Raw genomic sequence first — 57671 nt, forward strand, 5'->3', positions numbered from 1 at the left:
GCCGTGGATAAACCGGCTACCATCGCGCCACTGTCACAACGACCCACCCAACGGGTTGATAAAGCCGCCGAAGGAGCTTCAGCAGTTGAAGTGCCTAAATAATATGGCAGGGTGATGGTACCGGTATAAAGTTTTGCCGTTTTAAAGGCAAACTCTGGATCCGTTGGTGCCAGCACTTTGCCAGGGAACAACACATCAGAAACTAATAAACCGCTGTCGCTGACCAACACTGAAGGTGGCGTGTTGTTGTTCGAAGCGTTTGGTAGCATGAGCTGTTTAACTGTCGCCAACACATTGGTGGTTGATTGAGTCGTGACAGCAGCAGTATAAATAATGGTGTCTTTCGCAATGCTTTGGGTAGAAACAGCATTTTCAAAGCTATTGATGACACCTTGTAAGGCACGTTGTGTATCGCTACCCAATGGTAAAGTTGCTAAATCCTGCTTCACCAGTTCGTAAGTCGTTGAAGGTGCGACTGAACGCCCTTCTGAGTCTTTCAGATTATTGGTCAGTACTACTATATAAGTAGTGGCAGATTTCAGTGGTTTTAATGGGATCACGGCAACATTATTGCCAACTGCTTTGGTGATAAAATCCTGACCATAAGTCAGTTGTCCTACTGACTTACAGGCCACGCCACGTGGCACTGCACGACAGCTGGCGTCTGTTGAGGCTGGATCGCCCATCAGCACTTCAACAATTCGCACTGCATCTGGGCGCGAAACACTGGTTGCATCCAGGCTGACACCACCGGCAAAAGCTAATTCAATACTAAATGGGTTCTGAGTCGACCAACCGTCTAAAGCACCCAGCGCGGTTTGTGGATCTGCATAATTCGGCGCGGCTACCGCTTCGCCTGGCATGACTAAAGTGCCGTCGGTCGTACCCTGAAACAACAAATCGTTAGGTACTGACACTTTGCTCGCCGTCGGGTCGAACACTACCCGACTCATCGGTACTAAGACAGTGTCGTTGCTGACATTGTCATTTTTTAAATCTTGTAACGAGTCGCCACAACCCGCCAGTCCCAGCGCGCTCGCGACGGCCAGGCTAACTAATAACTTATTCATATGTTCTCCCCGTGTCCTGAATTTTTATTATTTTGCTAAAGCCCTCACTGAGCTTTAGTTTTTGAATTCCTGTTTCGTAAACTTCCAACAGCTACGACCAGTTAAAGTTAACCCAATCAGAAAAAATTCGCTAGGTCTAAACTAAATATCTCTTAAGAAAGGTGCAAAATCGCCGCGGAACGAGTATGCTGCGCCGGTTTTTCTGCAGGTTAGAGGTTGATTTATATGCAAGATTTTCAGCCCGAAGCTCAGGTTCTGGCCAATAAAACGATACTGGTCACCGGTGCCGGCGATGGCATCGGTAAAGAAGCTGCGCTGACATTCGCCCGATATGGCGCCACGGTCATTCTACTGGGTAAAACCACCGCCAAACTGGAAGCTGTTTATGATGCCATCATGGCCAACGGCGGCCCGGAACCGGCGATAGTGCCACTCGATTTAAACGGCGCCACCAAAAAACACTACCATGATATGGCGAACACTATTAAAGCAGAGTTCGGCAAGCTTGATGGTGTCTTGCACAATGCCGGGATGCTCGGTGTATTAACACCTTTTGAACACATTGATTTAGAAACCTGGCAAAAAATAATGCAGGTGAATCTGACATCGGCGATGCTGATGACGCAGGCACTGTTACCGGTGATGGCGTTAGCCCCACAGGCGTCACTGGTGTTTACGTCCTCAGGCGTTGGCCGGCGTGGCCGGGCTTATTGGGGCCCTTATTCCGTATCAAAATTCGGCACGGAAGGCATGATGCAGCTGATCGCTGATGAGTATGAACACAGCACCATCAGAACCAACTGTATTAACCCAGGCGCCACCAGAACCAAGATGCGCAGTGCCGCTTATCCTGGCGAGAATCAGCTGAGTTTAAAAACGCCGGCCGATCTAATGCCGCTTTATCTCTATCTGATGGCTGATGCCAGTATTGGTGTTAATGGCCAATCACTGGACGCTCAACCTAAATAATCCGTAGTCCGAGACCAAGACGATTCAAGGCTGCGGATGGTTTTGATACGGATGATAGCGAGAAAAAAACCGGCATTTCGCCGGTTTTTTATTGTTTAAGTCGTTAAAGTTAAAAATTAACGCTTAACCAGGATCTCTTCGCCATGTTGCTGTGCCCAGTCATTCCAAATATCAACTTTTTGATTGAAATTGACTAACGCTTGTTTACCTGCATCTTCTAATAATGCATCGACTTGTTTCAGATATTTCTTCTCAACTTTTGAAAAAGGCACCACATCGATACCGCGATCGTTCAGGCCTTTTTTCATGGTATGTGTTTTTAATAATTGCAGACTGCCGCCTTCGACATAAAAGAACTGGCTGTCTTTATTAATAGTCTTAAACTTTGGCTTGACCGGACGTTTGGAATCATGTGATTCAATGTCATCGACAGCTACTGCAACCGTCAAACCATCTGAATTCTGTTTGTAGCCAAGTTGCTCCAACGTAAAACCCTGCGCTTTGGCAAACTCACGAACTTTATCTAAAGCGACTGATTCATTCTGACGCTCTTCCATCACCGAAGTCAGTACATCCATTACTTCCTGTAACTTTAAAACAGACAATTCCTTTGCTGCTTTTTTCAATTCACGTTTATCAAGTAATAAAGACATGGTTCACTCCAGATTATTATTCAGCTAACAGTAGCAATATCATAGCGCTAAAACAATCTGAAATAAACCAACCATTTTCATATTAAATTGTTTTATTGTGTAACATCCAACAGCAGCCGCGTTTTTGTTGCACCTTTGCGACTTTTAGCTGGTCGGTGCTGAGTTCTGGCCGAATTTCAGGTATCTTAGCTTGGTCTGTAACTCTGGAGCTGGTATGCGTTCATTAAAACATCTGTTTGAAAACAACAAAGCCTGGGCTGATCGGATCGAACTGGAAGCGCCTGGTTTTTTCAAAAAACTGTCAGAGCAGCAAGCGCCGGAATATCTGTGGATTGGTTGTTCCGATAGTCGGGTTCCCGCCAATGACATCGTCGGCCTGTTGCCGGGTGAGCTGTTTGTCCATCGAAATGTGGCGAATCTGGTATTGCATTCGGACATCAACTGCCTATCCGTACTGCAATACGCCATTGATGTGTTAAAAATCAAACATATTATCGTCTGCGGTCACTACGGCTGTGGCGGTATTAACGCCGCGATGAACAAACAAAAGGTTGGTTTTGTCGATAACTGGTTGCGTAACATTAAAGACGTCTACGCCATGCACCGTGACGAAATTGAATCCATTAGCAACGAGCAGGACCGTCTGAACCGTTTGTGCGAGCTGAACGTGATTGAGCAAGTGCGTAATGTGTGTCACACCAGCTTTGTACAAGAAGCCTGGGAGCGCGAACAACCGTTAACCGTCCATGGCTGGGTGTACAGTTTACGCAATGGCCGGGTGAAAGACTTACGGGTCAGTCATTCCAGCACTGCGACCATCGACAATATCTATACCCTTGATTTAACTGACTTAACCGATGAAGTCAGCAGCGAAAAATAACTGCTAAACATCATCATTGAAAACGAACCTGACCGTCCTTGGTTGGGTGATACACCGCAGTATGGCCGGGAACCCACTTGCCATGCTGCAGATATTCCGAACTCACTGCCAGACTCTCTGCTGCCAGCACACTTTTCGAACGCACCGCTGTGATGCCGTTGGCATTATTCTCAACCTGCTCCTCGGCGGTCAGCACCTTGGTTTTAACGTCAAAACTCATCACGCCATGGGTGTAGAATCCAGCGGTGGTGAAGTAATAATAGGCCAGACTTTTTTTCTTTTTATCCCAAAAAATCATGGTTTCGCCACCGTAAGCGCCATCATTGATCGAATGGATGGTCTTAATCGCCTGACCATTTAAAGCGCGTTGCCAGAATGCGCGGTCAGTCTGTTTTTTGCCATTTTGCTCACCCATATCCGCTTGCCAGACGATACCGAGAAGAGGTCTGAAAAACTCCAGCTCTGGCGCCAGCTGTTGTTGCACGCTTGCCGGGGTTGCTGCGACCGGATCCGCGACAACGGCAGGTACAAACAACTGCACGGCCAAGGCGCATGACAATAAGACTTTGATAGATTGGCGCATATTAAGGTTCCTTCTGTTCTAGCTGATAAAAATCCAGCATTTGCTGTTCGACTTGTTGCGAGAAGGTTTTCATCTGAATGGCATATTGTTCTAAAAAACGGTCTTCATCGGTTTCGGCCTGCCAGGACGGTACTGCAGCAGTTTTACCCGCTTCGTCCAAAGCCACAAAAGTGATAATACAGTGATTGGTTTCCGGCAGTTCCTGCGCCTGAGTATCACCGGAGCGAACCTGAATGAAAATATGCATGCTGGAATTGCCGGTATGGACGACCTTGGCTTCAAGTTCCACCAGGTGTCCCACCAGAATCGGCCGGCGGAAGCGGATAGTACCGACTGACACCGTTACACAATACAAACCACTCCAACGCGCGGCACAGGCGTATGCGGCTTGATCTATCCATTTCATCACCATGCCGCCATGTACTTTGCCGCCAAAATTGACATGGGTTGGCTCAGCCAGAAATCGGAATTCAATTGCTCTTTTGTGTAACATCGTGACTCCTTGCACATTCGAATGAAACCCAACGACCGACATTCTGGCTCAACACATCAATTATAAAATGACTGTTTTATTACCGTGGACAAAAACCCGGTCATGGATCACGAGTTCCAGCGCCTTGCTCAGCACATTTTTCTCAACATCTCGCCCCGATTTCGCCATATCATCAGCACTGTAATTGTGGTCAACATTGGTGACCATTTGTTTAATAATTGGACCTTCATCTAAATCATCGGTCACGAAATGCGCCGTCGCGCCAATGATTTTCACGCCACGTTTAAAGGCCTGGTGATATGGATTCGCACCAATAAAAGCTGGCAAAAAACTGTGGTGAATATTGATAATTTTATTGGGATAGCGGGCGACAAATTCCGGCGTCAAAATACGCATAAACTTGGCTAATACCAGATAATCGGGTTGATAAGGTGATATCGCTTCCACCAGCAAAGCTTCATGTTGATGGCGGTTTAAATCCTGATGGCTGACAAAATGAAATGGAATGCCAAACTTGGTGGCTAATTCGCCTAAATCAGGATGATTGCCAATAATAGCGGCGATATCGAGCTGCAACGAGCCGTCATACACTTTAATTAAAATGTCGCCGATACAATGTGCTTCTTTTGTCACTAAAATGACTACTTTTTTGTTGGCTTTGCCGACTAATTGCCGCACGCTACCATCAGGAAGTGCCCGGTCTAAATCCAGCAATAAAGTGTGATCATTAAAAATACCTTCCAGCTGGGTCCGCATATAAAACTGGCCACTGAGCGGGTCAACATATTCAGTATTGCGGATAATATTCAGCTGATGCTTGTAACAAATATTGGTAATTTGCGCGATGAGTCCCTTCGAGTCCGGGCATTCAATGAGTAAAGTTTTTTGTTCCATAATAAACCTGAGTGATAAGTAGATGAGCGAAATTGCAAGAATGCTTCCACTTTAGACGGCCATCCATCTGATAGCAAGCGTGGCAAAAGCTTGTTGTTTGCCGGATGCACCGCCATAATGCGACTTTAGCTGTATTGCCCAAAATCATTAAAGATAAATGGTTATTAGCCGCTCCAGACTTTGAGTACCGGATGAATCAGTTCGAATTTACCGCCGTTGGCGTGATTGAATCGCCTTATAAACAAAAATTTGCCATTCCCCGTCAGCCTGGGCTGATTACCGAAGCGCGCGGCCAGCTTGTGCTTAGTCCGCCGTTTGCCGATGATGCGATTGTGCGTGGCATCGACAGTTTCAGTCATTTATGGCTGGTGTTTGTGTTTCACGAAACCGCCGACAAAGGCTGGTCACCGCTGGTGCGTCCGCCCCGCCTTGGTGGCAACGAAAAAAAAGGTGTATTTGCCACCCGTGCCACGTTCAGGCCCAACCCGATAGGTTTGTCGGTGGTGAAACTGGATGGTGTCGAGCGTCGCGGTGAGCAGCTGGTTTTGAAATTAAGTGGTATTGATTTACTTGATGGTACGCCGGTGCTCGATATCAAGCCTTATCTGCCTTACGCCGATGCGCTGCCAAACGCCGCCAGCGGCTTCGCCGATGCAGCTCCCCAGACCGATATGACGGTCAGCATGAGCGAACAGGCGATAGAATTTTGTCGCAAACAGCACGCACTACCCGACTTACAGATTTTTATCGAAAAAGTACTGAAACAAGATCCGCGACCGCCGTATAAAAAGCAGCGTCAAGACACGCAAAGTTATGGCATGAATTTGTATAACTTTAATATTAAATGGACAGTGGATGGAGATCATAATCATGTTACGGAAATCCGAATTCAGCAACAAGACGACGCCCAAATGGCTTAAGGCAAATGCGCCGAGCCGGACTTGGGCAAACGCAGTGCTCCCGGCTGTGACCACCTTATTGCTGAGCGTCGCAGCGACCGCCGCCACCTTGCCACCGCTGCCAGAACCCGTCAGCAATCAGCTGGTGTTACAAACCACGGTTCGCGGCAAAGGTTATCTGGTCAGTTTTGCCGGACTAGGCGCTGAAAAAACTGCAGCTTCCAGCCACAATAAAGCCTGGCAACTGACCGAAGGCAACGCCATGTGGCAACCGGTTGCAGCCGTCCCCAATCAGGCGCGAAAGTCTGGCCGCTTAGCAGCGACTGGCCTGGCCATGGCGAACAATTTCTTTATCTTCAGCGGTTACAGCGTGGCTGCAGATGGCGTGGAAACGACGCTGACCGATAGTTACCGGTTTAGCCCTATTACCCAAACCTACACCAAATTGCCCGAGATGCCGGTGCCAGTGGACGACAGTCTGGCGGTCAGCTATCAGGATCGGTACATTTATCTAATCAGCGGCTGGCACAATGATGGCAACGTTAATTTAGTGCAGGTGTTTGATAATTTCAGCCAGAAATGGCAGCAAGCGACGCCGTTTCCAGGCACACCGGTGTTTGGTCTGGCCGGCGCTGCAGTTGGCAATCAGCTGCTGGTGTGTGATGGCGTCAAATTAAATTATGCCGCTGGCAAACGCAGTTATGCCATGGAAAACCAATGTTACCTTGGTACTGTTGATGCTAAATCAGCGCTGAAAATTAACTGGCAACCGATTGCCCATCATGGTCAAGCTGCACGCTATCGCCAGTCGGCGGTTGCAGTTACTGTCAATAACGAGCCGATGATTGCAATGATCGGTGGCAGCGAAAACCCGTATAACTTCAATGGGATTGGTTACAACGGCACGGCATCCGAACCAAGCGCGGCAGTCTATGTTTATGCACTGAAGCAACAAAAATGGCTAAAAGCGGAACCAACGACGGCCGTGATGGATTTACGCAGCTTAGTCAGTATCAACGGCGAGATTTATAGCGTCGGTGGCATGGTTGCCGGGCAAAATGTCACGCCGCAGCTGATAAAACATCAGATTAAACTTCTGCCCGAGTAAAGGCCTTGTTAGAATAAGGTCATTGGCACCATCAAATTTTATGCCCAACATCATTGGGCTTCATCAGACACAGTGGAAAGGTTATGCGCACCAGTCAGTATTTAGTCTCTACCTTAAAAGAAACCCCGGCCGATGCCGAAATTATCAGCCATCAACTGATGCTGCGCGCCGGCATGATCCGCCGCGAAGCGTCCGGCATGTACACCTGGTTGCCGACCGGCCTGCGGGTCTTGCGCAAAGTTGAGAACATTGTCCGCGACGAAATGAATAAAGCCGGCGCCTTAGAAGTGCTGATGCCGATGGTGCAACCGGCTGAACTGTGGCAGGAATCGGGTCGTTGGGAACAAATGGACGCTGAGCTGCTGCGCTTTAAAGACCGTCACCAGCGTGATTTTGTACTTGGCCCAACCCACGAAGAAGTCATCACTGATTTAGTTCGCAAAGAAATCAGCAGCTACAAACAGCTGCCAATTAACTTATACCAAATTCAGACCAAATTCCGTGATGAGCGCCGGCCGCGGTTTGGCGTGATGCGCGCGCGTGAATTTTTAATGAAAGATGCTTATTCCTTCCATTTAAGTCAGGACAGTTTAGAGCAGACTTATCAGGCGATGTATCAGGCTTACAGCAACATTTTCACCCGTCTGGGCCTGGATTTTCGCCCAGTGCTGGCCGACACCGGCGCCATTGGAGGTGCCGTTTCTCACGAATTCCACGTGCTGGCCGCTTCCGGTGAAGACGCCATTGTATTCTCTGACCAAAGTGATTACGCCGCCAATATTGAAAAAGCCGATGCGCTGCCGCCTGCAGTTGCCCGCCCTGCCGCAACAGCAGCTGTTGCTGAAGTGGCCACGCCAAATGCCAAAACCATTGCTGAAGTGTCGACGCTGCTGAATATCGACGCCACCCAAATTATCAAAACCTTGCTGGTGCATGCGGTCAAAGCCAATGCTAAATCCGATGATAAAGCACCACAGGGCCTGGTCGCGCTGGTGCTGCGTGGCGATCACGAACTCAATGAAATCAAAGCCGACAAACATCCGCTGCTGGCATCGCCACTGACGTTTGCCACTGAAGCAGAAATTCTGGCGGCCACTGGCGCTAGTGCAGGCTCAATTGGCCCGGTTGGTTTAACCATCCCGGTGATTGTCGACCATTCAGCTGCAGTACTGGCCAATTTTGTCACCGGCGCCAATAAAGACGGCTTCCATCTGACCGGTGTCAACTTCGACCGCGACATTCAAAACTATCAGACTGCTGATTTGCGTAATGTAGTCGAAGGCGACCCAAGCCCATGTGGCAAAGGCAAGTTAGTCGTAAAACGCGGTATTGAAGTTGGTCATATTTTCCAGCTCGGCGAAAAATATGCCGCTGCGATGAAAGCCGGTGTGCTGAATGAAGAAGGCAAGCACCAGATCATGACCATGGGTTGTTATGGCGTGGGTGTGTCGCGGATTGTAGCGGCAGCCATTGAACAAAATCATGACCAATACGGCATCAGTTGGCCGGATGCAATTGCGCCGTTCCAGGTGGCGATTGTGCCAATGAATATGCATAAGTCGGTACGGATTCAGGAAGCTGCCGAGCAGCTTTATAAAGAGCTGACCGCTGCCGGTTTTGAAGTGCTGTTTGACGATCGCAAAGAGCGCCCTGGTGTGATGTTTGCAGATATGGAACTGGTCGGCGTGCCACACCATATTATTATCGGTGAGCGGAATCTGGACGAGCGGAAGGTCGAATATAAAAACCGTCGCACTGGTGAAAAAACCGTGCTGGATCTGGATGCGGTGGTGGCTGAACTGCAACAAAAGCTGAAGTAACAAACTAGCAATAGGCAATCATAGCCTGAGTGCACAAGCCCGAAATCATCTGATGTGAGATCGGGCTTTTTATTGCCAACGTAGCCGTTATCACAAAGAGCAAAGTGAGAATCATCATGTTGTATTGGAATAGTCAGTCGCTGCCTGAACTCAAAGGCCTGAATTTTCGCGAGCGGATGGCCGTGATCCGCCGCGCCAGCGATTTATTGCCGGTGCCAAAAAAGTTACTGCTGAATGTATTAAAGCTACTGGTATTGATCCCACCTTTTATGGCGATTGCCCGCGCCGCGACCATTCCGGAAGCGTTATTGTGGGCTGTGCTGCTAGTGCTGGTGTATCCACTCCTGACCCGACCATTAACGTTTTTGTTGGTCGCACCTTTGCTGCGCCAGGCGCGGCAGCAACTACAGCTTAACGAAGCAAACGTTGCGGATTGAGCCACAAATTCGGCGCACTACCGCTGACGCGGTGAGTGTCGCCCTACTTTTTGAACAACACATTGCCAAAAAAAAGCCGGCAATTTCCAGCCGGCTTTTTCATGACTAACACCAAGGTGTTACTTCACGCCATGCATCAGTTTGTTGATCAATGGCGAAATCAGCAGCAGCACAATACCTGCGCCTAGCAGCAGATAGAAGCTGAAGCTAAAACCGGCCAGCGCTGATTCAATCGTCATCCCGGTTTCCCCGGAAATTTCACCTGCCAGTAAACCTGACAGATTGTTACCGGTTGCGACCGATAAGAACCAACCACCCATCGCCAGACCCACCACGCGCGCCGGAGCCAGCTTGGTTACCATCGACAGACCAATCGGCGACAAGCACAGCTCACCAATCGATTGCAGCACATAACAAGCCACCAGCGGCCACAGCGGAATTAAACCATCCCCAGTCACCAAATTAGTCAGTGCATACATCAGCACCACAAAACCAAGCGCATTGCCGAGTAAGCCCAGACCAAATTTAAACGGGATACTTGGCTCTTTTTTCTTGCTTGCCGTCAGATACCAGATGAAACTCAGCACCGGGGCAAAGGCTAAAATCGCCAGCGAGTTGATGCTCTGGAACCAGCCTGTCGGGAAGATAAAGCTACCATCACCAAACATATCGCGATTGACCAGATTCTGCGCCAGGAAGTTAAACGAACTACCGGCCTGTTCGAAGAACATCCAGAAGGTGACGTTAAAACCAAACAGCACTAACAGGGCAATCACCCGATCCAGCTGCACGCGGCCGGTTTTTTTCGCTTCAGCCAGCAGATAAACCGCTACCGCAATAAACAACAGACCTAATAACCAAGCCAGTGCCTGCGCACCCACAAAAGCCATCAGCGCATAAACCGCCGGAATAGCCACCACGATACCAATGATGGTTTTCAGCATGTTGTTACCAGCAGGTGGATCTTCCGGCAGTAAACCGGTGCCCTTGAGCTGTGCACGACCAATAAAGAACCAGATGGTGCTGATCAACATCCCGATACCGGCCGCGCCAAACACCACTTTATAATTCTGATGTTGTGGCGTACCGAAAATTTCTGAGGCCAGATAACCCGTGGCTAATGGCGCCAGGAAACCACCTAAGTTGATACCCATGTAAAAAATGGTAAAACCACGGTCACGACGGTCGTCATTCTGTGCATACAGCTTACCAACCAGCGACGATATATTCGGCTTAAACAGACCATTACCGACAATCACCGTCGACAGACCCAGTAAAAACAGCTGCTGATTTGGCAGCATAATCATAAAGAGGCCAAGCGACATCACCACCGCGCCAAGCAAAATCGACTTTTGATAGCCGATGATCCGATCCGCGACATAACCACCAAAAATCGCAGTGGCATAGACCAGTGCTAAATAAGCACCGTAAGTGCGGCTGGCATAACCTTCGCCACCAGCATCACCGTTAAAAAATTGCGCAACAATATATAAAGTTAAGGCCCAGCGAATACCGTAGAACGCAAAACGTTCCCAGAACTCGGCCATAAACAACATCCATAGCGGTTTTGGATGGCCCCATAAGGTATCAAATTCTGGCTGGATAGCAGTGGCAGTTGTTGAACTCTGACTCATCGGATCGCTCCTTTGCAGGGTGTCAGGCACAACATTGCCACCAGCGTGAGGGCGCTGATCTTCGTAGGCATGCTGGTATTTCCTGTTTCTAATAATTATCTGTAAGTTGAGGGTATTTGTTTTTGACAGCCGTTTATACCGCACCGACCGCCAAATGAAAAGGGGCAGTCCGGATGGATGCCCCTTTTTGCCGAATAATCCATCGGATTTAGCTTGTTATTCAAACGTTCCAGCTATTGGCTGGGTCCGTTTTCTAACAGCTCCGATCACTCCAGAAACTCTTCCAATGCGGCTTCGTCGACTTCCTGCTCAGGCGGATTACCGTCATACAGCTGATAGTCCTGACGCTGGAAATAAGCGTCTTTGACAAAAGCATAAGGATCTAACGAGTCATTCAGCAGCTTTTCCTGCGCCATGAGCGCTTCACGACCGGATAAAGCGCCAATGGTAAACTTAGCGATGGTTTGTGGCGTGTTCAGCACCGACATCGGAAAATATAGGTTGTCGACCAGTTCGCCGGTAAAATTGCGCACCGTGCTTGGGCCGCGCGCCGGGATCATCAAAAACGGCCCCTGCCCCACACCCCAAACACCCAGCGACTGACCAAAATCTTCTTCTTTGACATCCAGACCCATCGGCGTGGCTACGTCAATCAATCCGACTAAACCGACAGTACTATTGACCAGAAACCGGCCGGCACTGATGGCAGAATGTTTCGGTTTGCCTTGTAATAAGCCGTTGAAAAAATTGGCTGGCTCGTTCAGGTTATTCACCAGATTGGATAAACCGGTACGGGCTGGTTTTGGCACCACCGCCATATAACCGACAGTAGCAGGACGTAACAGATATTCATCCAGATAATCGTAGTTAAAGGTCCACATCGAGCGGTTAAACGACTCAAACGGGTCGCGCTCATCCTGATAAACTGCCGCTTGGGAGGCATCTGAAGCGTTCGTCGCAGCAGCGGTTTCTGTTGCAGGCGTTTGCGGCTTGCTGCTACAGGCTGCAAGCGAAAGCAGCGCGGTCGCCAGTGATAATTTAATGATTGGATTCATCCATTTACTCCATTGTTAAACTGAGCTTGACCGGGCCTTTGCTCAGGTCAAGCGCTTTGGACTGTACTTCCGGATCGCCGGCAGTTTTTGTGACTGTTCCTGACTGACTTAACCGCGCTGAGACCAACACCTGGTCGACATTATCGAGACCCCAACCGGCTTGCATCACCATGGCTGAAGTCAATTCAATCTGTTGTGTACCCGCTTGCACCGGTAATTTCTGAACTGCTAATGGCATCGGCGAACCGGCCACCGCTTTGGCCACCACAAACAAGGTTGCATTGGCAAATTTTGCCGCAAGCTCTGGCGGTATCGTCAGCTCAAGGCTGATACGACGGCCGCTCGCGGGCAGATCTGCAGTGTTTTTTTCAGTTGCAGTCGCCGTTGCTGCTGTTGCTTCCGTAGCCGTAGGTTCAGCGGCTTGCTTTGCCGCAGGCAACTGTGCCAACTGTTGCTCAATCATGCTACGTCTTGGGTCATCGGCCGGAATTTGCGCCAGTACCACCTGCCAGGCTGCCTTGGCTTCGGCGAAGTCACCGCGTTCCTGCGCAATCAATGCCAGCATCGCCAGCGCATCCTGATTACCCGGATCCACTTCCAGCACCCGCCCCAGACTACGGGCGGCTTTTTGCAGATTTTCCGCACTTTCAGTGACCAACAGTGCCTGGGCGTAACTTAATAACAGATTGCTGCGGTCAGGGGTCAGACTCAGTGCCCGTTCAAAAGATTCAATCGCTTCGTCAACTAAACCCTGGGAGAACCAAATCCGTCCCAACACAAACCAGGCCACAGCGTCGTCACCTTCGTTGGCGAGCTTGGTGCGAAGCGCCAGCCCAAACAACGTTACCTCTTTTTCAGAAAGCGGCTCGCCTTTATTCAGTAACGAGCGCTCGCCATAAGACGGTAAATTCTGTTGCGCGGTTTGCCAATCGGCCAGCTGGCGATAATGGCCATTCAGGCCGTAGCCAATAGCAACCACCAGCACGACGACCGACAGCATCGCGAACTCGAGTTTAAAATGCCGTTTTTCAGGTGAGACCAGGCGGTGTTGCTGCTGCGCCAGAAACTGACTTTTTAGCTCCGCAGCGGCGGTAGCAAAATCTTCTTCCGCTAACTCGCCATAATCCCGCGCTTGCACTAACAGTTGCAGGCGTTCACGAAATAACTCTTTTTGGCTTTGATCAGCAGTGGATTTTGCGCTGCGTGGCCAGAAAATTAACGCCGCGGCACAAAGCAATAACATCAGTGCGGCAAAGATCAGGTTCAAAATCATGCTGGTTTATCCCCTGTGTTTGGTTTGACTGTCGCTTCATCAATCATTGCCTGAAGTTCAGCATCGAGTTCTGATGAAACGTCCTCGTTCACCAGCAACTGCTGCTGGTTATTTTTCCGAACCACAAATACCCCCATCCCCAGCACTAACAAAGCTGGCAATAACCACAGCCAAATGGTGCTGAGTTGCAGCGGCGGCTGATAATGCACAAAATCGCCATAACGCAGTTTCATATATTCAATCACTTGCGCTTTATCTTGCCCTTGCTGCACCAACTCATAAGTCTTTTTGCGCATATCAACCGCCACCACCGCATTTGAATCAGCGATATTTTGGTTTTGGCATTTCGGGCAACGGAGTTCATGGGTCAATTCGCGAAACAGAGCCTGCTGTTTAGGATCGGCAAAAGGCAAAATTTCTTCGGCAGCTAACAAAGGCAAAGTGGTGAAAAAACAGAGCAACAACATCACAATCCGCATGTTATTTCCTCACCAGTTGCTGATAGGCTTCAGCCAGCGCCGGCCAGTTTTGCGGGTTGATATCACCGACATGATGGGCGCGGATCACGCCATCGGCATCGACCAAAAATGTTTCAGGGGCACCGCTGACGCCTAAATCAAAAATCAGCGTCCGATGTTCGTCCAGCAAATTAAACTGGTACGGATTGCCTTGCTCGCCTAGCTTTTGCTGTACGTCCTTTTGCAAGGCTGGCAGGTCAAAAGTCTCGCCAAAAGCTGCGTCCAGCGGTTGTACATAATACAAACCAACGATTCGCACCCCTTGCTGGCGAAGCTGCGTTAAAAACGCCAGCTCGGCATTGCAGGTTGGACACCAGGTGCCCCAGACATTGAGGAAATACGGCTCACCTTTCAGCTCATCTGCGGTTAACAACTTGGTGGGTTGCATCAAATCCGGCAACTGAAATTGTGGTAATTGCCGTTCGACCAGCGCAGATCCATGTTGACGCGGATCAGAAAACAAGCCGCTGAACAAAAACATACTCAAGCCAATAAAGAGCGCAAACGGAATAAAAAATAACAACTTACGCATTGGCTGGCTCCTGCTGCGGTTCCGGTTTATCTGAAGGCTCGCTGCGACGACGATAGCGTTTATCCAGCAATGCAATCAGACCACCCAATGCCATGAGCAAACCACCAAGCCAAATCCAGCGCACAAACGGCTTCACATACACCCGCACCGACCAGGACGGCCCAGACATTTCCTCACCCAGCGCCACAAATAAATCACGGCTGAGCCTGGCGTGCACGGCCGCTTCGGTCATCACGGTTTTCTGAATGGGATAAAAACGTTTTTCGGCGTGGAGCTGCGCAACAGGCTGGCCTTGTTCGGTCACGGCGAGTTCAGCCGCCTGACCGCCGTAATTGGCGCCTTTGAGTTCATACACGTCCAGCAACTTAAACTCATAACCACCCAGGCTTGCGGTATCGCCAATTTTCATCCGCATATCGGTTTCGATGCTGAGCGTCTTGGTCATCGCCACGCCAATCACCAGCACGGCAAAACCGATGTGCGCGATGGTCATGCCCCAATGGCTGGCCTGCAACCGGCCAAAACCAGCACTCACGCCACCAAGCTGCTGCATGCGCTGAAAGACTTCGCCGATCGCTGACATGCCAACCCAGGCGCCCAGCAACATGCCAAGCAATGCCAGATTGGCGGCCAGTTGTTGGAATAACGTCAGATAACCAAGTGCCAAGGTTAAAGCCGCCAGCAGCACCAGCGTCAAAGGCTTTAATAGCGGCGGCAAGGTTTGCTGCTTCCAGCGTACCCAAGGGCCTAAACCCAGCAGCAAACTGAATGGGATCGCTATGTAATAAAACATCTGATCAAAAAACGGCGCGCCGATGGAAATGGAACCAAGGCCAAGTTCTTTATGAAACAGCGGATACATGGTGCCAAGGAACACTACCAGTGTTGCCGTTAGCAAAAACACGTTATTGCCCCACAGCAATACTTCGCGGCTGAATAACTGGTAACGCGCTTGTGAGCGCACGGCATGCATCCGCATTGCATACAAGAATAACGAGCCGCCAACCACCAGCAGGAAAAATATCAATAAATACATACCGCGACTTGGATCGGTGGCAAAAGAATGCACCGACACCAGCACCCCGGAGCGCACCAAAAATGCGCCCATCAGGCTTAAGGAAAATGCCGCAATGGCCAACAGCACAGTCCAGGATTTAAAGGTGCCGCGTTTTTCAGTGACCGCCAGCGAGTGCAATAATGCAGTACCAACCAGCCATGGCATAAAAGAGGCATTTTCAACCGGATCCCAAAACCACCAGCCGCCCCAGCCAAGCTCGTAATAAGCCCACCAACTGCCGAGCATGATGCCCAAGGTTAAAAACATCCAGGCGGCTAAGGTCCAGGGTCTGGCCCAACGCGCCCAGGTGCTGTCAAATTTACCGCCAATCAGCGCGGCGATAGCAAATGCAAAGGACACCGCAAAACCAACATAGCCCAGATACAACATCGGCGGATGCACGATCATGCCAAAATCCTGCAACAGCGGATTTAAATCACGACCTTCCACCGGATAAAACGGCAAACTACGGGCAAACGGATTGGACATAAATAACGAAAAAGCAATAAAACCAAGGCAAATGATCCCAAGCACACCCAAAATACGGCCTTGCATCAATAGCGGCAGCGATTTGGAAAAGGTTGCCACTAAGGCCGTCCAGAGCGTGAGCATGGTGACCCACAGCAGCATCGAACCTTCGTGCGAGCCAAAACTGGCAGTCATTTTAAAATACCAGGGCAAGGTGGTACTGGAATTACTGGCCACGTTGATCACGGTAAAATCACTGTGGAAAAAGGCATAGGTCAGGCAGCCCATGGCGAAAGCGCTCAACAAAAACATGCCGATAGCCAAAGGTTTTGCCAACAACAACGCGCGTTGATTGGCAACAAAACTGCCGTATAAAGGCACTACCGCCAGCAGCAAGGATAACGCCAGCGCAAAGGTCAGCGCCAGTTGACCAATTTCCGGGATCATTGCTTCGCCTCAGTTGCTGGTTTTGGTTGCTGGGACGATTGATCTGGTTCGGTTTTTGTCGGATAGCTTTGCGATGGATAATTTTGCGCCGGGTATGTTTGTTGCGGGGAATTTTTTGAAGGCGGCACATGTTTAATGCCTTTCATCGCCGCAGCGACTTCCGGTGGCATATAGTCTTCATCGTGCTTGGCCAGCACTTCAGTGGCCGCGATATTGGTGGCATCCAACAAAGTGCCTTGGGCGACGATGCCCTGCCCTTCGCGGAACAAGTCTGGCAAAATACCTTCATAATGCACTGTGACAATAGGCCCGGTATCGACCAGATCAAAGCTGACTTTTAACGTCGTTTCATCGCGTTTTACCGAACCTGGCACCACCATGCCACCAATCCGTAATCTTTGGCCTGGTACCGGTTTGACCTTGTCTTTACCAATGCCTTCCAGCAACTGGCTTGGCGTGTAGAACAAATCGACATTTTCCTGCAATGCATACAACATCGCACCAACAGCACCACTTAATAACAACAAAATGGCACTGACTGCCATCAGCCGCTGTTTACGTCTTGGATTCATGCCGACTGCTCCTGTTTTTGTTGCTCTGACTGCTGAAGTAACTGTTGCTGTACCCTGAATTCTCTGGCTTGTTTAGCAGCAATTCCCTTCAGGATCTGCCGGTGTCCAGACTGACTAAACCACCATAACAGCCCAAGCAAGGCGAAAGTAACGCCAAAAGATAACCAGACAAACAGGCTATAACCGCCCATCGCAAAAAATGCATTCCAGGAAGAAAAATGTAACTCTGGCATCTGCTTACTCCCCTTTCACCGCTGAAGCCGCCAGTTGTCGCACCCAGGGCCTATGTTGCTCGTTTTGTAAAATCGCTGTTTTCAGCCGCAGACAAGTCAAAGCTGCCAACCATAAACCAAAAGCCAGGATCGAAATCAGTAACGGCCACAACATGCTGGCGTCAATCGAAGGTTTGGCAAATTTGGTGATAGTGGCGCCCTGATGCAGTGTGTTCCACCATTCCACTGAAAAGTGAATGATCGGCAGATTCACCACCCCGACAATCGCCAATAATGCCGAAGCTTTGGCGCCGGTTTGCCGATCAGCAAAAGCACCAGACAACGCAATCACGCCTAAATACAAAAACAATAAAATCAGCTCTGAGGTAAGGCGCGCATCCCACACCCACCAGGTACCCCACATCGGTTTGCCCCAGGCGGCGCCGGTAAAAAGCGCTATCACGGTAAATACCGCGCCAATCGGCGCAATAGCACCAACGGCCCACTGCGCCGCTTTCACCTGCCACACCAGCGCTATCAAGGCGGCAATCGCCATGCTGCTGTACGCGCCCATCGACCAAATCGCCGAAGGCACATGAATATGAATGATCCGGTAACTGTCGCCCTGCTGATAATCGGCCGGGGTAAAAGCCAATCCCCAGACGGTACCAAGCAGCAAAGTTGCCACTGCTGCAGTCATTAACCAAGGGAACCATAACCCGCAAATTCGGTACAATGTTTCTGGTTTTGCATATGGATCAAGCCACTTAAACATATCACCCCACGTTTAGTTTTAATGCTTTAAGCACGGCCAGCGGCACCAGTGCCAGCGCCAGACATAACATAGCGCTTAATACGGCCAGTTGTCCCGAATAGTCCAAACCAAGACTGGCTTGATCCACCGCGGCACTGGCAAAAATAAGCAGCGGAATATACAAAGGTAAAATCAGTAACGCCAGCAAAATGCCACCTTTGTCGGCAGAAAGTGTTAAGGCCGCGCCGAGTGCTGCTAATAAATTCAGCAGCGGTGTGCCAAGCAGCAAAGTCAGTAATACCGCCAGCCAGGCCGCGCTATCCAGCCCTAACAATAATGCAATCAGCGGCGACATCAATAACAGCGGCAAAGCGGTACTACACCAGCTGCTGACAATTTTTGCCAGCACATAAGCCAACAGCGGTTGTTCAGCGGCGACCAACTGCTCCAGCACGCCCTGGCGAAAATCGTCTTTAAATAACCGCTCCGCCCCGAGCAGCACACTAAGCAATGCCGCAATCCAGATAATGCCCGGGGCAATTTCTGCCAGCAAATTGGGCTTGGCGCCAATGCCGAGCGGAAACAGGGTTAACACGATCAGGAAAAACATCAGCGGATTCAGCCAATCGGCCTTTTGCCGCGCCAATAACCGCCATTCACGGACAAAAGCTGCTTTAAACATCACCATCGGTAAGCAAGCTCCAACAATTGGGCTGCAGGAAATTGCTGTGTCAGTGGCTGATGGGTGGTCAGAATGATGGCGCCGCCGCTGGCAAGATGCTCGGTAAACTTTTGCTGTAACAGCAAAATCGCTGATTGATCCAGCGCAGTAAAAGGCTCGTCTAGAATCCATAACGGACGGTTGGTCAGCCATAATCTGGCTAAAGAGACCCGGCGCTGCTGGCCCGCCGATAACAGCTGACATGGGATATCTTCCAGTCCAGCCAAACCTAAAGTTGCCAGCACCTGATAACCATCTGTGGGGGCAAGGCCAAAAGCTGCTTGCCAGAATTCTAAATGTTCAAGGGCAGTTAATTGCGGTTGGATGCCACTTAAGTGGCCGATAAAACACAGGTTTTGTGGAAAGTCACTTTCTGTAAGTGGCAGGTTTTGCCAGAGTACTTCGCCATCGTCTGGCTGGCCGAGACCGGCCAGAATGCGTAACAAACTGCTTTTGCCAGCACCGTTTTTTCCGCCAATCTGTAATAGCTGGCCCGCCGTCAATTCTAGGTTGACAGCTTCGAACAAAATGCGGTCCTGACGAACACAACAAAGATTGCTGGCAGTTAACACGGGGTCGGCGCTACTCTTCGAAAAAACAGCGCGCATCTTAGCATATTGGCAGTAGAATACGAATGCGCTATAACCTTGATAGCCGAAGCAATAGCCGGAAATATGAACCAGATCAATCTTGATGCGTTATTACAGATTGGCTCAGGCAGGACCCAACCCATCCTGCAAAGTCTGAAACTGACACCTGATACTTTGTATCAGGCGCTGCTGAATATTGGCTCGGATGGCGCAGGTCAACTGCATGTAGCAACCCCCCAAGGCCCGGTGCAAATTCAGTTAACGCCGCAACAAACTGCTTTGTTGTTGCAAGCAACGTCGCAGTCACCAGCGGCACTACAAAATCAGCAGGTTGCGAATCAGGCACTGGCGACACAGGTCACTTTAAATGGCCAATTGCAAGGTCAGCTTTCCGGCTCACATTCGGGGCTAATGCCGGGTCAGCAAGCGCCTACCAATACACAACTGCAACTCCAATTGCAGCTGCAACCGGGCACACAAGGCCAACTGCAAATCCAATCCCAGCAAGCGCCGGTAAATATTGCGTTGCAGCCATCACAATTGCTGCAACTGCTCGGCGCCCAACAGCAACAATCGCTGACCATACTGGTGCAGCTGCAACGCCAGCAACAACAGCTCGTACTGACCTTGCCAAATCAGCAGCAGTTACAACTACCGGCCAGCTGGCTTGATGGCGCTGCCGACTGGCCGATGCAACAACCGAAATTGGCGCAGCTGACGGTGCAACTGGTGCAAGGGCAACTTAAAATCAGTGTCTCGGTGCAGGATGCGCCGGCAGAGCGGAGTCAACCAAGCGCAGACACCACAAAACAAGTGACCGATCACATAAAGGCCAGCGCGCAGACGGGTACCATCACGCCCGACAAGCTTGTAGCCGCCACCCCACAAATTGCAGCGGCCAACCAAAGCCAGAAACCACAAGTGTTGACTGCCGCACAGACCATCGCCTTGTTACCGGTGTTGGCAAAAGCGCTGCAGCCAGACCGAATATCTTCAGACGGTAGCCAGTTACAATTGGGAAAACTGGAACTGCCGTCTACCAACACCAAAACGGCTTCCCTACCAAACTGGCAACTTCAGGCGATGCCGGTCACCGGAAAAACGCCATCCTGGCAATTGCAACTCAGTGCCGATCCAACCGCAGCGATGCAAATAAAAGTTGAAAGCACGGCACTGAACAGAGCCATTCAATGGCAATCGTCACCATCAGCGGCACAAGTCAATCCGCCACAGCCGAAAATCGCGGTCGATGTCAGTAACGCCTGGCGGCAATGGCTGCCGCTGCAAAACCCAACGGTCGACCCGCTATTGGAACTACCGGAGCTACCGCCAGCTGTGCTCGCCATTTTAAAAGAACTTAAAGCGCAGACACTGGATACCTCTCGGCCCATTTTGCAAACTCAGTTGCAGCAGCAGCTTACGGCAGCATTGCAATTTAATCCGCTGCAACAACTCAGCCAGACCCCCAGCAGTGCCAGTACGCTGGCGGCTGCGTTGCAACTTTTGTTAGGACGGCTAGGTAATCAGCCGACAGCAGAGGTGAAATCCAGCCCGGCGCAACGGCTGCAAAATCTGGTGGCCCAGCTGGATCAAACCCAATCCAGTCAATTGCTAAAACAACTGGCCGGGCATGCCAGCAAAATGCAAGGCGCGCAGTTCGCCACCGCCGAACAAGCACAAACCCCACAACAGCACCAGCAGCTCTATATTCAGTTACCGTTGGTGCAACAAGGCGAGAGCCGCTTTGCCGAGTTGGCTTTGACCGAGCGGGAAGCGGATGGTAAAGCCGGTGAAGCCAAACGGATGCAATGGCAGCTGACGATGAAATTTGATTTAGCTGCTGCCGGACATTTATTGGTACAAGTACGGTTGACCGGACTGGAAGTCAGTTTGCAGTTTTACGCCGAGCAAGCGACCGTGGTCAGTAGCGCGGAGCAATTTTTGCCGCTGCTCAAAGACCGGCTAAAAATGCAGGGGCTTGCGGTGACCGAAGCCCAATGCCAGCTTGGCAAAATTCCGGAGCAGTTGTTTGCCCGCAGCAACAGTTTATTGGCGGTACGGGTATGACTGACAAAAGTTATAACAAAACCAACAACGACAAGGCCGCCATTGCCCTGCACTACGATGGCCAATCAGCCCCCAAAATTGTCGCCAAAGGCCATGGCGAGTTGGCTGATGAAATTATCGCGCTAGCGCGGGAACACGGCGTGTTGATCCACGAAGATGAAGAACTCAGCAAACTGCTGCGGCAAATTGAACTTGGTGATCAAATCCCCAAAGAGCTGTACCTGCTGATCGCGGAACTGATTGCCTTTTCTTATGTGCTACAAGGCAAATTCCCGGATCAGTGGACCAATATTCACCAGCGGATTGATTTAAAAACTTAATTCCATATTTGAAAAAACGATTCGAATTTGTCGCGACAACAACTCACAACAGTACTGTTTTCAGCTCAATGTCCCCAAATTTACCGAAAGGTCGAAAAAATCCGACTTTTCTTGCAGAACATAAAAAATAAATTCACTTTGAAATTGTGCGCTTAGGTTTAAATACAACTGGTCGGAGATCTGCAAAGCTAAAATCATCGTCTAACCTGATAAGTCTTGACTGAATATCAACTGAATGAGGACCAAGCGATGAATGTGCAGGATCTGAAACTCGGCATGTTGTGCCAAAGTAAAAAAGGCGTTGGGATCGTCAGCTGGATTGATGCTCAGGACCGAGCCGTGTACCTACAGGATATTCATGACAACCAACAGCATTTTGCCATTAGCTTTGAAGATTTGCAGGACGAGCCTCAGATCCATCAGGCCTCAGATACGTATTATTAACTGAATTGGTGAGTAAGCACTTATCCGAATAACCCAATTTAGTTCCGACTGAATTCTCCGTTCATAAGCCTGTGTCGCGATTGGTGCAGGCTTATTTTTTATGACCCAAACAAAAAGGCCTGACAGCAGTTCACTGTGAGGCCTTTTTTAAATAGGTGTCGCTGCTACAAAACAATAACCGATTCATTAATCGCGGGTACGTTTTTTACCTTTAAACACCGGCTTAGACGGCTTTTTCGCTTTGGCTTTTTGTTCTGCTTCTTTCTCGGCTTTGGCTTTTAATTCCGGGTTTTTCTGCAAAATCTGATGCTTGCGTACGGCACGTTTAATCGATGCCATGCGACGACGTCGCTCTTCCTTGTCTTCCGGTTTCGCCAACGTTTCCGTTTCGTAATCCATATGCACCACTTTGCGCAGATAGTTCACTTCTTCCAGCGCGTATTCGGTGTAACCACCTGCTGGTAAGTGTTTTGGTAACATCAGATCGCCATAACGGACCCGGATCAAGCGGTTTACCACGGCGCCTTGTGATTCCCACATCCGGCGCACTTCGCGGTTACGGCCTTCAGTTAAGGTGACGTTGAACCACTTATTAATCCCTTCGCCGCCGCTGGCTTTGATTTTCTTAAAGGCTGCTTTACCGTCTTCCAGTTCCACGCCGGTGCGTAGTTTCTGGATCATCGCATCGGTGACATCACCAAACACCCGCACCGCGTATTCACGTTCAACTTCAAATTTCGGGTGCATTAAGCGGTTAGCGAGTTCGCCATCGGTGGTGAACAACAATAAACCTGAGGTGTTGATATCCAACCGGCCGATCGCAATCCAGCGTGAATCGCGGATTTTTGGTAAACGGTCGAACACGGTTGGCCGACCTTCCGGATCGGTACGGGAACAAATTTCGCCTTCCGGTTTATGGTAAGCAATGACACGGCAAATCTGCTCGGTTTCTGAAGCCAGTTTCACCGGATGGCCATCGACCCGTACTGCCTGGGTTGGCAACACGCGGTCACCTAAAGTGGCTAACTTGCCATCAATAGTGACCCGACCAGCGCTGATCCAGGTTTCCATCTCACGACGGGAACCTACGCCTGAACGGGCCAGTATTTTCTGTAATTTTTCACTCATCATTCTACTCCTCAGTCATCCCGACTGTGTTGGCAGTGGTTAATTGCATGATAATTAAACCTTGCACTACAATAACTTAGTGGATTTCGCCTACTGTAAAGTTGTTGTCTGTGCCACTGCGGTGGCAAAAAGAGCTTCAGTTTCCATGCTAAGCACAGACTGGGCTGAAAACTCGGTTAAGGCAGGTAACGACGCTAAGTCGGTTAACCCAAAATAATCTAAAAATTCTTTGGTGGTGGCGTACAAACCAGGCCGACCCGGCACTTCTTTGTGGCCCACCACTTTTACCCAACCGCGATCAAGCAAAGTCCGCATGATCTGGCTGCTCACCGTCACACCCCGCACCGCTTCAATTTCGCCGCGGGTGATCGGTTGACGATAGGCAATCAACGCCAAAGTTTCCAGTACTGCGCGCGAATATCGTGGTGAACGTTCTGGCCACAAGCGCGCCAAATATTCGCTCCACTCGCTTTTAGTCTGAAAGCGATAACCGCTGGCGGTTGCGACTAATTCAATACCGCGCCCCTGATAATCCAACATCAGTTGCTTAATCACCATCTGCAACTGTTTGTTGCTAATGGCAAAATCACTGAGCACTGTTGCAGTCAATTCATCAGCCGTCAAAGGTCGCTCGCTGGCGAACAAGGTTGCTTCCAGTAATTGGGCAAGTTGACTGTCATTGATTTTGGCGGCCATGCAGGGATCCTGTAGGGATTGAGAGCCGGATAACGGCGCGCATTATGCCAACTTCAGATGGATCTGACCATAGGCTTGTACTTGATCCAGCAAAACCAGTTTTTCTTTCACCAGCTCTAAAATTGCCAGAAAACTCACTACTACCCCGGCGCGGCCTTCTTCCAGGCTAAAACACTGCTCAAACACCAGATAACCGTCGTTGGCTTTGAGCTGCTCCAAAATCCGGCTCATCCGCTCACGGGTCGAGAGTTTTTCTTTGGAAATATGGTGATGCTGAAAATCTTTGACTCTTTTTGCAACATCGGCCAAGGCAGCCACTAAATCCGCCAGCGACACATCCGGCAAAATCACTAAAGGTGCGAAGTTGGTGGCGAGATCCGCTTTGACCAGGAAAAAATCGCGATCCTGGCGTGGCTGCGCATCCAAATCGGTGGCGGCTTGCTTAAATTGTTCATATTCCTGCAAGCGGCGGATCAGCTCTGCTCTGGGATCCAACTCGGTTTCCGGCTGGTGCTCGTGGCGCGGTAACAATAACCGCGATTTAATTTCCGCCAGCATCGCCGCCATTACCAGATATTCTGAGGCCAGTTCAAAGTTCATGCCCTGCATCAGGTCGATATAGTTCATGTACTGCCGGGTGATTTCATTGACCGGTAAGTCGACAATATCAAATTTGTGTTTGCGAATAAGGTAAAGCAGAAAATCCAGTGGCCCTTCAAAGGCTTCCAGCAGCACTTCTAAGGCGTCAGGCGGAATATATAAATCGTCCGGTCGCAGATGCACCGCTTCGCCGCGGACAAAGGCCAGCGGAAGTGGTTGTTGCACCGTTAAGGGGGTCAGCGTTTCAACGCCCGGAAGTTCAGTGCTCATGGCCGTGCATACTCAAGACGCATTACAGAAAAGGTTTCACATCACCGGCACCTTCCCGTACCACCACCGCCACGTCGTCCGATAAATCAATCACCGTCGTTGGATTCCCCGGCAACACACCACCGTGCATAATTAAATCGACTTGCCGCTCCAATTGATCGCGTAAATCTTCCGGATCAGATTCGGTAAACTCTTGCCCCGGCAGAATTAAACTGCTCGACATCAGTGGTTCGCCCAATTCCTGCAATAACGCCAAGGCAATTTTGTGATCAGGAATACGCAGGCCAATAGTCTTTTTCTTTTCGTTAAGCAACCGTTTGGGTACTTCTTTGGTGCCGCGCAAGATAAAGGTGTAGGCACCAGGCGTGTTGTTTTTCAGCAAGCGAAAAGCGGTATTTTCTACTTTGGCATATACCGACAACTCAGATAAATCGCGGCACATTAACGTCAAATGGTGATCACCGCTAATTTGGCGAATTTGTAAAATCCGCTCCATCGCCGCTTTATCGCCGATATGGCAACCCAAGGCATAACCACTGTCGGTCGGATACACCACCACGCCACCTTGTTTGATAATATGCACTGCTTGTTTAATCAAACGGCTTTGGGGCGTTTCCGGGTGGACGTAAAAAAACTGGCTCATCGCCTGCTCCCTGCCAGCTTTTGCCAGCTTGATGAAAGTTGTTTTATTAGCAAAAGTTGTGTTTTATTAGCAATAGCAAGGATTTAGCGATTTTTCAAGCGCAGCGGTGCATCATCAGGACATCGGCTAATTTAAAATTACCGCCGTCTCACTCGTCTGCGATGTGGCCGTTTCAGCTGCCCATAAGGCTTCGTTAAAAGTCCAGTCGCGCCACAGCGGCACTATATCGTCGGTCATATACAAACCACGGCCAAGCTCATTCCAGTCGGTCGGTTGATGAAAATCTGAGCCCACGGACGCGGTGAGTTCAAACAACTGACACAGGCGCCAAATCTCGCGTTTTTGCACCGGCGTTTGCTGGGGTGATGCCACCTCAGCCGAATCACCGCCAGCCAATGCAAATTCGCGCATTAATTTTGTCAGCCATTTGCCATTGAGGTTGTATTTCAGCGGATGCGCCAGCACCGCAATACCGCCTGCATCGTGGATCCACTGCACCGCAGTGGCCAGTTCGACCCAGTTATTCGGCACATAACCGGCTTTGCCGCGCGCCAGATATTTTTTAAACACGTTGTTCAGTGAACTGGCTTTGCCAATATTGACCAAATGCCGGGCAAAATGAGTGCGGGTGAGCGCAGCGCCGTTGGCTAGTTCCAATACCGCAGGTAAACAATCCGGCACCTGGTATTTGGTAAGTCGTCGCGCCATTTCAGTAGCTCGCTCCAGCCGGCGTTGCTGCTGGCTTTCTAATCTGCTTTGAAATTCCGGACAGGCTGGATTGATATTGAGCCCGACCACATGAATTTCGAATTCATACCAGCTGGTGGAGATTTCGACGCCGTTGATCAATTGCAGTGGTAGCTGGGCAGCGGCAATTTCAGCATGCGCAGCGGCCAGACCGTTTGTGGTGTCATGATCGGTAATCGCCAGCACCTGCACTTTTTTCTCAACAGCGCGGCGGACCAGATCTGCCGGGCTTAACAGACCATCCGAGCAAAAGGTATGGCTATGTAAATCTATTTTCATGAACAAGTCCGGCGGTATTAAAAACTAACAATGAAAGCGACGGTACAGCGTATTGCCACTTTTGCAGAAGCGCATTGTGCCATAAATCACCCATCCAGCTGAATGTTTGTTGCCACCAGCACAGCGACTCTCTGCACGAATGCTACGCAGGCGAACACAGACTTTTAGACATCTAAACGTTTTATTTTCAATTTCCGCAGATTTCATCTTGACGCCCGCCCCCGATTTGAGGTTTTATAGGGCATCAATTTTAGGGTGCTTTCTGATGTCTCAATTTACAACGCAATTTACTCAGGCTATTAGCTGGTGGTGGCATACTCCTTAACGGGCGTGTGTTGGCGTTGTTTACCCTTAAATAATCCCAAGAAGCCCGTTTCAACGAACGGGCTTTTTTTTTGTAATTTTTCAACCAAGACGAGTACTAAACCATGAGTTCAATCATGTTAATTTCCTGGCGCTGGTGGCAATTTTCGGGGGCAAATTCAGGGCCCACTGTCGATGATTGTAAAAACTAACTACAGGATAAATTTATGATTTTTAGTCACATCACCACCGAAATCGGTCAGGTTGCCAGCATCAGCCAAACCGTTCCTTATCAGGCCGATCCATTAGCCTGCTATCAGCAGCTCGCTGCCGATAGTCCTTATTCATTGCTGCTTGAATCTGCTGAAATTGACAGCAAAGACAATTTAAAAAGCCTGATGTTGATTGATGCCGCACTGCGGATTGAGTGTCAGGGCGAACAAGTCAGCATCACCGCCATCAGCGAAAACGGCGCTTTGTTATTACCCTTTATCACCGGACAACTGTCAACGCGTGCCAGTATCAGTGGCAATAATCCACTGTTGATCAATTTTAAGCGTCCGGATCCGCTGCTTGATGAAGACAGCAAGCTGGTCGCGCCGCATCCATTTGACGTGTTACGCATATTGCAACATCAGCTTAAAAATCAAAGTGATGAACCCTTTGCGGTGTTTTTGGGTGGCGTGATTGGCTACGACATGGTCGCTACTGTGGAGCAATTACCGCAGGTGCCGACCGCTGAAAATCAGTGCCCGGATTATTTGTTTTATCTGGCCGAAACCGTGCTGGTGCTGGACCATCAAACACAGCAAAGCCGGTTGATTGGTAATATTTTTTGTGGCGACACCGCCATGGCCAACTGTTTTGTCGTTGGCAAAAGGTTAGAGCAACTTAGCCAGACGTTAAAACAACAACCGGTATTTGTACCTGCTGTTGCTACTGCTTCCAGCAGCAATGCCGCCAACGTCGATATCGCTGACAGCGACTTTGTGGCGCAAGTGGAAATGCTAAAACACAATATCGTGGCCGGCGATGTATTTCAGGTGGTGCCAAGTCGTTGTTTCAGTTTGCCCTGCCCTTGCCCGCTCAGCGCTTATGCCAAGCTTAAAACCCAAAACCCCAGTCCTTATATGTTTTTCTTGCAAGATCCGGCCTTTACCCTATTTGGTGCTTCGCCGGAATCGGCGCTGAAATTTGATGCACAAAGCCGGCAGGTCGAAATTTATCCGATCGCCGGTACCCGCCGCCGTGGTTTTAATGCCAAAGGTCAGATTGACCGCGATCTTGATAGCCGGATTGAACTGGAACTGCGCCAGGACGAAAAAGAAAAAGCTGAACATCTGATGCTGGTCGATTTAGCCCGCAACGATGTAGCGCGCATTAGTGTGCCGGGCAGTCGTTATGTCAAAGAATTATTGAAAGTCGACCGCTATTCCTATGTGATGCATTTGGTATCGCGCGTGGTTGGCACGCTCAAACCGCAGCTGGATGCACTGCATGCCTATCAGGCTTGTATGAATATGGGCACTTTAGTCGGTGCGCCGAAGGTGCGGGCGGCGGAGCTGATCCGGCAAGTTGAAGGGAAAAAACGCGGCAGTTATGGCGGCGCTGTTGGCTATCTCGCTGGCAACGGCGATTTTGACAGCTGCATCGTCATTCGCAGTGCTTATGTCGCCAACGGCACCGCTTATATTCAGGCCGGCGCTGGTGTGGTGTTTGATTCTGTCGCCCAAGCGGAAGCGGATGAGACCCGCAGTAAGGCGCAAGCGGTGATTAGCGCAATTCTCGCCGCAGGAGGTGCCAAATGAATTCGTCAAAAACAAAAACAGTAGTTTATCTGCTGGATAATAAAGACTCTTTTACCTACAACCTGGTTGATGAACTGGCGCAGCTCGATTGTGAGTTAAAGCTGTACCGCAATACGGTGCCAGCGGCGTTTATTTTCGACAAAATGCTTCAGGATCAACAAGCTGGCGCCAATATTGTACTGCTGCTATCGCCAGGCCCTGGCGCGCCATCAGAAGCTGGTTCGATGCCAGAGCTGATTGCACTTTGCGCCGGTAAATTCCCGATGCTCGGCATTTGTTTAGGCCATCAGGCGTTGGTGGAACATTATGGCGGTGTGGTGGGCCGGGCGGGTGAAACTGTGCATGGTAAAACATCAAAGATTGAGCTTACCGATCATCCGGTGTTTGCCGGTTTGCCAAGGCCCTTTCCGGTAGCGCGTTATCATTCGTTGATGGCCACCGAAATGCCCAATGCGCTGCAAGTGATTGCGAATTATCAACATATTCCGATGGCAATCGTGCAGGAACAAGACCGGGCATTGGGCTTTCAATTTCACCCGGAGTCGATTTTAACCACTTTAGGTAAACCTTTATTGGCGCAAAGTCTGGCTTATCTCACACAATCACTCGCCCCAATCGCGCCCCAAACAGCCGGAGGTGGCGTATGACAACTGTTTCAAACGAAAGTAGCAGCTTTGCAGCACAGCCTTATTTGCACCAACTACTCAGCGGCGAAAGTCTGAGCCAGCAACAAAGCGAGACTTTTTTCAGCGCTGTGGCGCATGGTGAAGTTGAGCCGGTGTTGTTATCAGCGGTATTAATAGCGCTGAAACTCAAAGGGGAAACCGCCGATGAAATCGCTGGTGCGGCGTTGGCGTTTCGTAAAGCCGCCACCGTCTTTCCCAAAGTTGAGTTTGCCAGTATCGATTGTTGTGGTACCGGTGGTGATGGCAGCAATACCATCAATATTTCGACCACGGCGGCCTTAGTGGCACCAGATTTTGGCCTGAAAGTGGCCAAACACGGCAATCGCAGCGTATCTTCGCAAAGCGGCTCGGCCGATTTACTGGAGCAGCTTGGCGTCAATATTCAGCAAAGCCCGGCAACGGCGGCAACAGCGCTCTGCGATGCCGGGGTCAGCTTTTTATTTGCGCCGTTGTATCACCCGGGCATTCGCCATGCGATGCCGGTGCGCACCGCCTTAAAAACCCGGACTTTGTTTAATTTATTGGGGCCGTTATTAAACCCGGTGGCACCGAAGTTTCAGCTGCTTGGCGTTTATGATGCCAAGCTTTGCGATTTGATGGCGCAAGCCTTATTGCAACTCGGCGTTGAGCGCGCCTGGGTGGTGCATGGTGCCGGTTGTGATGAAATCGCTTTGCATGGCGTAACCCAAGTGACTGAAGTCAAAGACGGAAAGCTACACAAATTTACGCTCACCGCAGCCGATTTCGGGCTGGCGCCGATTGAACTTAGCGATTTAGCCGGTGGCAAACCAGCCGAAAACGCCGCCGCCAGCCGGGCAATTTTGCAAGGCACAGCACCTTTAGCCCATCTGGCTGCTATTGCCGCCAATGTCGCCGCGATGCGCAAAATTGCCGGTCAGGGTGAAGATTTAGCCGGATTGACGCAGCAAGTGCTGCAACATTTACAACAAGGCAAAGCAGGTACAGCGCTGACGCTATTACAGGAGATCAGTCATGGCCAACGTGCTTGACACTATCATCAGCCATAAACGGCTGGAACTGGCGGCGCAAAAGGAACAACGACCGCTGGAGACCTTTCAGAGCGAAGTGCGGCCAACGTCGCGCAATTTCTTGCAAGCACTGTTAAAACCCGGTGCCCGGTTTATTCTGGAATGCAAAAAAGCCTCGCCGTCCAAAGGTCTTATTCGCGCCCATTTTGATTTGGATGAAATTGCGGGGGTCTATGGTAAATACGCCGACTGCATTTCAGTGCTGACCGACAGCAAGTTTTTTCAGGGTAGTTACGACTACCTGGCGCAGATGCGACTCAAAGTGCAACAACCGCTACTGCATAAAGATTTTATCATCGACCCTTATCAGATTTACCTTGGCCGGTTGCTTGGCGCCGATGCGGTGCTGCTGATGTTGTCGGTGCTGGATGATGCCGAATATCGCCTGCTGGCGGATACGGCGCACAGTTTGAATATGACGGTGTTGACTGAAGTCAGTAACGAGCAGGAAACCTTTCGTGCCGTTGAGCTTAAAGCTGAGCTGATTGGCATTAATAACCGCGACTTACGCACCTTAGAAACCAATCTCGACACCAGTTTCCGGCTGGCGCGGCTTATTCCGCCTGGTACACCAGTGGTATCAGAATCAGGTATTTACCATAACCATCAAGTGCGGCATTTACGCAAAGTGGCGAAAGCCTTTTTGGTCGGTAGCTCCTTGATGGCGCAGCCGGATTTAGAATCTGCGGTACGGGCTTTAGTGCTCGGCGAGCATAAAGTCTGTGGCTTGACCACGCCGGAGCAAGCGCAGTTGGTGGAACAAGCCGGCGCCTATTTTGGCGGGCTGATTTTTTATCCAAAATCGCCGCGTTTTGTAAGCCAGGCGCAGGCGAAAAGCATCATCGCTGCCGCGCCATTGCGTTATGTTGGCGTTTTTGTCAATGAAGCGCTGGCTCAGGTGGCGTTGGTGGCCAGAGAACTGGGGTTAACTGCGGTGCAATTGCATGGCGACGAAGATGATAGTTATCTGCATCAACTGCGTGAATTGTTGCCAAAATCGGTGCAAATCTGGAAAGCCTATCGGGTGAAAGACCGTTTGCCACAATTTAGCCGGTTAGCCGACAGGATTTTACTCGACAGTTTTAGCCCCGGTATTCCAGGTGGTACCGGCCTGAAATTCGACTGGAGCTTGTTGCAGCAACAACTGCTGCAAAAACCAGTGATGCTGGCCGGTGGCTTGACCGCGGAAAACCTGACTGCAGCCTTGCCGCTGGCGGTCGCCGGATTGGATATGAACTCTGGACTGGAATCCGCCCCTGGCGTGAAAGATCCAGCCAAAATCGCCCTTGCCTTTTCACAGATCAGAGAATTCAGTTATGACTAAGCGCACACTTAACCCTTATTTCGGCGAATATGGCGGCATGTTCGTGCCAGAACTGTTGGTTCCGGCACTGCGCCAACTGGAGCAGGCTTTTATCGATGCTCAGGACGATCCGGCTTTTCATGCTGAATTTCAGCATTTATTAACTCATTACGCCGGTCGGCCAACGCCGCTGACGTTATGCCGCAATATCAGCCCCAATCCGCTGGTGAAAATTTATTTAAAGCGTGAAGACTTGCTGCACGGCGGCGCCCATAAAACCAATCAGGTGCTGGGTCAGGCTTTGCTCGCTAAACGGATGGGCAAAAAAGACATTATTGCCGAAACCGGCGCTGGTCAGCATGGCGTGGCGACGGCTTTAGCCTGCGCCTTACTTGGTCTGAACTGCAAAATCTATATGGGCGCTAAAGATATTGAACGCCAGCAACCGAACGTGTTCCGGATGAAGCTGATGGGCGCAACTGTTATTCCGGTCACGGCCGGCTCTGGTACGCTCAAAGACGCAGTGAACGAAGCGATGCGCGATTGGTCCGGCAGTTATGCCACCAGCCACTATCTGCTCGGCACGGCTGCGGGCCCGCACCCATTCCCAACGATTGTGCGTGAATTCCAGAAAATGATTGGTGAAGAAGCCAAACAGCAAATTTTACTGGCTGAAGGTAAATTGCCAGACGCGGTACTGGCTTGTGTTGGCGGTGGTTCGAACGCCATTGGTATGTTTGCCGATTTTATTCCGGATGAACAAGTCAAACTGATTGGTATAGAACCTGGTGGTATGGGCATCGACACCCATCAACATGGCGCGGCGCTTTCGACCGGTAGTTTTGGTATTTTGCACGGCGCTTATACCGCCATTATGCAAACCGCCGATGGTCAGATTGAAGAGTCGTATTCCATTTCTGCAGGTTTGGATTATCCGGCAGTAGGCCCGCAGCATACTTATTTAGCGTCGATTGGCCGCGCCCAATATGTGGCGATTAATGACGACGAAGCCTTGGCCGCCTTTCAGTTGCTCGCGAAAAACGAAGGCATTATTCCAGCGCTGGAAAGCTCGCACGCTTTGGCGCATGCCATCAAAATGGCCGCTGCCGCTACGGAGCCAACGGTGTTGCTGGTGAATTTGTCTGGTCGTGGTGACAAAGATTTAGGCCATGTGATGGCGGTGCTCGCCGAGCAAAAAGCAGCTGAAGACAAAATTTCGGCGCAGCTGCAGGCGAAACAACAGCAGCAACAGCAGCAATAAATTTAGAGAACGCCTGGGCTGCGAAGCGCAGACGGGGGTTTCAAACGAACAATGCGGCTTTTTGAGCCGCCAAGGAATAGTAAAATGCAACGTTACGATTTGATGTTTCAGCGCTTAAGCGAGCGCAAGCAAGGTGCTTTTGTGCCTTTCGTCACCATCGGCGACCCTTCGCTGGAATTATCCTTTGAAATTATTAAAACCCTGATTGATCAAGGCGCCGATGCGCTGGAACTCGGCATTCCGTTTTCGGATCCCATCGCCGACGGCCCAACCATCCAAAACGCCAATATCCGCGCTTTAGCCGCTGGCGTAACACCGGCGCAGTGTTTTGAATTAATTAGTAAAATCCGTGCTTATAACGCAGATATTCCAATTGGTTTATTGCTGTATAGCAATCTGGTACTGGCACGAGGTATCGACACCTTTTACAGCACCGCCAAAGCCGCAGGTGTGGATTCAATTTTGATTGCTGATGTACCGCTGCACGAAAGCAAAATGTTCAGAACTGTGGCGCAAACCCATGACATCGCCCAGATTTTTATCGCACCGCCAAACATTACCAAAGACGGGCTCAATGAGCTGGCGAGTTATGGCCGTGGTTATACTTATTTGCTCAGCCGCGCTGGCGTGACCGGCACCGAAACCGCGGCGGCGATGCCGGCGTCGCAATTAGTGCAGCAACTACGGGATGTCAATGCCGCACCGACCTTGCTTGGATTTGGTATTTCCAAACCAGAACACGTGAAAGCCGCGCTGGAAGCCGGTGCCGCCGGGGCGATTTCCGGTTCAGCCATAGTGCAAATTATTGAAAAATATCAGCAGGATAAACCGAAGTTACTGAAGGAGTTGGGTGCTTTTGTCGCTGCGATGAAAGCAGCTACACAGTTGTAAATCTCCCAAAGCCGTAGCTTAATAAGTTACGGCTTTTTCATATCTGCCCACCCTTGCTAACTTAGACACATCAGGTTAACCTGAATATTCCACTTGTTTAGCCACGGATACGGTATGCAGCAGACTTCGGTTCTATCCAATATTTATCGGTTCATCCAGAAGCGTCAAAAATTCACCTTGGCTATGGTTGCCATCTGCAACCCATCTGCAGTAAACGCGGCTGTAGCGACACCATTGCCGCCTATTCTAAACTACCACCCGGTATGTGAGCCGACCGTACTAAAAGAGCATACGGACCGACGTCATCTGAAAAGTTATCAAGACGGAGATGCTGAACGCGCCGCAACTGAAAAAGCTAATTTCCTACTCAGTTTGCGCCAACAAGCCGCGGCAGACGGAGCCGATGCCTTGATCCTGCAACGGGTTCACAGCTCAGTTGAGTATGACGATCGCAATAAAACGCAGCATCGATTAAAAATCGAAGGCTCGGCCAGTTTTATTAAATTCTGTGACGGCAATTCTGAATTATCAAATCGCCCCACTCGCTGGAGTGAAGATGGCGCGGTACAAAATGCTAAATCTACAACCCATCGGATTAGCATCAGCAATGACCTCATTTCGTCTACACCACCGACAAAGTTAGCCCCACTCAGCCAAGAAGTTTCATTCAACAAGGGGGTGTTTGGTGTACAACCCGGCATGACCAAAATGCAGGTCGAACATCTGTTTGGCCAAGCAGATGCTAAGATCCAACTGCAAAATGGCCTGACAGCCCATGTTTATGGACGGCAACTTTTTTTAGTTTTTAGCGACGTTTTGCTGCAAATTCAAACAGAACGGCAATTTTTATCTAGCTACGGTCAGAATTTGCTGGAATTGCATGATCATTTTGATAGCAACAGCTGGCTGCTGGCGTCTAAAGTCAGCTACAGATCAAAAATCGCCGATGTTCGTCAGCAACTGCCGACGGCAACAAACGCCGGAGCGCAGCAATTACAACTGAATAACCACCAATATCAGCTGCTGCTGAAGTTTGAAAAATACAGTCTGGAACATCAAAAACCGGCGGAGTCCTTAGTCACTGGTTTTATGTTAAAAAATGCCTCGGAAAAAACTCAGCCGTTAAAGGTGCCTTTGGTGAGTACCGAGCTGTACCTGACAGTATTACAGCAACTACAGCCAGAGCGATTGCAGCAAGCACCGGTTTGGTCGACCTTGACTGTCCCTCCTGCGCTGCCAGAACATCAGTTCAAGACTGAGCGCGGACAATGGCGAATTCTTGGCGATTACATTCAAGTTCAAATTGATGATGATCTGGTTAAAAAGCTTAGAATTGCCGACAGTGTCTTTTACCGCCCTGATCAACCGTCAATTTTTCATAAGCTATATCAATCACTTGGCCTGCCAATACAGAAACAGCAACTGCTGACAATGTTCAGTGACGGCGAACTTTACCATCAGAAATTTAATCTGTATCGCGACAACTTCCAGCTGCAAATTAGTTTTGACTCTGACGCTGATGATGCCAAACCGGAGGAAGTGATCCTCAGTTATTTTTAGCAGGTTAAAATTTAACTCGGTGCAAACGCGGAATTGCGCTAAAATACGCTTCTTTTTTACTCTGCGCTGAGATCAGATTGAAGCAGTTTGCAACCCGTTCTATCGCTAAAAATATGATTCCATTACTGGTTTTGACGCTGGGAGCGACACCTTCCTCCTATGCGTCAAACACCAAAAGAGTCACCATCGAAGTCGTCACCCATCACAGCAGCGATGTGATCCATGTGCTGCCTTGTGTCGTGGCCGCTCCGGTGACTTACCGGATCGCCAGCCACGCCAGCGCGGAATTGTTGCAATTATTGCCGGTTGGCAGCTCGGTCAAAAAAGGCCAACTGGTGGCTAAACAGGATAATGTCTATTTAAGCCAGCAACTTGAATTGATTAAAACCGATATCGAATCCGCAAGGGTGGCGCGAGCCTTTGCTGAAGATGAATACAACAAAGCGCTGATGCTGAGTAAAAAAGGTCTGGCGTCCTCGTCAGAACTAAATAAATTTAAGCTGCAACTTGATAGCGCTTCGTTAAAAATGCAGCGACTGCAGCTGGAATTAAAAACCGCTGAAATCCGCACCAAACGTTTGAATCACCATGCGCCTTTTGATGCGCAGGTCACCGAAGTCAGTTCAGAGCCTGGCGCGCAACTGGCCGAAGGTCAGCCGATCTTGCAACTGATGTCGACCCAAAACAAACAACTGGAATGTAAATTACCGGTGCTGGCCTACCAGAACAGCCTGGCACTCAAAGGCCATCGTTTTGATTTTAATGGTAAACCGCTGAAGTTACGTGAAGTCAGCCAACGACTCGATAGTACGGCTGAAAATCTGACCTTGTATTTTGATCATCCGGCGAAAGATCGGCGTGATATTTTAGTGGGTTATCGCCAGGAAATTACCATGGCGGTCAAAGCCGACAATATCACCCGGGTGCCTTATGATGCGGTGGAACTGGAAGGCAGTACCTATCGCACCTGGCGGGTCAATAAAGATGGCAAAGCCGAGCGGCTGGAGGTGGATGTGTTAGGTACCGTTGACGCCTATTACATCGTGCAATCAGAGATCAAACCTGGTGATCAGCTGGTGGTGCGTGGCCAACAAGGTTTAAGTGTTGGCCAATTAGTCGAATTGATCAGCCGCGACGCCCCACCACCGCCTTAAACTGTTAACAAATTATCGTTCCAGCAATACCGGGTATTTCAGGTACGCCTGGTCATAAAAGGGTGACCGCTGATAAAACCAATTCAATCGCGCCTGACCGTCTTTTTGCAGCGTTGCATCGGCTTGCACAGCCTGATCAAACTGTTGTTTCAGTTTAGGATCGGCGACCAGTTGTTGTTCAATCCACGGAATCATGGCGTATGTTTCAAAGTACTCAGTGCGTTCGAACATACCGTGGAAAAAACCCCAGCTAAAAAATGAATCCGGTGCCTGCGGTTGTAACAACGCTACAGCCAAGGCGCCCAGCGGCTGATCAGTACTGACCCGCACCGAGCCCGGTACCAGCTCCAACTGTCGCCATTGCGGGGTAAAAGTGGCACTGACCCCGACCCGACCTTCAAACGATTTGCTGGCAAATTCTGGTTTCGAAGCTACCAACTGCTGTAATTCCAATGTCTTAGTGGCAGTAAGCCGGCTCATTTTCACGCCGTGGATTTCCAGCCGTTGGATCACGTCCTGATACTGCGGTGGGATCCAATAAGCCGTTGGTACTTCGGTTTCTATCGCCGGTACTTTTTCCCAGTACACCGGAAAATCGACATAGTCTTTGGCTTGACCGGTCCATTTGACATAAGGCGCTTTGCTAATGTCACTGTGGGCGATTTCGTAACTCATGCCTTTAAAGTTGATCAGATCAGGCTGTTCGGCGGCTTTAAACAATAATACTTGTTGCTGCGGCCGGAAATTCTCATCGGCTTTTTTGGCCAGTTGTAACGCTTTACCTTGCTCCTGCAGCAGCTTTAACGTCTGCTCCAGCAATACATAAGTGCCCAACACCCGTTGTTTATAGGGTTTTAAACTGTGGTTTTCGACCAAAATAGTCGGCAAATGCCGCACGTCACCATAACCATTGGAAAAACGCGGTGTCGAGGTGGAGCCGCTTAAACCTTTGCTAAAATCCATCCGATCCAGGCCAAATACCAATGGCCCCGGAATATGCCCCTGGCGGCTGAGTTGGCGGTCCAGATAAGGCCGGTACACCTGCGCCAGCCAACTGGCGCCATTCGGGCTTAAACTGGCGAACGGCTCGTTAAAACCATAAGTAATATCATACTGATAGTCTTCACCGTCGGTGACATGCACGTCCATGTACAAGTCTGGTTGATACTGATTCAGTACCTTCAGCAATGCCCGCATTTCCAGGCTGTCCGCCTTGGCGTAATCGCGGTTTAAATTCAGATTCGAGGCGTTACTGCGCCAGCCTTGCTGCAGCGGCCCACGTTGATTCATCCGGTGATGCTCACCCCGACGTTCGTGGGCATCAACGGATAACACCGGAATAAACAACAAATCGACCTGCGCCAACAATCCGGCTTTATCACCGTGGGCAATATCCCGCAGTAACATTAAACCGGCATCTTTGCCGTCAATTTCGCCACTGTGAATACCGGCTTGCACCAATAACGTCGGACGGCCGGATTTGCCAATCAGATCCGGCTGACTGCTGGCTTTCACCAGATAAATATCACGCCCTTGCGGACTTTGCCCTATCACTTCCAACCGGAACAACGGCGAGCTTTCAACCAGTTTTTTCAAATAGCTGATGGTTTGAGCATAATCCGGTGTTGCAGTTAAATCGGTGAGCTCAGCCGGCGTCACCCACGGATGTTGTGGTTGGATCAGCGCTTGAGTCGGGCCATCCCAGGGTAATAACGGTGGTAAATGATCGGCGGCAGCCACAGGTAAAACCAGAGTGGTGGCGAACAGGAAGAGAGCTTTCATTATTCTTTGTGGACTCCAAAACCAAAAATTTGCAAATCTGCCCCGATTTGCTGCAATTGCAACAATGGCCGATGAAAACGCTGGATCACGGCAAAACACGGCAGGAAGTTACGGGAACATACCAGATAAGCAGGCAGTGCTGTCAACAGCGGTTTCGACAGAAAGCTTAATTTGACGGTTTTCGGCGGCAACTGCTGCCTGGCTTGGCCGCAACGACCATAAAAAAGCCCCGCGAACGGGGCAATCAGCAATTTTTGACAGGTTAACAGCTCAACACAATGCAACCATTAAAAACGGTAGCTAGCACCAATCTGGTAAGCCGTTTCGTCCAGACTGACGTCATCGAGGAAAATCCGACCGACTGAAGCATTCACCGCCAGATTTGGCAATACATACCAGTTACTGCGGACTTCAAAACCGTCGTTGTCATTTTGGAACACACCGGCAGAAACCCAGTGATAACCCAGACCTACCGATAAGTTTTTCCCGAAATAATAATCAGCACCGACATTGTAACTGGTCAGAGTAGAATCATCATAGTTACGCAGGCCACCGGTGATGGCGATAAAGTCGCCGGTGTTTAAATCCAGCAGTTTTTTAGTGCTGGCACCGTATTCCAGTGCGGTGCGACCCAACTCATCTTTGGTGTGATAAATATCAGCGGTCACTAACCAATCGTTTTGGAAAAAATAACCCAGCTTGGTGGTCGCTTCATACGCCTTGCTGTTATTGATAAATTCCATATCAACCGCGGCATAATAGTTGTGGCTGCGATCCATGTACTCGCCACCGACTGACCAGGCGTTGTTGTGTGCTTCCTGATTGCCTGCATCAAGGGTCGCACGGGTAAAAGTGGCGGCCAGGCTTGATTGACGTTGCATAAAAGCAGCTTCGGCCAGTGGTACAGCGCCATCCGTTGATACCGGCGCTAAAAAGAACCGTTGTTTGGCTTGCCAGGCGTTGATATCAACATTGCCGATATCAACCCAACCGTAATTCAGGTCGGTTTGCGCTTGATAAGAACTGGCCACAGCGTTGACGGAGATCACAGAAAATAATGCAGTTAACAGATAAGATTTCATAAAGATGCCCTCTGGCTGGTGATGAATTCGAGGGCAAGATTAACGGTGTCAAACTTAATATAAAATGAATACAGCTATTTTTATAGATTAAACGCGCATATTTACAAAATACATTTTGTTACATTTAAAAATCAATAAGATACAAATTTAACTTTGAAATTAAATCAACGAAAACGGCGATAAAAACAGCATTCATTTAAAATTCACCTCGCTAGATTTCTAACAATGCCTGCTTTAACGAATGAACCTGATCACGCAACATGGCAGCTTGTTCAAACTCCAGATTTTTCGCATGTTGCAGCATCTGAGTTTCCAACTTTTTAATTTCAGCTTGCACCTGATACGGCGTTTTTCCTTTGATCAGTTTCAGATGCTCAGCCACTTGTCGTTGTGGGGTATCGTTCTTCGCATCCTGGCCTAAATCCATCACATCGCCGATTTTTTTCGAAATCTGGGTTGGGATGATGCCATGTAATTCATTATGTGTGACTTGCTTGGCGCGGCGGCGATCGGTTTCATCGATCGCCCTTTGCATCGAGCCGGTGATCCGATCGGCGTACAAAATCGCTTTACCGTTGACGTTACGCGCTGCCCGACCAATGGTTTGGATTAAAGAGCGCTCCGAGCGCAGGAAACCTTCTTTATCGGCGTCCAAAATCGCCACCAGCGATACTTCCGGAATATCCAGACCTTCCCGCAGTAAATTGATACCAACCAGCACATCAAACACACCGAGGCGTAAATCACGGATAATTTCCACCCGCTCCACGGTATCGATGTCCGAGTGCAGATACCGCACCTTGACGTTATGGCCAGACAAATAATCGGTTAAATCTTCGGCCATCTTTTTAGTCAGCGTGGTCACTAACACCCGCTCACCCCGTTTGGCGCAGCGATAGGCTTCGGACAACAAATCATCGACCTGCGAGCCGACCGGCCGGATTTCAATCACCGGATCAATCAAACCGGTTGGCCGCACCACCTGCTCCACCACTTCACCGGCCGATTTTTCCAGCTCATAAGCAGCAGGTGTCGCAGAAACATAAATCCGCTGTGGCGCGATGGCTTCGAACTCATCAAATTTCAGTGGCCGGTTATCCAGCGCTGAAGGCAACCGGAAACCATAATTCACCAGATTTTCTTTACGCGAGCGATCGCCCTTAAACATGGCGCCAATTTGCGAAATAGTGACGTGTGATTCGTCGATAAACATCAAACCATCGGCCGGGAAATAATCAAGCAAGGTTGGGGGTGGCTCGCCATCGGCGCGACCGGACAAATACCTGGAATAGTTTTCAATCCCGGAGCAATAGCCGAGCTCAACCATCATCTCAATATCAAACTGGGTGCGCTGGCCGATACGCTGCTCTTCAATCAGTTTGTTGTCCGCCAATAACTGCGCGCGACGGCTGGCCAATTCCACTTTAATCTTCTCCACCGCTTCGAGAATTTTCTCGCGTGGCGTCACATAATGCGTTTTTGGGTAAATGGTATAACGGGTCACGGTGCGATCAACGGCGCCGGTTAGCGGGTCAAAAATACTGATCCGCTCAATTTCTTCATCAAACAGTTCCAGCCGCACCGCCAGCTCGTCTGATTCGGCCGGGAAAATATCAATCACGTCCCCACGCACCCGATAGGTCGCACGCTCAAACGCCATATCGTTGCGGGAATATTGCAACTCGGCGAGGCGGCGTAGGATAAAACGCTGATCGACAATATCGCCCACTTTGAGATGCAATAGCATTTTCATATAAGATTCGGGATCGCCCAAACCGTAAATCGCCGATACTGAGGCGATAATCACCACGTCGCGCCGCTCCATTAACGCCTTGGTCGCCGACAACCGCATCTGCTCGATATGTTCGTTAATCGAGGCATCTTTTTCGATAAAGGTGTCGCTGGCCGGCACATAAGCTTCCGGTTGGTAATAATCGTAATAAGACACAAAGTATTCGACCGAATTGTTCGGGAAAAACTCTTTCATCTCGCCATACAGCTGCGCCGCCAGTGTTTTATTGTGCGCCATAATCAAGGTCGGTCGGTTTACCGCGGCAATGATATTGGCCATGGTAAATGTTTTACCGGAACCGGTGACACCTAATAAGGTTTGATGGGCAAGGCCAGACTCCAGACCCTCAATCAATTTAGCAATAGCGGTCGGTTGGTCACCAGACGGCTGGTAAGGTGAATGCAGTTCAAAATCGCGCGACATCACAACATCCTTATGCTTTTACCGGCACAGCACCGATTTGCAACTCTGCTAAAGTACGACGAAACCAATAAATGGCAATAGCGGCGATGATCACGTTCGCCAGCAAGGCGCCACTATAAACCCCCAGCACACCAAACAACTTGCCGCCAAACCAGGCCATGGGTACATAAAACACAAATAACCGGATGACACTGAGCCCCAGCGCCCGCATCGGTAAATGCAACGCATTAAAAGAAGAATTGGTCAGGATCACAATGCCCTGCAAACCGTAGCCCAAAGGCAAAATCCAGATAAAGCTGCGAATAAGCCCAACAACGGCTGGATCTTCGGAGAACCATAGGGCAATCCACCAGGCAGCGATCGCCAACAGCAGGTAGACCGCAAACTGCCAACCTAATACAAAGCGGATACACATCTGATAACCGGCCTGTACTCTGGACATCTGCCCGGCGCCAAGATTCTGGCTGACAAAAGGCGGTAAGGTCATCGATAACGCCAACACCACTAAACTGGCAATACTCTCAATACGGGCACCTACACCATAAGCAGCGACCGCATGGGCGCCATAACTCGCCATCACCGCCGTCAAAATCGCCATCGCCAGTGGTGTCAGCATATTGGCGCCAGCTGCGGGTAAACCAATGTGCAAAATACGTCGGCTGATCGCAATAAACTCTCTGAATGGCTGATGGCCTTTGTCGATCAGTTGCCGCCGATAGACAATTAAATAAAGGATCAGCCCAAAGCTCACCAGCCAGGAAATGACACTGGCAATGGCAGCGCCTTCCACACCCATCGCCGGTACTGGCCCCCAACCAAAGATTAAAATTGGGTCGAGCACCGCATTGATGACTCCGGAGCACGCCATCATCAGACTGGGGGTTTTAGTATCGCCAGCTGCCCGTAGCACCGCATTCCCAATCATCGGGGTAATCAGAAACACCGCGCCGAAAAACCACCAGCTCATATAGTCGTGGATAAAAGGCAAGGTATCGTCCTGCGCCCCTAATAACCGGAACAACGGATCCATAAACAGGTACCCAACCAGCGACAACGCCATCACCAGATAAGCGGACAACCACAACGCCGCCAGTCCATCTGCTTTGGCGGCACTGTTTTCGCCACTGCCATGGGCTTTTGCGATCACCGCGGAGGTCCCAATACTCAAACCAATCGCCAGGCTAATCACAGTGAAGGTCACCGGAAAGGTAAAACTGACAGCAGCCAGCTCTTTGGTACCGAGCATACTAATAAAGAAGGTGTCGACCAGATTAAACGACATCAGCGTAATCATGCCAAACAACATCGGCACCGTCATCCGGACCAGGATCTGGCGAATATCACCATCGGTCATCGTCATTTTAGTTACAGCTTTTTGGCTCATAGCACAGGCTTCAAGGCGTGGGTGCGCCATTGTAGAGAAAAGCGCGCCGTAGCTCCATGCACCTTTGCAATTATCTCACATAGGCCCCAAGCCACTATTTGCGGACGCTTGATCATGCTGTTACTCAATGTTGTACTGAATGTACTGAATGTACCGAAATTTGTATTTTCCCGAGCAAACTCTGCTGTTTATCAGCGGTTCCGTCTAAAAACAGTTCACAATGGTCATGGAACGGACATATCTGCAGCAGATCCGGTATTTAGCGGAACCGCCATTGGTCGCAAATTTATAAGTCATTGTATTAAAACAGATAAATATTTTTCAATTTAGATATTGATCTGGCTCCAGCCCGCATTGTTATTGACTTCACACAGGCGCGGCACCGGTCATCCACAAAGATATCCACAGATTCTGTGAGTAAAGTGCTGCAAGCCTTACCGGCTCTACGCTGGCGCAAGATCGCTAAAACCAGACGCGATCCTTCGCGATAAAATTGACAGTAAAGCCGCGAATTCAGGCACTTTTTGCGCACTTTGACTAAACAATCAGCAAGTGAATCAGAATGGGCGATTTGTGCGGGTGAAACTGTTGACAGCCTCGAATCATGGCATTAGTATTGCGCCCCGTTGCAGACACAGTTCCTCAGTAGCTCAGCCGGTTAGAGCGGCGGACTGTTAATCCGTAGGTCGTTGGTTCGAGTCCAACCTGGGGAGCCACCTAAAGCATATATTCCTTTAAACACCTTCTTTGCTTCAACTTCTCGCCGTGCCCGATTGCGCTATAACTTCCTATTTTCACCTGATCTGCGCTAATTTAGTCTGTTGTACGTAAAGTATGTTTATTTTGCTGCAATTTTTTGTTTTAATTGAATTTATATAACTCCTAGTTCCTGATCAATCAGGATGCCGTCTATAGTTGAGTTGATTCCTTGCCGAATTGGAAAATGATACCGCTATGAAAATGTTACGGACCCTGTTCATTGCTCAGCTGTTGTGCGCTTTATTACTGATTGCAGTGGTACTTAGTGCGTTAATCATGACGGAAAAACAATCTGTCAAACAAAGTTACGACAGCCAGAAAAACACCATCAGCCACCTGCTGAAAAATTTTGTTGGGGACGATTATAAAAATCTGGTCCAGCAAATCCGCAGCAGCGTTAACCCACAGATGCTGGAAATCAGTAAAGCCGACGGATCTGTCGTTCATGAGCACAATAACGCTACCGCCCGCTCTGAGCTGTTAGATACCGTGCACGGCTTAGGTGGCATCGAGCAGCAACCGGCGTTGCTCAAATCTGATGAGCATGAACTGCAAATTAAATTTGTCCCCAATTTTGATCAAAGCAACGCCACCTTTATGCAGGCGTTCTGGTTAATGCTGGTCGCACCTTTATTGTTATTTTTATTACCGGCCGTCATGAGCCCGGTGCTGATCGGCGGTATGCTAAAAAAAGCCAATCACACCATCAGCCAGGCGATTGAACGTTTTATGCGCGACCCTGCCGCCGATTTAAATATACAGGAGCTCCCGGCTGACTTTCATGATGTCAGCCACTCTTTAACCACCTTTGCCAGTTTTAGTCAGAAGCAATTTAATGAAATGACCCAAACCGCGAAACAAGTGACCGAAGATGCCTTCAAAGATGGCGTCACCGGTTTACCGAACCGCAATCGTTTTGTGCAATATTATGAAGACCATCTGCGTGAGGGGCATCAGGCAGATTTTGGTGTATTTGCCATCACCCGCTGTACTGAATTGCAAAATATTAACCAAAGCCGTGGGTATCACGAAGGTGATAAATATGTGCAGGCGGTGGCTGAACTGGTACAAAAAGTTGCAACGACTTACCGTGACAATAAAGTGTACCGCCTCAATAGCAGCGATTTTGGCATTATGCTGCCGCGGGTCACCCCCAAAGAATCTGAAAACTTTGCGATGCAACTGCAAAGCAAATTTAATGAATATCAGAAGCTTACAGAGCTGGATTCTGTTGCCTACACCGGTTTGGTCAGCTACGAAACCGGCAAAGCGCTCGGCGAATTACTGGCGATTGCCGATACCTCGATCAGTCTGGCGCAAACTAAACAACCGAACGCCTGGCACATTCAAAAAGAAAGTGCAGCCGGCGAAGTCGGCGTTGGCGGTTATGGCAATCAAAACTGGCGCAATGTGATTGATGATGTACTGGCCAATAACCGCATTAGTTTGCTGGTGCAAACAGTGCAGCCAGCTAACCGCTCGTCAAAAACCTATTCAGAAATTCTGGTGCGCTTTAAAACAGTGGAAAACCAGATTTTGCCTACCGCTTCCTTTTTAGCGATGGCGGAAAAACTCGATAAAATTATTGCTGTAGACCGGCTGATTATTGAAACTGCGCTAACCACCATTAAAAACCGCAATATTCAGGATCAATATTTTGGCCTGAACCTGTCGCCCCGTTGTGTGCATGACGATCAGTTTGTGATCTGGCTGGAACGCCGGTTACTCAAAGACGCCTCGATCGCCAGTAAACTGGTGTTTGAAGTCAGTGAATTTGGATTGCAGCAGAACTTAAAAACCAGTAAGCGATTTATTGATATGGTGCATCGTTGTGGCGCCCGCTTAACGGTGGAAAAATTTGGTGTTGGTATTACCTCCTTTAAGTTTTTCCGGGACCTCAAACCAGATTTTGTCAAAATGGATGGCAGCTATACCCGCCATATCGACGAAGACAAAAACAATCAGTACTTTATGCGGTTAATGATTGATTTAGCCCATCGTATCGGTGTGGGTGTGCTGGCAGAAAGTGTCGAGTCGCAGGAAGAGAAACATATGCTCGAATCGCTGTTTATCGACGGTACCCAGGGTTACTACATCGGTAAACCTGCGGCGATGTAACTCAGATTGCTGATAAATCCATCAACTACACCTTGTCGGCAATAACCCTGCTTCGCGTCGGGTTGTCTGGCGGACTCAAAGCACGCATAATACGCAGCTAATCCAGAAGTGCTGGTTGCTGCAGCCTTTCTGATCTGACGCCGGGGTCAACCGCCCCTGCTGGACCACCTGATCATACGCACCTGAAGATACACATATGATGACTGAATTTTTCGTGTTGCTGCTCAGTACCATCCTGGTCAATAACATTGTGTTGGTTAAGTTTTTAGGTTTGTGCCCTTTTATGGGGGTTTCCAACAAACTCGATACCGCGATTGGCATGTGTCTGGCGACAACCTTTGTGCTGACATTGGCATCGTTGTGCAGTTATCTGGTGGAATTTTACATTCTGGCACCGCTGGATCTCAGTTACCTGCGCACCTTAAGTTTTATTCTGGTGATTGCCGTTGTTGTCCAATTCACCGAAATGGTGGTGCATAAAACCAGTCCGGCGTTATACCGCTTACTTGGCATCTTTTTACCGCTGATCACCACCAACTGCGCCGTACTTGGCGTCGCGTTACTGAACGTCAATGCCAATCATGGTCTGTTTGGCTCCGTGATCTACGGTTTTGGCACCGCCGTAGGTTTTTCGCTGGTGCTGGTGCTGTTTGCGGCGATGCGTGAACGCTTAGCCAGTGCCGATGTGCCAGTGGTGTTTCGGGGTGCCGCTATTGGTTTGATCACCGCAGGTTTAATGTCGCTGGCCTTTATGGGCTTCACCGGTTTGGTTAAGGTTTGAGATGTCGATGCTTGTTGCTCTGATTGCGATTGGCTGCCTGGCGCTGATTTTCGGTGCCATTCTGGGATATGCCGCATTACGTTTTAAAGTAGAAGCTGATCCGCTGGTCGATCAGATTGACGATATTCTGCCGCAAACCCAATGCGGGCAATGTGGTTATCCGGGTTGCCGTCCTTATGCTGAAGCCATCGCCAATGGCGATGCAATTAATAAATGTCCTCCGGGTGGTGAAGCCGCCATTAAAAAGCTGGCCGATTTAATGGGTGTGGCGGCAACACCGCTGGACGGCGCACAGACGCCTGCCGTGAAGCGTGTCGCCTACATTCGGGAAGATGAATGTATTGGCTGCACCAAGTGTATTCAGGCCTGTCCGGTCGACGCTATTGTCGGCGCTTCCAAGCTGATGCATACCGTACTGATCGACGAATGTACCGGCTGCGATTTATGTGTCGAACCTTGCCCGGTCAATTGTATTGATATGGTGCCGTTACCCGGCACCGTTGAGCGCTGGAAATGGAATTTAGAAGCGATTCCGGTGCGCGTGGTGGAAAGCAACTTGGCAAACAGCAACGTCGTGGAGAGCAACTAAGTGCAGTCGTTGTTTCAGCAAATCAAAGCCGGTCAACTGTGGGATTTTCACGGTGGTATTCACCCGCCTGCCCGCAAACAACAGACCAGCCAAAAACCGATTGGCCGCCTATCGTTACCGGACCGTTTGTATGTTCCCTTACGCCAACATATTGGTGTGCCTGGTTCGTTGTTAGTTGCGGTGGGTCAGCAAGTTCTCAAAGGCCAGCCACTGACACTGGCTGATAATGCGATGGCCGTGCCGGTGCATGCGCCAACGTCCGGCACAGTACTGGCGATTGAACCCCATATCGCCCCGCATCCTTCTGCCTTACCAGAGCTTTGTGTGGTGATCGCGCCCGATGGTCTGGAGCAATGGCGCGAACGTCAGCCGTTAAATCTGGCGGAATGTGACCGGTTAAGCTTGTTACAACGCATTCAGGACGCCGGTATTGCCGGCATGGGTGGCGCTGGTTTTCCGACCCATTTAAAAACCGGTGCCGCTAACGGCGTCGATTATCTGATTATCAATGCCGTCGAGTGCGAGCCTTATATCAGCGCCGATGACGTGCTGATGCAGGAATTTGCCACCACCATCGTCAAAGGCATTGATATTCTGTGCGAATTATCCGGCCCCAAAGCAGTGCTGATTGGCATTGAAGATGATAAACCAGGGGCGATTGCCGCGATGCAGGCCGCCTGCAGCCAGCGTGAACAATATTTGGTGAAAACGGTACCGGCCAAATACCCGTCCGGCGGCGAAAAACAACTAATTCAACTGTTGACCAGCAAAGAAGTACCGGCCGGACGTCGCCCACTCGATATCGGTATTGTGATGCAAAACGTCGGTACTGTATTTGCCATCGCCCAGGCGGTGCTGGAAGATATGCCGCTGATTTCGCGGATTGTCACCGTGGTCGGCGATTCACTGACGCAGCCGCAAAATGTGCTGGCGCTGATTGGCACGCCAGTCGGCTATTTACTCGATGCCTGCGGTTTTAGCCCGGAACCGGCACAGCGTATTATTATGGGCGGCCCGATGATGGGGTTCACCCTGCCCTCGGTGTCGGTACCGGTGGTAAAAACCAGCAACTGTATTCTGGCGCCATCACAAGCTGAATTACCTTCTGCCAACAACGAAATGGACTGTATTCGCTGTGGCGCCTGCGCTGAAGTCTGCCCGGCGGTGTTATTGCCGCAGCAACTGTTGTGGTACAGCAAAGCCAAAGATTTAGACAAACTCAAAGAATACCACCTGGCCGACTGCATCGAATGTGGTGCCTGCGCTTATGTTTGCCCAAGTGAAATTCCACTGGTGCATTATTATCGGGTGGCCAAAGCGGAAATTCGCGAACAAAGCCGCGACGAATTAAAAGCTGAACAAGCCAAAGCCCGCTTCGAAGCACGCAACGAGCGGCTGGAACAAGACAAACAACAACGCGCCGCCCGCAATCAGGCGTTAGCGCTGCAACGCCAGCAACTGATGGCCGAGCAGCACAAAGGCCGCGAAATTGAACAGGCGCAGCAACGGGTTGACGCGACAGCCGAGCCGGTGCAAGAACTCAGCAAAGAGCAAATTATTGCGCTGCGTGAGCAGAAAAAAGCCGAGGCGCGTGCTTATCAGGCGCAAAAGACTGCGCAGCAGTCAACTGCTGACACGGTTGAAGTAGTTGAAGCACCTCAAGTAGCTGACGCACCTGAAGTCGCTGGCAACAGCGTATCGTCTGAAGCTGTTGCAACAGCGACAGCGCCAGAAACCGCCGCCGATCCACGTGCCGCTGCAGTCGCCGCCGCGATTGCCCGCGCCAAAGCGAAAAAAGCCCAGACTGAGTCTGTGGAAGTACCCGTTGCAGCGCCGCCAGTCACAGCAGCACTAGTCACCACAGAGCCCGTGCTCGATACCAGAGCAGCAGCCGTGGCCGCAGCCATCGCCCGTGCGAAAGCGAAAAAGGCTCAGGCTGAGCCTGCAGCAGTTGCTGTTGCCGCTACCAATCCAGCGCCTGCGCCAGAAGCCAATGCGACCGATGCGGCAGCTGTCAGCGACAACGATCGTGAAGCCGTCAAACGACAGGCTTTAGCCGCCGCAATTGCCAGGGCACAAGCAAAACGGCAACAGGCAAATACGGAAGCAGCTATGGACGCCCATGCCGCTCTTTCCGACGAAAGACCTGCGACGGCACCAGACATTGTTGCTGGGCCACTCGCAACAGCAAATACCGCAGCAGTAAATGCTATCACAGCAGCAGAAGACCACATTCCTGCTGTTGATCCACGTAAAGCCGCCATTGCTGCCGCTATCGCCAGAGCGAAAGCCAAACAACAGTTATCAGCTACCGATCCTAAGGACCAGGCATGAGTTTCAGAATCGCCAGCTCGCCGCACAATCACAGCCAGCAACACACTTGTGTGCTGATGCAAAAAGTGATCTTGGCTTGTCTTCCCGGGATCGCTTGCCAGGTGTACTTCTTTGGCTATGGCGTCTTGTTACAGCTGGTGCTGGCCATATTGACCGCCTGGGCCAGTGAAGCGCTGGTCCTGCGGTTAAGGCAAAAGCCAGTACTACCCCGGTTAAAAGATCACAGCGCGATGTTAACTGCCGTGCTGTTGGCGGTGTCCATTCCGGCGTTTGCGCCCTGGTGGGTCATTGTGCTCGGCACCGCTTTTGCCATTATCATTGTTAAACAGCTGTATGGGGGTTTAGGCCATAACCTGTTTAACCCGGCGATGGCGGCTTATGTCTTTTTGCTGGTTTCCTTTCCACAACAAATGACTAGCTGGTTGCCGCCATTAACACTTCAGGCGCAGCAACAACAATGGCTGGACCCGGTGTGTGCGGTGTTTACCGATTTCAGCTGTGCCGGTTACAGCCTGACCCAGCTGAAAACCGATATCGATGGTATGACGATGGCCACACCACTCGATACCATCAAAACTGATTTGTCGACCGGCAAAACGCTAACGGAAAGCTTGCAGCAACCGGTGTTTGATAGTTTTGGCGGCCTTGGCTGGAACTACATCAATCTGGCGTTTTTACTCGGCGGTTTGTGGTTGTGGCAACAAAAGGTTATTCAGTGGCGCATTCCAGTGGCGGTGCTCGGCACGCTCGGGCTTTGCAGTTTACTCGGTTATCTGATTGATCCGGATTTACATGCCAGCCCGCTGTTCCATTTACTGAGTGGCGGCACCATGTTAGCGGCATTTTTTATTGCCACCGATCCGGTATCGGCGTCGACCACTTTGCGCGGCCGTTTGTATTATGGCGCTTTGATTGGACTACTGATTTATCTGATCCGCAGTTTTGGTGGTTTCCCGGATGCAGTAGCGTTTGCAGTGATGTTGGCCAATTTAGCGGTGCCACTGATTGATTATTACAGTCGCCCGCGGACTTATGGTCATAAACCAAAAGGATCGTTTTAATGCTGAAATTTGTCAGTAAAAATGCCCTGATCCTGGGTGCAGCAGCAGCTGTGTGTGTGCTGCTGGTCGCCAGTGTCAATCAGCTGACGGCGCCGACTATCGCGCAACAGGCTGAACTGCAAAAATTAAAGTTGCTGCAAGAAGTGCTGCCGCCAGGCGCAGCTTCTGCAGAACTGCTACAAGATTGTTTAGTGTTGCAACAACCGGACGTGTTGTTTCAACACAAAGCCAAAACTTATCGCTGGCGGCAACAGGGTGAACTGGCGGCTTATGTGATTGAAACCACTGCGCCGGACGGTTACAGCGGCAATATTCAGTTGTTAGCGGCCATCACCCCGGACGGTACTGTGTTGGGTGTGCGTACGCTGAGCCACAAAGAAACACCGGGACTCGGTGATAAAATTGAAATGCGTAAAGCCAACTGGATGGACAGTTTTCGCCAGCGCCAAGTACAAAGTGCCGACGATAAACGCTTTGGCGTGAAAAAAGACGGCGGCGAGTTTGATCAGTTTACCGGCGCGACGATCACGCCAAGAGCGGTGGTGGCGGCAGTCAAACGCACGGCACTTTATCTGAAACAACATCCGGAACTGGCAGAGGCTCCGGCCAACTGTCAGCCGCAGTGATGTTGCGAAAAAGTGTGTTGATAAGCAGCGAAGTTGATAAGGAATGAGATTGATATGAGCGATTATCGCAACATCGTCCGTCAAGGCCTGTGGCAAAACAATCCAGGCTTAGTGCAGCTGCTGGGCCTCTGCCCTTTGCTTGCCACCAGTTCCACCATGACCAACTCACTGGGCCTTGGTTTTGCCACCATGCTGGTGCTGGTCAGTACCAATCTGATGGTGTCGCTGATCCGCAGTCAGGTGCCGAATGAAATCCGCATCCCGATTTTTGTGATGGTGATTGCCGCAGTGGTGACCGCCATTGAACAGCTGATGCAGGCTTATACCTATCAGCTGTCGCAATCGCTTGGCATTTTTATCCCGCTGATTGTTACCAACTGTATCGTGATTGGCCGGGCTGAAGCTTTTGCCTCGAAAAATCCGTTATTGCCGTCGATTGTCGATGGTTTGATGATGGGGCTTGGTTTTACGCTGGTGTTGTTTTTACTTGGCACTTGTCGCGAGCTTTTGGGTCAGGGCACCTTGTTCGATGGCGCCGAAGCCTTATTTGGCGCCTGGGCAACGGTGCTACGGGTTGAAGTTTTTCACACCGAAAGCCATTTCCTGTTGGCCATTTTGCCACCAGGCGCTTTTATGGTACTGGGCTTTTTAATCGCCGCCAAAAACGCCATTGATGCACGGCAAAAAACCAGTCAGGTGCAAACCGCCAGCATCACCCGCGCCAGAGTCACCCATGTGGCCAGCAGTGAGAACTCCGCCGGATGAATCAGCAAAAACGCATCACCATTTTATCCAGACTGCGTGATGCGAACCCAACACCAACCACCGAGCTGGAATACAGCTCGCCCTTTGAACTGCTGATTGCCGTGCTGCTATCGGCGCAGGCGACCGACGTCGGCGTCAATAAAGCCACCCGCCCCTTGTTCGCCATCGCCAAAACCCCGGCCGCCATGCTGGCGCTGGGCGTCGATGGCGTAAAGCACTATATTAAAACCATTGGTTTGTTTAATACCAAAGCCGAAAATGTGATTAAAACCTGCCGGATTTTAGTGGAGCAACACCAGGGCGAAGTCCCGGAAAACCGCGAAGCATTAGAAGCGCTGCCCGGTGTCGGCCGCAAAACCGCCAATGTGGTGCTAAACACTGCTTTCGGCTGGCCAACCATCGCTGTCGACACCCACATCTTCCGTGTCAGCAACCGGATGAACTTTGCGCCTGGCGCCAACGTCGACCAGGTGGAACAAAAATTACTGAAAGTGGTGCCAGCCGAGTTTAAACTCGATGTGCACCACTGGCTTATTCTGCATGGTCGTTACACCTGCATTGCCCGTAAACCAAAATGTGGCAGTTGCCCGGTGGAAGATTTGTGCGAATATAAAGAAAAAGCTGAATAGCGCCACAGCGGCCGACAGCGCCACCATCGGCTTGCCAGCCATTCACCCACAGGACATTGCCATGCGGATTTTACACACCATGCTGCGCGTAACGCAGTTACAGCGCTCCATCGACTTTTACACCCAGGTGCTGGGGATGAAATTACTGCGCCAGTCAGATAACCCTGAGTATCAATACACCCTGGCGTTTGTTGGTTTTGGCGATGAGCGCGAAGGTGCGGTGCTGGAGCTGACCTACAACTACGGCGTTGAGCAGTATGAATTAGGCACGGCTTTTGGCCATATTGCGCTGGAAGTGGATGATATCTATCAGGCTTGTGCCGAGATCAAAGCCCGTGGTGGCGTGGTAAGCCGCGAGCCTGGACCGGTCAAAGGGGGCACCACCGAAATCGCTTTTGTGCGGGATCCGGACAATTATGCAATTGAATTGATTCAGAAAAAAGCCAATTACCAAGCGCTGTAATGGCTGGCTGTTTATACCCGTCATCCTTGAAGATTCGGGGTTGTTGGCCGCCTTCACTCACTGAAGCGTCAGTCCGACCCAGTCACATAGAACAGCTATGCTCCGGGTCGGACTGGCGCTCCAGATTCGTTCAGTTGCCGCGGTTCCACCGTGGCCATCCCGAATCTTCAATGATTTTGGGTATATTCACATCAGCTTAGGACAACTGCCGCAGCTGCTGACTGATCTGATCCGCAGATTGCGGCCGCGCCAGGTAATACCCTTGCAAAAATTGACAGCCAAGCAAAGTTAAAGCGCCCGCCTGCTCCTGCGTTTCTACCCCTTCGGCCACCAGTTGCAGCTGCAAACTCTGCCCCATCGCCACAATGGCGCGCACTAAATCGCGGCTGCGATCATTGTCGCTCATCGCTTGCACAAAGGAGCGGTCAATTTTTAAGGTTTGCAGCGGAAAACGGCTTAAATAACTCAGCGAGCTATAACCGGTGCCAAAATCGTCCAACGAAATTTGCACACCAAGAGCGGTGAGCATTTGCAACACAGCGCTGACTTCGGCACTGTCATCCAGCAACACCCGCTCAGTGATCTCCAGCTCCAGCTGCGCCGGTTGTAATTGATACTGTTGCAGCAACTGCTTGATGACATCCGCAAAACCCGGCTGATTTAGCTGCAATGCCGAGACATTGACACTCATTACCAGTAAATCCTGGCTGCTTTGTTGCCACAACGCCAGCTGCTGACAAGTCTGCTCTAACACCCAATGCCCCAGCTGCACGATATAACCACTTTCTTCAGCCACCGGAATAAACCGATCCGGGCCCACCACACCAAGACTTCGACTATGCCAGCGCAGCAACGCTTCCATTTTGGTAAAAGTGGGGGTGCCGCTGTGATAAATCGGCTGATAAACCAGGGACAATTCCTGGCGCACAATTGCCTGTTTTAACTCAGTATCAATAAACAATAGTTGCTTGGAGCGCTCCAGCATCGGCTGGCGGAAACACACCCAACGATTGCGGCCTTGCTGTTTCGCTTCGTACATGGCGATATCGGCGTGTTTAAGTAAGGTATCACTGTCGCAGCCGTCCGTTGGCGACTCGCAGCTGCCGATGCTCAGCGACAGCGGCAGTACCAGGCCCTGCAGCTGAAACGGTGCGCTGAATACCTGCTGTAATCGGCTGCTGACTTGCTGTAGCACCAGCGGTGGCGTCAGGGTTTCGACAGTTTCAGCTGCAGACGATCCCAATAACAACGCCAGCGCAAATTCATCACCACCAAGGCGTGCCAGGGGTAAAGCGGCAAATTCCTGTTGCAGCCGCCTGGCAACTTCCACCAGCAATTGATCGCCAATCTGTGGGCCAAAGTTGTCGTTGATCCGCTTAAAATGGTCGACATCAAATACCAACACCGCCACCGCTTGTGTGAGCAACAGCCCGTCGACGTGCTGACCAAAGGCATTACGGTTGAATAAACCGGTCAGCCGATCGGTCGCCGCCGCCAGCTGCAATGCAGCTTGTTGCGCTTTACGTTCACTGATATCCAACAATTGCACCAGAGCATACAGCTGGCCGCGTTCAACATAAGGGGAACTAATCAGTTCGGCCTGTAAAGTCTGGCCATTGTGCAGCAGAAGTTCGGCTTCATCGATATAAGGAGGTTTGGAGTGCGGTGCCGACAATCGTTGAAAGTATTGATCTGCCATCGCGCGGGTCAGCCTGGGCAACACTTCGGTGACATGTTTACCCTGTAATTGCTGGCGGGAACTGTAGCCCAATAATCGGGCACCACGGGTATTGGCAGTTCTGATATAACCGGCTTTATCGCGGATCATAAATCCATGACTCAGGCTATCCAGCATTGCGCGGTATCGCTGGCGGATTTGATCCAGTACCAGATAAAAGAAGCCGAACAGGCAGGCGATTTTTGCGGCGGCCGCCACCGCCAACACGGACGATAGATGCCATTGATATTCACTGGCCGGCGGCATCACCAGGGTCACCAGCGCACGCGTCATTAAGATAGCGCCGAGCCAACGGTATTCCGGCAACCGGCGCCAGAACCAATAACCGCTGAGCGCGAATAAAACCGCCATCACGCCATAATGCAGCAGTGCCATCGGTGACATCAACGACACAAAAGGATCGCCCCATTGCACACTGGAACGCAGCACCAGCGCAGCAATCAGCAACACCCAGAGTTCACGCCGCCAATGGGTTAAATCTGCGCCCAGCGCCCAACGACTGCCAAACCAATAACCACACCAGCCGCCTAAGGCGAGCAGCGTGACAATTTCATAACGCCAGGCATAACCCGGCAGCAATGGCTGTGGCAGATACCAATACAGCACCATCAGCGTCAGACTGAGATGTCCAAGCCCCCAATACAGTGCATGAAAGTCCCGTCGTTGCAGCCACCACAGGAAAATCAGCAACACACTCAGGAGTACATCCACCACAAAGGAAACCAGTGCCATATCCTGCATCAAGGGCTCCGGCAATAACTTTGGGAAAAGCATGCGGCACACAGTGCCACAGCAAGTTCGATGATAATAAACTGATATTCAAACTAAAACATAATTGCAGCAAGTATTTAAGCAGGAAAAACAAAAATAAATAATGATGAAAGCAACGATAGCCTGGATCTGTTGAAAATAGAGTCGAGAGCGGCGGACCCAGTGAGTCCGCCCTCCGGATACGCTTAACATATTGTGATTAGAATGAAAAAATGTAGGGCGTACTCACCGCGCTAGCGGTAGTACGCCGAATACGCCAAGTGGTCGTTTTAAATGTTGATATACGGCGGACTACCTTCGGTGAGTCCGCCCTACTTCCTAAATAAAATCAATTGCCTGAGTAGGGCGTACTCACCGCGTCAGCGTAGGGCGTACTCACCGCGCTAGCGGTAGTACGCCGAATACGCCGATAAAGCCGAATACGCCAACAACACCAACTAACCCTCTGGATAAACCTCAATCCAGACTTTTTCATTCAGCGACAGCGCCAGATTATTATCATAATAAGCGGCCTCATTAATAAAAGTCGGATACACCACTTCCGTACCTTCATAAGGCAACTCTTCCCCACTAAACAAGGTAAACAGCGGTTGTCCGGGCTGAATGGGCTGATAATCACGGTCCTGAATATTTTTATGCACCATGCCAAGCCGTTCACCGTTGGCTGATACCGGCAACTTCAGACTATGTAAATACCGGAAAGCTTCAACCCGCGCTGGCAATTCCGGCAACGTGCCCAGATTGTAATGTTCAATAAAATCCAGAATATGCTGGGTCATCTCGTGCATTTGTTCCAGCACGTCCTGGCGTAACACCGACTGCGGTTGTGGCCCAACTTCGACAATCACCCCAAAAGTACCCACAGTACAAAGCAGCGCATGATCCTCAGCTTTAAAATGATCTTCATCCCGCGAAATCACCGCTTCCGGCATCTTCTGCGCAATGTAACCGGCCAGCAGATTATAAATAGCCCCAGGCTGAGTCAGAATTAAACAAGCACCCATATTGCTGGTGGTGTTGTGTAAATCAATTAGAAAGTCGGTTTTGGCGGCGCCTTTGGGGCCCAGCTCAGCGTTAATAACCTTAGCCCGGCTTTGTTCATAATTGGCAAGTGCCGGATTGGCTAAATCAACGGTCTTAAACTGCCGGTTTAAGTCGCTGTCGCGATATCGTTTATTGGCCTGATGCGCCATCGGATTGGCCAGCAAAGTGCGGCAACTGAAGCTGGATCTTGTAGTGAGTTCCGGTGCGGCGCGATAGCGTTTCTCCAGATAAATACCGGAGAATTCATTGCCATGGGTACCGCCGACAATTGCGACTGTGCGGATAGGCTTGGTGGCAGCGATGGCTGAAAAATCTGACATGAAAAGCTCCGGCAAATTGGCTGAATATCGGGTGATACCGGCGAGTGTTCAGGCATCACAAAAGACGGTCATTATGCCCGAGCTGCTGTTCTTTTTGAATGTTTTTGAATGAAAATCAGATATTCATGCAGATAATATGGATATAAATAAGAATTTTGCGTTAAACACCCAATCGGCTTCAGGCCGCAGGACGTTGTTCCAGCACGTTACAAGGAATACGCATTTGTTCAGTCAGACTACGGTTGAGCAGATCCTGCGCCGCCGGGGTACATTTACCACATTGACTACCCACACCTAAGCACTGCTTCAGCTCGCGCATGGAACAGGCACCATCCGCCACCAGGTTACGGATTGCTTTGTCG

54 protein-coding genes and 1 tRNA gene (2 of these 55 only partly in view) are annotated in these 57671 nt (G+C 50.3%); 27 read left to right on the plus strand and 28 right to left on the minus strand.

Features of this window, described 5'->3' with window-relative positions:
• A protein-coding gene (locus EOE67_RS03160; protein ID WP_127697596.1) for a VolA/Pla-1 family phospholipase crosses the window boundary here: on the minus strand, positions 1 to 1070 show its start. It extends 1345 nt beyond the left edge of the window; 1070 of the gene's 2415 nt are visible here — the first part of the coding sequence; it begins with the start codon at positions 1068 to 1070; its stop codon lies beyond the left edge, outside the window.
• A gap of 225 nt (positions 1071 to 1295) precedes the next feature.
• On the opposite strand from EOE67_RS03160, the gene EOE67_RS03165 reads away from it, so the two are divergent.
• Positions 1296 to 2039 (plus strand): YciK family oxidoreductase, encoded by a 744-nt coding sequence (locus tag EOE67_RS03165; RefSeq protein ID WP_127697597.1) that lies wholly within the window; start codon positions 1296 to 1298, stop codon positions 2037 to 2039.
• A 116-nt stretch (positions 2040 to 2155) separates the two neighbouring features.
• Here EOE67_RS03165 and EOE67_RS03170 read toward each other — a convergent pair whose 3' ends face one another.
• Positions 2156 to 2692, minus strand: coding sequence for an H-NS family histone-like protein (locus EOE67_RS03170; RefSeq protein ID WP_127697598.1), 537 nt, complete (start codon positions 2690 to 2692; stop codon positions 2156 to 2158).
• Positions 2693 to 2906: 214 nt separating this feature from the next.
• On the opposite strand from EOE67_RS03170, the gene can reads away from it, so the two are divergent.
• The gene (gene can, locus EOE67_RS03175; protein WP_127697599.1) at positions 2907 to 3572 is read left to right on the plus strand and encodes a carbonate dehydratase; all 666 of its coding nucleotides are present in this window, start codon (positions 2907 to 2909) and stop codon (positions 3570 to 3572) included.
• Positions 3573 to 3585: 13 nt separating this feature from the next.
• On the opposite strand, the gene EOE67_RS03180 is transcribed toward can, so the two are convergent.
• Genes EOE67_RS03180 through purU form a run of 3 tightly spaced genes read right to left on the minus strand, consistent with a single transcriptional unit; the run spans position 3586 to position 5542 of the window.
• Positions 3586 to 4155 (minus strand): hypothetical protein, encoded by a 570-nt coding sequence (locus EOE67_RS03180; RefSeq protein ID WP_127697600.1) that lies wholly within the window; start codon positions 4153 to 4155, stop codon positions 3586 to 3588.
• Between the two features lies 1 nt (position 4156).
• Positions 4157 to 4648, minus strand: coding sequence for an acyl-CoA thioesterase (locus EOE67_RS03185; protein WP_127697601.1), 492 nt, complete (start codon positions 4646 to 4648; stop codon positions 4157 to 4159).
• Between the two features lie 60 nt (positions 4649 to 4708).
• A complete protein-coding gene (gene purU / locus EOE67_RS03190; protein WP_127697602.1) occupies positions 4709 to 5542 on the minus strand; it encodes a formyltetrahydrofolate deformylase in 834 nt (277 codons plus the stop codon).
• Positions 5543 to 5646: 104 nt separating this feature from the next.
• Between purU and tsaA the strand changes: the two genes are divergently transcribed.
• The 4 genes from tsaA to EOE67_RS03210 all read left to right on the plus strand — a co-directional run bounded on the left by tsaA (position 5647) and on the right by EOE67_RS03210 (position 9806).
• Complete coding sequence (gene tsaA / locus EOE67_RS03195) at positions 5647 to 6462, plus strand: tRNA (N6-threonylcarbamoyladenosine(37)-N6)-methyltransferase TrmO (protein ID WP_420849752.1); 816 nt, start codon at positions 5647 to 5649, stop codon at positions 6460 to 6462.
• Between the two features lie 34 nt (positions 6463 to 6496).
• Positions 6497 to 7549, plus strand: coding sequence for a Kelch repeat-containing protein (locus EOE67_RS03200; RefSeq protein ID WP_127697603.1), 1053 nt, complete (start codon positions 6497 to 6499; stop codon positions 7547 to 7549).
• 83 nt (positions 7550 to 7632) lie between these two features.
• Positions 7633 to 9369, plus strand: coding sequence for a proline--tRNA ligase (locus EOE67_RS03205; RefSeq protein WP_127697604.1), 1737 nt, complete (start codon positions 7633 to 7635; stop codon positions 9367 to 9369).
• A 116-nt stretch (positions 9370 to 9485) separates the two neighbouring features.
• Complete coding sequence (locus EOE67_RS03210; RefSeq protein WP_127697605.1) at positions 9486 to 9806, plus strand: DUF6170 family protein; 321 nt, start codon at positions 9486 to 9488, stop codon at positions 9804 to 9806.
• 119 nt (positions 9807 to 9925) lie between these two features.
• Here EOE67_RS03210 and EOE67_RS03215 read toward each other — a convergent pair whose 3' ends face one another.
• The 11 genes from EOE67_RS03215 to ccmA all read right to left on the minus strand — a co-directional run bounded on the left by EOE67_RS03215 (position 9926) and on the right by ccmA (position 19657).
• Positions 9926 to 11440, minus strand: coding sequence for a peptide MFS transporter (locus EOE67_RS03215; RefSeq protein ID WP_127697606.1), 1515 nt, complete (start codon positions 11438 to 11440; stop codon positions 9926 to 9928).
• Between the two features lie 266 nt (positions 11441 to 11706).
• On the minus strand, positions 11707 to 12495 hold the full coding sequence (locus EOE67_RS03220) for an MlaA family lipoprotein (RefSeq protein ID WP_127697607.1): 789 nt from the start codon (positions 12493 to 12495) through the stop codon (positions 11707 to 11709).
• A 4-nt stretch (positions 12496 to 12499) separates the two neighbouring features.
• Positions 12500 to 13768, minus strand: a complete 1269-nt coding sequence (gene ccmI / locus EOE67_RS03225; protein WP_127697608.1) for a c-type cytochrome biogenesis protein CcmI — start codon at positions 13766 to 13768, stop codon at positions 12500 to 12502.
• The gene (locus tag EOE67_RS03230; protein WP_127697609.1) at positions 13765 to 14247 is read right to left on the minus strand and encodes a cytochrome c-type biogenesis protein; all 483 of its coding nucleotides are present in this window, start codon (positions 14245 to 14247) and stop codon (positions 13765 to 13767) included. Before EOE67_RS03230 ends, ccmI begins: the two co-directional genes overlap by 4 nt.
• Before the next feature lies 1 nt (position 14248).
• Positions 14249 to 14818 (minus strand): redoxin family protein, encoded by a 570-nt coding sequence (locus EOE67_RS03235; protein WP_127697610.1) that lies wholly within the window; start codon positions 14816 to 14818, stop codon positions 14249 to 14251.
• Positions 14811 to 16790: a heme lyase CcmF/NrfE family subunit gene (locus EOE67_RS03240; RefSeq protein ID WP_127697611.1), complete on the minus strand. Its 1980-nt coding sequence runs from the start codon at positions 16788 to 16790 to the stop codon at positions 14811 to 14813. Before EOE67_RS03240 ends, EOE67_RS03235 begins: the two co-directional genes overlap by 8 nt.
• A complete protein-coding gene (ccmE, locus tag EOE67_RS03245; RefSeq protein WP_127697612.1) occupies positions 16787 to 17362 on the minus strand; it encodes a cytochrome c maturation protein CcmE in 576 nt (191 codons plus the stop codon). Before ccmE ends, EOE67_RS03240 begins: the two co-directional genes overlap by 4 nt.
• Positions 17359 to 17595, minus strand: a complete 237-nt coding sequence (gene ccmD / locus EOE67_RS03250; protein ID WP_127697613.1) for a heme exporter protein CcmD — start codon at positions 17593 to 17595, stop codon at positions 17359 to 17361. Before ccmD ends, ccmE begins: the two co-directional genes overlap by 4 nt.
• A 4-nt stretch (positions 17596 to 17599) precedes the next feature.
• The gene (locus tag EOE67_RS03255; protein WP_127697614.1) at positions 17600 to 18349 is read right to left on the minus strand and encodes a heme ABC transporter permease; all 750 of its coding nucleotides are present in this window, start codon (positions 18347 to 18349) and stop codon (positions 17600 to 17602) included.
• 1 nt (position 18350) lies between these two features.
• A complete protein-coding gene (gene ccmB, locus EOE67_RS03260; RefSeq protein WP_127697615.1) occupies positions 18351 to 19016 on the minus strand; it encodes a heme exporter protein CcmB in 666 nt (221 codons plus the stop codon).
• Positions 19010 to 19657: a cytochrome c biogenesis heme-transporting ATPase CcmA gene (ccmA, locus tag EOE67_RS03265; RefSeq protein ID WP_127697616.1), complete on the minus strand. Its 648-nt coding sequence runs from the start codon at positions 19655 to 19657 to the stop codon at positions 19010 to 19012. The genes ccmB and ccmA overlap by 7 nt, the downstream gene beginning before the upstream one ends.
• Positions 19658 to 19723: 66 nt before the next feature.
• Between ccmA and fliK the strand changes: the two genes are divergently transcribed.
• From fliK to EOE67_RS03280, 3 genes are all read left to right on the plus strand, one after another.
• A complete protein-coding gene (fliK, locus tag EOE67_RS03270; protein ID WP_127697617.1) occupies positions 19724 to 21706 on the plus strand; it encodes a flagellar hook-length control protein FliK in 1983 nt (660 codons plus the stop codon).
• Complete coding sequence (locus tag EOE67_RS03275; protein WP_127697618.1) at positions 21703 to 22026, plus strand: EscU/YscU/HrcU family type III secretion system export apparatus switch protein; 324 nt, start codon at positions 21703 to 21705, stop codon at positions 22024 to 22026. Before fliK ends, EOE67_RS03275 begins: the two co-directional genes overlap by 4 nt.
• A 216-nt stretch (positions 22027 to 22242) precedes the next feature.
• Complete coding sequence (locus EOE67_RS03280) at positions 22243 to 22470, plus strand: hypothetical protein (protein WP_127697619.1); 228 nt, start codon at positions 22243 to 22245, stop codon at positions 22468 to 22470.
• A gap of 186 nt (positions 22471 to 22656) precedes the next feature.
• Here the strand turns inward: EOE67_RS03280 and rluB are convergent, their stop codons facing one another.
• The 5 genes from rluB to rnm form a co-directional block, all read right to left on the minus strand.
• On the minus strand, positions 22657 to 23598 hold the full coding sequence (rluB, locus tag EOE67_RS03285; RefSeq protein WP_127697620.1) for a 23S rRNA pseudouridine(2605) synthase RluB: 942 nt from the start codon (positions 23596 to 23598) through the stop codon (positions 22657 to 22659).
• Between the two features lie 90 nt (positions 23599 to 23688).
• On the minus strand, positions 23689 to 24294 hold the full coding sequence (scpB, locus tag EOE67_RS03290) for an SMC-Scp complex subunit ScpB (protein WP_127697621.1): 606 nt from the start codon (positions 24292 to 24294) through the stop codon (positions 23689 to 23691).
• Positions 24295 to 24336: 42 nt separating this feature from the next.
• Positions 24337 to 25164, minus strand: coding sequence for a segregation and condensation protein A (locus tag EOE67_RS03295; protein ID WP_127697622.1), 828 nt, complete (start codon positions 25162 to 25164; stop codon positions 24337 to 24339).
• Between the two features lie 22 nt (positions 25165 to 25186).
• Positions 25187 to 25807 carry an L-threonylcarbamoyladenylate synthase gene (locus EOE67_RS03300; RefSeq protein WP_127697623.1) on the minus strand — a complete coding sequence of 207 codons (621 nt, stop codon included), beginning with the start codon at positions 25805 to 25807 and terminating at the stop codon, positions 25187 to 25189.
• 126 nt (positions 25808 to 25933) lie between these two features.
• A complete protein-coding gene (gene rnm, locus EOE67_RS03305) occupies positions 25934 to 26833 on the minus strand; it encodes an RNase RNM (protein WP_127697624.1) in 900 nt (299 codons plus the stop codon).
• Positions 26834 to 27363: 530 nt separating this feature from the next.
• Here rnm and EOE67_RS03310 point away from each other — a divergent pair.
• From EOE67_RS03310 to EOE67_RS03345, 8 genes are all read left to right on the plus strand, one after another.
• On the plus strand, positions 27364 to 28944 hold the full coding sequence (locus EOE67_RS03310) for an anthranilate synthase component 1 (RefSeq protein ID WP_127697625.1): 1581 nt from the start codon (positions 27364 to 27366) through the stop codon (positions 28942 to 28944).
• Positions 28941 to 29591, plus strand: coding sequence for an aminodeoxychorismate/anthranilate synthase component II (locus EOE67_RS03315; protein ID WP_127697626.1), 651 nt, complete (start codon positions 28941 to 28943; stop codon positions 29589 to 29591). Before EOE67_RS03310 ends, EOE67_RS03315 begins: the two co-directional genes overlap by 4 nt.
• Positions 29588 to 30640: an anthranilate phosphoribosyltransferase gene (gene trpD / locus EOE67_RS03320; RefSeq protein ID WP_127697627.1), complete on the plus strand. Its 1053-nt coding sequence runs from the start codon at positions 29588 to 29590 to the stop codon at positions 30638 to 30640. Before EOE67_RS03315 ends, trpD begins: the two co-directional genes overlap by 4 nt.
• Complete coding sequence (trpCF, locus tag EOE67_RS03325) at positions 30624 to 32003, plus strand: bifunctional indole-3-glycerol-phosphate synthase TrpC/phosphoribosylanthranilate isomerase TrpF (RefSeq protein WP_127697628.1); 1380 nt, start codon at positions 30624 to 30626, stop codon at positions 32001 to 32003. Before trpD ends, trpCF begins: the two co-directional genes overlap by 17 nt.
• On the plus strand, positions 31996 to 33243 hold the full coding sequence (trpB, locus tag EOE67_RS03330; protein ID WP_127697629.1) for a tryptophan synthase subunit beta: 1248 nt from the start codon (positions 31996 to 31998) through the stop codon (positions 33241 to 33243). Before trpCF ends, trpB begins: the two co-directional genes overlap by 8 nt.
• A gap of 84 nt (positions 33244 to 33327) precedes the next feature.
• Positions 33328 to 34134 (plus strand): tryptophan synthase subunit alpha, encoded by an 807-nt coding sequence (trpA, locus tag EOE67_RS03335; protein ID WP_127697630.1) that lies wholly within the window; start codon positions 33328 to 33330, stop codon positions 34132 to 34134.
• A gap of 114 nt (positions 34135 to 34248) precedes the next feature.
• Positions 34249 to 35694, plus strand: a complete 1446-nt coding sequence (locus EOE67_RS03340; RefSeq protein ID WP_127697631.1) for a hypothetical protein — start codon at positions 34249 to 34251, stop codon at positions 35692 to 35694.
• A gap of 113 nt (positions 35695 to 35807) precedes the next feature.
• Positions 35808 to 36848, plus strand: a complete 1041-nt coding sequence (locus EOE67_RS03345; RefSeq protein WP_127697632.1) for an efflux RND transporter periplasmic adaptor subunit — start codon at positions 35808 to 35810, stop codon at positions 36846 to 36848.
• Positions 36849 to 36860: 12 nt separating this feature from the next.
• Here the strand turns inward: EOE67_RS03345 and EOE67_RS03350 are convergent, their stop codons facing one another.
• The 4 genes from EOE67_RS03350 to EOE67_RS03365 form a co-directional block, all read right to left on the minus strand.
• Entirely contained in the window at positions 36861 to 38630 is a 1770-nt protein-coding gene (locus EOE67_RS03350) for a M14 family metallopeptidase (RefSeq protein WP_127697633.1), read from the minus strand.
• 287 nt (positions 38631 to 38917) lie between these two features.
• Positions 38918 to 39712 carry a putative porin gene (locus EOE67_RS03355; protein WP_127697634.1) on the minus strand — a complete coding sequence of 265 codons (795 nt, stop codon included), beginning with the start codon at positions 39710 to 39712 and terminating at the stop codon, positions 38918 to 38920.
• Positions 39713 to 39923: 211 nt separating this feature from the next.
• Positions 39924 to 41927, minus strand: a complete 2004-nt coding sequence (gene uvrB, locus EOE67_RS03360) for an excinuclease ABC subunit UvrB (RefSeq protein WP_127697635.1) — start codon at positions 41925 to 41927, stop codon at positions 39924 to 39926.
• A 10-nt stretch (positions 41928 to 41937) separates the two neighbouring features.
• Positions 41938 to 43287 (minus strand): MATE family efflux transporter, encoded by a 1350-nt coding sequence (locus tag EOE67_RS03365; RefSeq protein WP_240652701.1) that lies wholly within the window; start codon positions 43285 to 43287, stop codon positions 41938 to 41940.
• Between the two features lie 663 nt (positions 43288 to 43950).
• Here EOE67_RS03365 and EOE67_RS03370 point away from each other — a divergent pair.
• The 10 genes from EOE67_RS03370 to gloA all read left to right on the plus strand — a co-directional run bounded on the left by EOE67_RS03370 (position 43951) and on the right by gloA (position 53436).
• Positions 43951 to 44027, plus strand: a tRNA-Asn gene (locus EOE67_RS03370).
• A gap of 238 nt (positions 44028 to 44265) precedes the next feature.
• A complete protein-coding gene (locus tag EOE67_RS03375) occupies positions 44266 to 46188 on the plus strand; it encodes an EAL domain-containing protein (protein ID WP_127697637.1) in 1923 nt (640 codons plus the stop codon).
• A 199-nt stretch (positions 46189 to 46387) separates the two neighbouring features.
• Positions 46388 to 46969 carry an electron transport complex subunit RsxA gene (gene rsxA / locus EOE67_RS03380; protein WP_127697638.1) on the plus strand — a complete coding sequence of 194 codons (582 nt, stop codon included), beginning with the start codon at positions 46388 to 46390 and terminating at the stop codon, positions 46967 to 46969.
• Position 46970: 1 nt separating this feature from the next.
• The gene (gene rsxB / locus EOE67_RS03385) at positions 46971 to 47558 is read left to right on the plus strand and encodes an electron transport complex subunit RsxB (RefSeq protein WP_127697639.1); all 588 of its coding nucleotides are present in this window, start codon (positions 46971 to 46973) and stop codon (positions 47556 to 47558) included.
• Positions 47559 to 49892, plus strand: coding sequence for an electron transport complex subunit RsxC (gene rsxC, locus EOE67_RS03390; RefSeq protein ID WP_127697640.1), 2334 nt, complete (start codon positions 47559 to 47561; stop codon positions 49890 to 49892). It begins immediately after the preceding gene.
• Positions 49889 to 50953: an electron transport complex subunit RsxD gene (gene rsxD, locus EOE67_RS03395; RefSeq protein ID WP_127697641.1), complete on the plus strand. Its 1065-nt coding sequence runs from the start codon at positions 49889 to 49891 to the stop codon at positions 50951 to 50953. Before rsxC ends, rsxD begins: the two co-directional genes overlap by 4 nt.
• Positions 50953 to 51579 carry an electron transport complex subunit RsxG gene (rsxG, locus tag EOE67_RS03400; RefSeq protein ID WP_127697642.1) on the plus strand — a complete coding sequence of 209 codons (627 nt, stop codon included), beginning with the start codon at positions 50953 to 50955 and terminating at the stop codon, positions 51577 to 51579. The genes rsxD and rsxG overlap by 1 nt, the downstream gene beginning before the upstream one ends.
• 54 nt (positions 51580 to 51633) lie before the next feature.
• The gene (locus tag EOE67_RS03405) at positions 51634 to 52344 is read left to right on the plus strand and encodes an electron transport complex subunit E (RefSeq protein ID WP_127697643.1); all 711 of its coding nucleotides are present in this window, start codon (positions 51634 to 51636) and stop codon (positions 52342 to 52344) included.
• Positions 52341 to 52973 (plus strand): endonuclease III, encoded by a 633-nt coding sequence (nth, locus tag EOE67_RS03410; RefSeq protein ID WP_127697644.1) that lies wholly within the window; start codon positions 52341 to 52343, stop codon positions 52971 to 52973. The genes EOE67_RS03405 and nth overlap by 4 nt, the downstream gene beginning before the upstream one ends.
• Positions 52974 to 53034: 61 nt before the next feature.
• Entirely contained in the window at positions 53035 to 53436 is a 402-nt protein-coding gene (gloA, locus tag EOE67_RS03415; protein ID WP_127697645.1) for a lactoylglutathione lyase, read from the plus strand.
• 196 nt (positions 53437 to 53632) lie between these two features.
• On the opposite strand, the gene EOE67_RS03420 is transcribed toward gloA, so the two are convergent.
• The 3 genes from EOE67_RS03420 to EOE67_RS03430 all read right to left on the minus strand — a co-directional run.
• Complete coding sequence (locus EOE67_RS03420; RefSeq protein WP_164852203.1) at positions 53633 to 55915, minus strand: putative bifunctional diguanylate cyclase/phosphodiesterase; 2283 nt, start codon at positions 55913 to 55915, stop codon at positions 53633 to 53635.
• A 467-nt stretch (positions 55916 to 56382) separates the two neighbouring features.
• On the minus strand, positions 56383 to 57309 hold the full coding sequence (locus EOE67_RS03425; RefSeq protein WP_127697647.1) for an aspartoacylase: 927 nt from the start codon (positions 57307 to 57309) through the stop codon (positions 56383 to 56385).
• Positions 57310 to 57487: 178 nt separating this feature from the next.
• Positions 57488 to 57671: the 3' portion of a bacterioferritin-associated ferredoxin gene (locus EOE67_RS03430; protein WP_127697648.1), read on the minus strand. It continues 29 nt past the right edge of the window; the window shows 184 of its 213 coding nt (coding positions 30-213); its start codon lies beyond the right edge, outside the window; its stop codon occupies positions 57488 to 57490.

This window comes from Rheinheimera riviphila (assembly GCF_004005945.1).
Taxonomy (GTDB): Bacteria; Pseudomonadota; Gammaproteobacteria; order Enterobacterales; family Alteromonadaceae; genus Pararheinheimera; species Pararheinheimera riviphila.

Excerpts from the sequence above, each read along its gene's own strand:
- EOE67_RS03165 (WP_127697597.1), top strand. The coding sequence starts at position 1,296 with ATGCAAGATTTTCAGCCCGAAGCTCAGGTTCTGGCCAATAAAACGATA.
- EOE67_RS03170 (WP_127697598.1), bottom strand. The coding sequence starts at position 2,692 with ATGTCTTTATTACTTGATAAACGTGAATTGAAAAAAGCAGCAAAGGAA.
- can (WP_127697599.1), top strand. The coding sequence starts at position 2,907 with ATGCGTTCATTAAAACATCTGTTTGAAAACAACAAAGCCTGGGCTGAT.
- EOE67_RS03180 (WP_127697600.1), bottom strand. The coding sequence starts at position 4,155 with ATGCGCCAATCTATCAAAGTCTTATTGTCATGCGCCTTGGCCGTGCAG.
- EOE67_RS03185 (WP_127697601.1), bottom strand. The coding sequence starts at position 4,648 with ATGTTACACAAAAGAGCAATTGAATTCCGATTTCTGGCTGAGCCAACC.
- purU (WP_127697602.1), bottom strand. The coding sequence starts at position 5,542 with ATGGAACAAAAAACTTTACTCATTGAATGCCCGGACTCGAAGGGACTC.
- tsaA (WP_420849752.1), top strand. The coding sequence starts at position 5,647 with ATGCACCGCCATAATGCGACTTTAGCTGTATTGCCCAAAATCATTAAA.
- EOE67_RS03205 (WP_127697604.1), top strand. The coding sequence starts at position 7,633 with ATGCGCACCAGTCAGTATTTAGTCTCTACCTTAAAAGAAACCCCGGCC.
- EOE67_RS03210 (WP_127697605.1), top strand. The coding sequence starts at position 9,486 with ATGTTGTATTGGAATAGTCAGTCGCTGCCTGAACTCAAAGGCCTGAAT.
- EOE67_RS03215 (WP_127697606.1), bottom strand. The coding sequence starts at position 11,440 with ATGAGTCAGAGTTCAACAACTGCCACTGCTATCCAGCCAGAATTTGAT.
- EOE67_RS03220 (WP_127697607.1), bottom strand. The coding sequence starts at position 12,495 with ATGAATCCAATCATTAAATTATCACTGGCGACCGCGCTGCTTTCGCTT.
- ccmI (WP_127697608.1), bottom strand. The coding sequence starts at position 13,768 with ATGATTTTGAACCTGATCTTTGCCGCACTGATGTTATTGCTTTGTGCC.
- EOE67_RS03230 (WP_127697609.1), bottom strand. The coding sequence starts at position 14,247 with ATGCGGATTGTGATGTTGTTGCTCTGTTTTTTCACCACTTTGCCTTTG.
- EOE67_RS03235 (WP_127697610.1), bottom strand. The coding sequence starts at position 14,818 with ATGCGTAAGTTGTTATTTTTTATTCCGTTTGCGCTCTTTATTGGCTTG.
- EOE67_RS03240 (WP_127697611.1), bottom strand. The coding sequence starts at position 16,790 with ATGATCCCGGAAATTGGTCAACTGGCGCTGACCTTTGCGCTGGCGTTA.
- ccmE (WP_127697612.1), bottom strand. The coding sequence starts at position 17,362 with ATGAATCCAAGACGTAAACAGCGGCTGATGGCAGTCAGTGCCATTTTG.
- ccmD (WP_127697613.1), bottom strand. The coding sequence starts at position 17,595 with ATGCCAGAGTTACATTTTTCTTCCTGGAATGCATTTTTTGCGATGGGC.
- EOE67_RS03255 (WP_127697614.1), bottom strand. The coding sequence starts at position 18,349 with ATGTTTAAGTGGCTTGATCCATATGCAAAACCAGAAACATTGTACCGA.
- ccmB (WP_127697615.1), bottom strand. The coding sequence starts at position 19,016 with ATGGTGATGTTTAAAGCAGCTTTTGTCCGTGAATGGCGGTTATTGGCG.
- ccmA (WP_127697616.1), bottom strand. The coding sequence starts at position 19,657 with ATGCGCGCTGTTTTTTCGAAGAGTAGCGCCGACCCCGTGTTAACTGCC.
- fliK (WP_127697617.1), top strand. The coding sequence starts at position 19,724 with ATGAACCAGATCAATCTTGATGCGTTATTACAGATTGGCTCAGGCAGG.
- EOE67_RS03275 (WP_127697618.1), top strand. The coding sequence starts at position 21,703 with ATGACTGACAAAAGTTATAACAAAACCAACAACGACAAGGCCGCCATT.
- rluB (WP_127697620.1), bottom strand. The coding sequence starts at position 23,598 with ATGAGTGAAAAATTACAGAAAATACTGGCCCGTTCAGGCGTAGGTTCC.
- scpB (WP_127697621.1), bottom strand. The coding sequence starts at position 24,294 with ATGGCCGCCAAAATCAATGACAGTCAACTTGCCCAATTACTGGAAGCA.
- EOE67_RS03295 (WP_127697622.1), bottom strand. The coding sequence starts at position 25,164 with ATGAGCACTGAACTTCCGGGCGTTGAAACGCTGACCCCCTTAACGGTG.
- EOE67_RS03300 (WP_127697623.1), bottom strand. The coding sequence starts at position 25,807 with ATGAGCCAGTTTTTTTACGTCCACCCGGAAACGCCCCAAAGCCGTTTG.
- rnm (WP_127697624.1), bottom strand. The coding sequence starts at position 26,833 with ATGAAAATAGATTTACATAGCCATACCTTTTGCTCGGATGGTCTGTTA.
- EOE67_RS03310 (WP_127697625.1), top strand. The coding sequence starts at position 27,364 with ATGATTTTTAGTCACATCACCACCGAAATCGGTCAGGTTGCCAGCATC.
- EOE67_RS03315 (WP_127697626.1), top strand. The coding sequence starts at position 28,941 with ATGAATTCGTCAAAAACAAAAACAGTAGTTTATCTGCTGGATAATAAA.
- trpD (WP_127697627.1), top strand. The coding sequence starts at position 29,588 with ATGACAACTGTTTCAAACGAAAGTAGCAGCTTTGCAGCACAGCCTTAT.
- trpCF (WP_127697628.1), top strand. The coding sequence starts at position 30,624 with ATGGCCAACGTGCTTGACACTATCATCAGCCATAAACGGCTGGAACTG.
- trpB (WP_127697629.1), top strand. The coding sequence starts at position 31,996 with ATGACTAAGCGCACACTTAACCCTTATTTCGGCGAATATGGCGGCATG.
- trpA (WP_127697630.1), top strand. The coding sequence starts at position 33,328 with ATGCAACGTTACGATTTGATGTTTCAGCGCTTAAGCGAGCGCAAGCAA.
- EOE67_RS03340 (WP_127697631.1), top strand. The coding sequence starts at position 34,249 with ATGCAGCAGACTTCGGTTCTATCCAATATTTATCGGTTCATCCAGAAG.
- EOE67_RS03345 (WP_127697632.1), top strand. The coding sequence starts at position 35,808 with ATGATTCCATTACTGGTTTTGACGCTGGGAGCGACACCTTCCTCCTAT.
- EOE67_RS03350 (WP_127697633.1), bottom strand. The coding sequence starts at position 38,630 with ATGAAAGCTCTCTTCCTGTTCGCCACCACTCTGGTTTTACCTGTGGCT.
- EOE67_RS03355 (WP_127697634.1), bottom strand. The coding sequence starts at position 39,712 with ATGAAATCTTATCTGTTAACTGCATTATTTTCTGTGATCTCCGTCAAC.
- uvrB (WP_127697635.1), bottom strand. The coding sequence starts at position 41,927 with ATGTCGCGCGATTTTGAACTGCATTCACCTTACCAGCCGTCTGGTGAC.
- EOE67_RS03365 (WP_240652701.1), bottom strand. The coding sequence starts at position 43,287 with ATGACGATGACCGATGGTGATATTCGCCAGATCCTGGTCCGGATGACG.
- EOE67_RS03375 (WP_127697637.1), top strand. The coding sequence starts at position 44,266 with ATGAAAATGTTACGGACCCTGTTCATTGCTCAGCTGTTGTGCGCTTTA.
- rsxA (WP_127697638.1), top strand. The coding sequence starts at position 46,388 with ATGACTGAATTTTTCGTGTTGCTGCTCAGTACCATCCTGGTCAATAAC.
- rsxB (WP_127697639.1), top strand. The coding sequence starts at position 46,971 with ATGTCGATGCTTGTTGCTCTGATTGCGATTGGCTGCCTGGCGCTGATT.
- rsxD (WP_127697641.1), top strand. The coding sequence starts at position 49,889 with ATGAGTTTCAGAATCGCCAGCTCGCCGCACAATCACAGCCAGCAACAC.
- rsxG (WP_127697642.1), top strand. The coding sequence starts at position 50,953 with ATGCTGAAATTTGTCAGTAAAAATGCCCTGATCCTGGGTGCAGCAGCA.
- EOE67_RS03405 (WP_127697643.1), top strand. The coding sequence starts at position 51,634 with ATGAGCGATTATCGCAACATCGTCCGTCAAGGCCTGTGGCAAAACAAT.
- nth (WP_127697644.1), top strand. The coding sequence starts at position 52,341 with ATGAATCAGCAAAAACGCATCACCATTTTATCCAGACTGCGTGATGCG.
- gloA (WP_127697645.1), top strand. The coding sequence starts at position 53,035 with ATGCGGATTTTACACACCATGCTGCGCGTAACGCAGTTACAGCGCTCC.
- EOE67_RS03420 (WP_164852203.1), bottom strand. The coding sequence starts at position 55,915 with ATGCAGGATATGGCACTGGTTTCCTTTGTGGTGGATGTACTCCTGAGT.
- EOE67_RS03425 (WP_127697647.1), bottom strand. The coding sequence starts at position 57,309 with ATGTCAGATTTTTCAGCCATCGCTGCCACCAAGCCTATCCGCACAGTC.